This window comes from Vibrio sp. 10N.222.51.C5 (genome assembly GCF_041474575.1).
Lineage (GTDB): Bacteria > Pseudomonadota > Gammaproteobacteria > Enterobacterales > Vibrionaceae > Vibrio > Vibrio crassostreae_C.
Window position 1 is genome coordinate 1 of sequence record NZ_JBFRUJ010000031.1, and the last position, 57,671, is coordinate 57,671.

Annotated in this window: 46 protein-coding genes (1 of these 46 running past the window's edge); 17 read left to right on the forward strand and 29 right to left on the reverse strand. The window is 45.8% G+C overall.

Going from position 1 to position 57,671, the window contains the following annotated elements:
* Positions 1–250 precede the first annotated feature (250 nt).
* From secE to rpoC, 8 genes are all read left to right on the forward strand, one after another.
* Complete coding sequence (gene secE, locus AB4558_RS10030; protein WP_010435558.1) at positions 251–628, forward strand: preprotein translocase subunit SecE; 378 nt, start codon at positions 251–253, stop codon at positions 626–628.
* A gap of 13 nt (positions 629–641) precedes the next feature.
* Complete coding sequence (gene nusG / locus AB4558_RS10035; RefSeq protein WP_010435556.1) at positions 642–1,190, forward strand: transcription termination/antitermination protein NusG; 549 nt, start codon at positions 642–644, stop codon at positions 1,188–1,190.
* A 213-nt stretch (positions 1,191–1,403) separates the two neighbouring features.
* Positions 1,404–1,832, forward strand: coding sequence for a 50S ribosomal protein L11 (rplK, locus tag AB4558_RS10040; RefSeq protein ID WP_010435555.1), 429 nt, complete (start codon positions 1,404–1,406; stop codon positions 1,830–1,832).
* 4 nt (positions 1,833–1,836) lie between these two features.
* Positions 1,837–2,541 (forward strand): 50S ribosomal protein L1, encoded by a 705-nt coding sequence (gene rplA / locus AB4558_RS10045; RefSeq protein ID WP_372073502.1) that lies wholly within the window; start codon positions 1,837–1,839, stop codon positions 2,539–2,541.
* A gap of 250 nt (positions 2,542–2,791) precedes the next feature.
* On the forward strand, positions 2,792–3,286 hold the full coding sequence (gene rplJ, locus AB4558_RS10050; protein WP_017060524.1) for a 50S ribosomal protein L10: 495 nt from the start codon (positions 2,792–2,794) through the stop codon (positions 3,284–3,286).
* Between the two features lie 57 nt (positions 3,287–3,343).
* On the forward strand, positions 3,344–3,712 hold the full coding sequence (gene rplL, locus AB4558_RS10055; protein WP_017060525.1) for a 50S ribosomal protein L7/L12: 369 nt from the start codon (positions 3,344–3,346) through the stop codon (positions 3,710–3,712).
* Positions 3,713–3,947: 235 nt separating this feature from the next.
* The gene (rpoB, locus tag AB4558_RS10060; RefSeq protein WP_017060526.1) at positions 3,948–7,976 is read left to right on the forward strand and encodes a DNA-directed RNA polymerase subunit beta; all 4,029 of its coding nucleotides are present in this window, start codon (positions 3,948–3,950) and stop codon (positions 7,974–7,976) included.
* Positions 7,977–8,068: 92 nt separating this feature from the next.
* Complete coding sequence (rpoC, locus tag AB4558_RS10065; RefSeq protein ID WP_017060527.1) at positions 8,069–12,271, forward strand: DNA-directed RNA polymerase subunit beta'; 4,203 nt, start codon at positions 8,069–8,071, stop codon at positions 12,269–12,271.
* Positions 12,272–12,601: 330 nt separating this feature from the next.
* Here the strand turns inward: rpoC and AB4558_RS10070 are convergent, their stop codons facing one another.
* Positions 12,602–13,099: an Rsd/AlgQ family anti-sigma factor gene (locus AB4558_RS10070; protein WP_032546263.1), complete on the reverse strand. Its 498-nt coding sequence runs from the start codon at positions 13,097–13,099 to the stop codon at positions 12,602–12,604.
* A gap of 165 nt (positions 13,100–13,264) precedes the next feature.
* On the opposite strand from AB4558_RS10070, the gene nudC reads away from it, so the two are divergent.
* A complete protein-coding gene (gene nudC, locus AB4558_RS10075) occupies positions 13,265–14,074 on the forward strand; it encodes an NAD(+) diphosphatase (RefSeq protein ID WP_122082771.1) in 810 nt (269 codons plus the stop codon).
* A 299-nt stretch (positions 14,075–14,373) separates the two neighbouring features.
* Positions 14,374–15,441 (forward strand): uroporphyrinogen decarboxylase, encoded by a 1,068-nt coding sequence (gene hemE, locus AB4558_RS10080; RefSeq protein WP_017060530.1) that lies wholly within the window; start codon positions 14,374–14,376, stop codon positions 15,439–15,441.
* A 103-nt stretch (positions 15,442–15,544) separates the two neighbouring features.
* Here hemE and AB4558_RS10085 read toward each other — a convergent pair whose 3' ends face one another.
* Positions 15,545–16,138 (reverse strand): uracil-DNA glycosylase family protein, encoded by a 594-nt coding sequence (locus AB4558_RS10085; RefSeq protein ID WP_372073500.1) that lies wholly within the window; start codon positions 16,136–16,138, stop codon positions 15,545–15,547.
* Positions 16,138–17,064, reverse strand: coding sequence for a D-2-hydroxyacid dehydrogenase (locus tag AB4558_RS10090; protein ID WP_136977255.1), 927 nt, complete (start codon positions 17,062–17,064; stop codon positions 16,138–16,140). The genes AB4558_RS10085 and AB4558_RS10090 overlap by 1 nt, the downstream gene beginning before the upstream one ends.
* A gap of 71 nt (positions 17,065–17,135) precedes the next feature.
* Between AB4558_RS10090 and AB4558_RS10095 the strand changes: the two genes are divergently transcribed.
* Positions 17,136–17,723 (forward strand): YjaG family protein, encoded by a 588-nt coding sequence (locus AB4558_RS10095; RefSeq protein ID WP_017062699.1) that lies wholly within the window; start codon positions 17,136–17,138, stop codon positions 17,721–17,723.
* A 104-nt stretch (positions 17,724–17,827) separates the two neighbouring features.
* Here the strand turns inward: AB4558_RS10095 and AB4558_RS10100 are convergent, their stop codons facing one another.
* On the reverse strand, positions 17,828–18,979 hold the full coding sequence (locus tag AB4558_RS10100) for a CNNM domain-containing protein (RefSeq protein ID WP_371724703.1): 1,152 nt from the start codon (positions 18,977–18,979) through the stop codon (positions 17,828–17,830).
* 270 nt (positions 18,980–19,249) lie between these two features.
* Between AB4558_RS10100 and hupA the strand changes: the two genes are divergently transcribed.
* Positions 19,250–19,522 (forward strand): nucleoid-associated protein HU-alpha, encoded by a 273-nt coding sequence (gene hupA, locus AB4558_RS10105; RefSeq protein ID WP_004729753.1) that lies wholly within the window; start codon positions 19,250–19,252, stop codon positions 19,520–19,522.
* A gap of 47 nt (positions 19,523–19,569) precedes the next feature.
* Positions 19,570–20,268, forward strand: coding sequence for a DUF1481 domain-containing protein (locus AB4558_RS10110; RefSeq protein ID WP_372073497.1), 699 nt, complete (start codon positions 19,570–19,572; stop codon positions 20,266–20,268).
* 183 nt (positions 20,269–20,451) lie between these two features.
* On the opposite strand, the gene purD is transcribed toward AB4558_RS10110, so the two are convergent.
* Both purD and purH read right to left on the reverse strand, forming a co-directional pair.
* Complete coding sequence (purD, locus tag AB4558_RS10115) at positions 20,452–21,741, reverse strand: phosphoribosylamine--glycine ligase (RefSeq protein WP_017062702.1); 1,290 nt, start codon at positions 21,739–21,741, stop codon at positions 20,452–20,454.
* Positions 21,742–21,955: 214 nt separating this feature from the next.
* The gene (gene purH, locus AB4558_RS10120) at positions 21,956–23,566 is read right to left on the reverse strand and encodes a bifunctional phosphoribosylaminoimidazolecarboxamide formyltransferase/IMP cyclohydrolase (protein ID WP_229647409.1); all 1,611 of its coding nucleotides are present in this window, start codon (positions 23,564–23,566) and stop codon (positions 21,956–21,958) included.
* Between the two features lie 325 nt (positions 23,567–23,891).
* On the opposite strand from purH, the gene zntR reads away from it, so the two are divergent.
* Entirely contained in the window at positions 23,892–24,332 is a 441-nt protein-coding gene (gene zntR / locus AB4558_RS10125; protein WP_017062704.1) for a Zn(2+)-responsive transcriptional regulator, read from the forward strand.
* An 88-nt stretch (positions 24,333–24,420) separates the two neighbouring features.
* Here the strand turns inward: zntR and fis are convergent, their stop codons facing one another.
* From fis to AB4558_RS10170, 9 genes are all read right to left on the reverse strand, one after another.
* Positions 24,421–24,717, reverse strand: a complete 297-nt coding sequence (gene fis / locus AB4558_RS10130) for a DNA-binding transcriptional regulator Fis (RefSeq protein ID WP_004729744.1) — start codon at positions 24,715–24,717, stop codon at positions 24,421–24,423.
* Between the two features lie 23 nt (positions 24,718–24,740).
* Positions 24,741–25,709, reverse strand: coding sequence for a tRNA dihydrouridine synthase DusB (gene dusB, locus AB4558_RS10135; protein ID WP_032546269.1), 969 nt, complete (start codon positions 25,707–25,709; stop codon positions 24,741–24,743).
* Positions 25,710–25,849: 140 nt separating this feature from the next.
* Positions 25,850–26,737 (reverse strand): 50S ribosomal protein L11 methyltransferase, encoded by an 888-nt coding sequence (gene prmA / locus AB4558_RS10140; RefSeq protein WP_017055901.1) that lies wholly within the window; start codon positions 26,735–26,737, stop codon positions 25,850–25,852.
* Between the two features lie 170 nt (positions 26,738–26,907).
* Positions 26,908–28,251: an acetyl-CoA carboxylase biotin carboxylase subunit gene (gene accC / locus AB4558_RS10145; protein ID WP_017062706.1), complete on the reverse strand. Its 1,344-nt coding sequence runs from the start codon at positions 28,249–28,251 to the stop codon at positions 26,908–26,910.
* 15 nt (positions 28,252–28,266) lie between these two features.
* Positions 28,267–28,719, reverse strand: coding sequence for an acetyl-CoA carboxylase biotin carboxyl carrier protein (gene accB / locus AB4558_RS10150; RefSeq protein WP_248369331.1), 453 nt, complete (start codon positions 28,717–28,719; stop codon positions 28,267–28,269).
* A gap of 74 nt (positions 28,720–28,793) precedes the next feature.
* Positions 28,794–29,243 carry a type II 3-dehydroquinate dehydratase gene (aroQ, locus tag AB4558_RS10155; protein WP_010435475.1) on the reverse strand — a complete coding sequence of 150 codons (450 nt, stop codon included), beginning with the start codon at positions 29,241–29,243 and terminating at the stop codon, positions 28,794–28,796.
* A gap of 322 nt (positions 29,244–29,565) precedes the next feature.
* Positions 29,566–31,515 carry an acetate--CoA ligase gene (acs, locus tag AB4558_RS10160; protein ID WP_009844693.1) on the reverse strand — a complete coding sequence of 650 codons (1,950 nt, stop codon included), beginning with the start codon at positions 31,513–31,515 and terminating at the stop codon, positions 29,566–29,568.
* Between the two features lie 218 nt (positions 31,516–31,733).
* On the reverse strand, positions 31,734–32,366 hold the full coding sequence (locus AB4558_RS10165) for a 3'-5' exonuclease (RefSeq protein ID WP_017062708.1): 633 nt from the start codon (positions 32,364–32,366) through the stop codon (positions 31,734–31,736).
* 10 nt (positions 32,367–32,376) lie between these two features.
* Entirely contained in the window at positions 32,377–34,209 is a 1,833-nt protein-coding gene (locus AB4558_RS10170; RefSeq protein WP_017068856.1) for a DUF294 nucleotidyltransferase-like domain-containing protein, read from the reverse strand.
* A gap of 232 nt (positions 34,210–34,441) precedes the next feature.
* On the opposite strand from AB4558_RS10170, the gene AB4558_RS10175 reads away from it, so the two are divergent.
* Together AB4558_RS10175 and AB4558_RS10180 are read left to right on the forward strand one after the other, a co-directional pair.
* Positions 34,442–35,638 (forward strand): 3-phenylpropionate MFS transporter, encoded by a 1,197-nt coding sequence (locus tag AB4558_RS10175; RefSeq protein WP_017062710.1) that lies wholly within the window; start codon positions 34,442–34,444, stop codon positions 35,636–35,638.
* 118 nt (positions 35,639–35,756) lie between these two features.
* Entirely contained in the window at positions 35,757–39,188 is a 3,432-nt protein-coding gene (locus AB4558_RS10180) for a PAS-domain containing protein (RefSeq protein ID WP_372073495.1), read from the forward strand.
* A gap of 85 nt (positions 39,189–39,273) precedes the next feature.
* Here the strand turns inward: AB4558_RS10180 and AB4558_RS10185 are convergent, their stop codons facing one another.
* The 4 genes from AB4558_RS10185 to AB4558_RS10200 all read right to left on the reverse strand — a co-directional run bounded on the left by AB4558_RS10185 (position 39,274) and on the right by AB4558_RS10200 (position 43,239).
* Positions 39,274–40,659: a class II fumarate hydratase gene (locus AB4558_RS10185; protein WP_372073493.1), complete on the reverse strand. Its 1,386-nt coding sequence runs from the start codon at positions 40,657–40,659 to the stop codon at positions 39,274–39,276.
* Between the two features lie 12 nt (positions 40,660–40,671).
* Positions 40,672–41,058 carry a hypothetical protein gene (locus AB4558_RS10190; RefSeq protein ID WP_372073491.1) on the reverse strand — a complete coding sequence of 129 codons (387 nt, stop codon included), beginning with the start codon at positions 41,056–41,058 and terminating at the stop codon, positions 40,672–40,674.
* A 200-nt stretch (positions 41,059–41,258) separates the two neighbouring features.
* Complete coding sequence (locus tag AB4558_RS10195; protein ID WP_017062715.1) at positions 41,259–42,962, reverse strand: sodium:solute symporter family protein; 1,704 nt, start codon at positions 42,960–42,962, stop codon at positions 41,259–41,261.
* A gap of 10 nt (positions 42,963–42,972) precedes the next feature.
* On the reverse strand, positions 42,973–43,239 hold the full coding sequence (locus AB4558_RS10200; RefSeq protein ID WP_010435433.1) for a DUF4212 domain-containing protein: 267 nt from the start codon (positions 43,237–43,239) through the stop codon (positions 42,973–42,975).
* A 448-nt stretch (positions 43,240–43,687) separates the two neighbouring features.
* On the opposite strand from AB4558_RS10200, the gene AB4558_RS10205 reads away from it, so the two are divergent.
* Positions 43,688–45,439 (forward strand): potassium/proton antiporter, encoded by a 1,752-nt coding sequence (locus AB4558_RS10205; protein WP_372073489.1) that lies wholly within the window; start codon positions 43,688–43,690, stop codon positions 45,437–45,439.
* Here AB4558_RS10205 and AB4558_RS10210 read toward each other — a convergent pair.
* The 10 genes from AB4558_RS10210 to AB4558_RS10255 all read right to left on the reverse strand — a co-directional run.
* A complete protein-coding gene (locus AB4558_RS10210; RefSeq protein ID WP_017062717.1) occupies positions 45,436–46,065 on the reverse strand; it encodes a response regulator transcription factor in 630 nt (209 codons plus the stop codon). The genes AB4558_RS10205 and AB4558_RS10210 overlap by 4 nt on opposite strands.
* 212 nt (positions 46,066–46,277) lie before the next feature.
* Positions 46,278–48,125, reverse strand: coding sequence for a protein-disulfide reductase DsbD (locus AB4558_RS10215; protein ID WP_372073487.1), 1,848 nt, complete (start codon positions 48,123–48,125; stop codon positions 46,278–46,280).
* 175 nt (positions 48,126–48,300) lie between these two features.
* Entirely contained in the window at positions 48,301–48,789 is a 489-nt protein-coding gene (locus AB4558_RS10220) for an arginine repressor (RefSeq protein ID WP_048614969.1), read from the reverse strand.
* Positions 48,790–49,116: 327 nt separating this feature from the next.
* Positions 49,117–49,581, reverse strand: a complete 465-nt coding sequence (gene pyrI / locus AB4558_RS10225) for an aspartate carbamoyltransferase regulatory subunit (RefSeq protein WP_017062720.1) — start codon at positions 49,579–49,581, stop codon at positions 49,117–49,119.
* 15 nt (positions 49,582–49,596) lie between these two features.
* The gene (pyrB, locus tag AB4558_RS10230) at positions 49,597–50,526 is read right to left on the reverse strand and encodes an aspartate carbamoyltransferase (protein ID WP_017083816.1); all 930 of its coding nucleotides are present in this window, start codon (positions 50,524–50,526) and stop codon (positions 49,597–49,599) included.
* Between the two features lie 484 nt (positions 50,527–51,010).
* A complete protein-coding gene (locus tag AB4558_RS10235) occupies positions 51,011–52,021 on the reverse strand; it encodes an ornithine carbamoyltransferase (RefSeq protein ID WP_372073485.1) in 1,011 nt (336 codons plus the stop codon).
* A 141-nt stretch (positions 52,022–52,162) separates the two neighbouring features.
* On the reverse strand, positions 52,163–53,074 hold the full coding sequence (gene arcC / locus AB4558_RS10240) for a carbamate kinase (protein ID WP_017062723.1): 912 nt from the start codon (positions 53,072–53,074) through the stop codon (positions 52,163–52,165).
* Between the two features lie 73 nt (positions 53,075–53,147).
* Entirely contained in the window at positions 53,148–54,371 is a 1,224-nt protein-coding gene (arcA, locus tag AB4558_RS10245) for an arginine deiminase (RefSeq protein WP_017062724.1), read from the reverse strand.
* Between the two features lie 805 nt (positions 54,372–55,176).
* Positions 55,177–56,625, reverse strand: coding sequence for a YfcC family protein (locus tag AB4558_RS10250; RefSeq protein WP_017062726.1), 1,449 nt, complete (start codon positions 56,623–56,625; stop codon positions 55,177–55,179).
* Positions 56,626–57,135: 510 nt separating this feature from the next.
* Positions 57,136–57,671 carry the 3' end of an anaerobic C4-dicarboxylate transporter gene (locus AB4558_RS10255; RefSeq protein WP_017061168.1) on the reverse strand. Its footprint extends 772 nt past the window's final position, so 536 of the gene's 1,308 nt are visible here — the last part of the coding sequence; its start codon lies beyond the right edge, outside the window; it ends in the stop codon at positions 57,136–57,138.

Here is a 57,671-nt window from a genome sequence, read left to right on the forward strand (position 1 = left end):
GGTGTTGTAGCTAAAATCTTTGCATAAGATTTGACGAACCACTAGTAAAAAGGGCATCATTTGATGCCCTTTTTCTGCGCTAAAAAAAGAGTTGGATGTTTTGACATCGATTTTTGCTCTTAGCAAAGAATTAAACGGTCTTTTTGACTAAAATGACTGTTAGATGTGTTGTTTTGCAACGCAAAGGAATGTGCCCTGCAACAGCGGGGTTATTGTCGTCTATATTTAAGACTTATCACAGGTTGGTTTTATGAAAGCAAACGCTGAAACTCCTGATAGCTCAGGTGCAGCAGATACAATGAAGTGGATTGTCGCTTTTGTTCTGTTGGCTGCTGCTGTTGTGGGTAATTACCTGTATGGTGAATTGTCTGTTGTAATTCGCGCTGCAGGTGTAGTTGTGCTGATTGCTGCCGCACTAGGCGTTGCAGCAACAACAACTAAAGGTAAAGCTGCGATCGATTTTGCAAAAGAATCTCGTATGGAGATTCGTAAAGTTGTTTGGCCTACTCGCCAAGAAACTATGCAAACTACATTGATCGTTTTAGCTGTATGTATTGTTATGTCTCTAGTGCTTTGGGGAATTGACGGCATTATGGTCCGTCTAGTTTCTCTAGCAACTGGGGTGTAGAGGGTTCTGATTCATGAGTGAAGCTCCAAAAAAACGTTGGTATGTAGTTCAAGCCTTTTCTGGCTTTGAAGGTCGTGTTGCACAGTCGCTACGCGAGCATATTAAAATGCACAACATGGAAGAACTATTTGGCGATGTGCTAGTACCTACTGAAGAAGTAGTGGAAATGCGTGCAGGCCAACGCCGTAAAAGTGAACGTAAATTCTTCCCTGGCTACGTATTAGTTCAAATGATCATGAATGATGAATCATGGCACTTAGTACGCAGCATTCCGCGTGTTATGGGCTTCATTGGTGGTACCTCTGATCGTCCTGCACCAATCACTGATAAAGAAGCTGATGCTATCTTGAACCGTCTAGAGAAAGCGAGCGAGTCTCCACGTCCTAAGACAATGTTCGAAGCGGGTGAAGTGGTTCGTGTGAACGATGGTCCATTTGCTGACTTCAACGGTACTGTTGAAGAAGTAGATTACGAGAAAAGCCGCATTAAGGTATCTGTATCGATCTTTGGTCGTGCAACACCGGTTGAGCTTGAATTTGGTCAGGTTGAAAAACTGGACTAAAACTCTAAGTTTTGAACAAGCTGTGGATAAATACTTCATAAGTTGTTCAAAATAAAAGAGTATAAAAAATCACCTTTTTAGGGTTGTTAAAGGCGCGAATTATGATTATAATTTCGCGCCTTTTTGCTTCTGTGGAAGTGAAAAAGAGTTAATTGAATTTATGGGGAGCTCGCCTTGCGGCTAGCGCATGTACCCAAAATATTAGGAAATATCATGGCTAAGAAAGTTGAAGCTTATATCAAACTGCAAGTTGCAGCTGGTATGGCAAACCCAAGTCCACCGGTTGGTCCTGCTCTAGGTCAACACGGCGTGAACATCATGGAATTCTGTAAAGCGTTCAACGCAAAAACAGAATCTGTTGAGAAAGGTCTACCTACTCCAGTAGTTATTACTGTTTACAACGACCGTTCTTTCACGTTCGTAACTAAGACTCCACCTGCTGCTGTTCTTCTTAAGAAAGCTGCTGGCGTTAAGTCTGGTTCAGGTCGTCCAAACACTGAGAAAGTTGGTACTGTAACTGACGCTCAAGTTCAGGAAATCGCAGAAACTAAAGCTGCTGATATGACTGGTGCTGACATCGAAGCAATGAAGCGTTCTATTGCTGGTACTGCTCGTTCAATGGGCCTAGTGGTAGAGGGATAAGATCATGGCTAAACTTACTAAGCGTATGCGCGTAATCCGCGACAAAGTTGACGCGACTAAAGAATACGAAATCAACGAAGCTGTTGCTCTTCTTAAAGAACTAGCAACTGCTAAATTCGTTGAGTCTGTAGATGTTGCTGTTAACCTAGGCATCGATGCTCGTAAATCTGACCAAAACGTTCGTGGCGCAACTGTGCTACCTCACGGTACTGGCCGTGACATCCGCGTTGCTGTTTTCACTCAAGGTGCAAACGCAGAAGCTGCTAAAGCTGCTGGCGCAGATATCGTTGGTATGGAAGATCTTGCTGAGCAAGTGAAAAAAGGCGAAATGAACTTCGACGTAGTTGTTGCTTCTCCAGATGCAATGCGTGTTGTTGGTCAACTAGGTACAATCCTAGGTCCACGCGGCCTTATGCCAAACCCTAAAGTTGGTACTGTAACTCCTAACGTTGCTGAAGCGGTTAAGAACGCTAAAGCTGGTCAGGTTCGTTACCGTAACGACAAGAACGGCATCATCCACACTACTATCGGTAAAGCATCTTTCGAAGCTAGCCAGCTTCAAGAGAACCTAGAAGCACTTCTAGTTGCTCTTAAGAAAGCTAAGCCTTCTTCAGCTAAGGGTACTTACCTGAAGAAAGTAAGCATCTCTACTACGATGGGTGCTGGTGTTGCTGTTGATCAAGCTAGTCTTGATACTCAAGCAAACTAATTTGCTTAGGCGCAGATTTAGTGTATACTTCTGCGCCTAATATTTGTGGTTGGGTGGTTTTAAAGCAATTTGAAATCATCTATCCCAAGACCGTAGGCGCTGTCGATTTTCATTAGATTATTGATAGCTTAATAAAACCTACGTAGGCGATGTTGTGGTTTGAAGTGGATTTATTCATTTTTAAATAACATCGTAAACGCTCAATACATTTTGTATTGGGTGCTGTAATCACAACCAGAGGTTAATCCAAATGGCTTTAAATCTTCAAGACAAAAAAGCAATTGTTGCTGAAGTCAACGAAGCTGCCAGTGGTGCACTTTCTGCAGTTGTAGCTGATTCTCGTGGCGTTGAAGTTGGCGCAATGACTTCTCTACGTAAACAAGCTCGCGAAGCGGGTGTTTACATGAAAGTTGTTCGTAACACACTAGCACGCCGTGCGGTTCAGGGTACAGACTACGAGTGTCTAGTAGACACTTTCACTGGTCCAACTCTGATCGCGTTCTCTAACGAGCACCCAGGTGCTGCAGCGCGTCTTTTCAAAGACTTCGCTAAAGAGAACAAAGATTTCGAGATCAAAGCTGCTGCATTTGAAGGCGCAGTTACTGATGCTGAAGTACTAGCGACACTACCAACTTACGACGAAGCTATCGCACGCCTAATGATGTGCATGAAAGAAGCTTCTGCTGGCAAGCTGGTTCGTACTATCGCTGCACTACGTGACCAAAAAGAAGAAGCAGCGGCTTAAGCCTTGCTTTTCATTGGTTGCAAATTAAACTTATTGTTGACTTAAAAGAGAATTGTTATGTCTATTACTAACGAGCAAATCCTAGACGCAGTTGCAGAAATGTCTGTAATGCAAGTTGTTGAGCTTATCGAAGCTATGGAAGAGAAATTCGGCGTTTCAGCTGCAGCTGCAGTTGTAGCTGGTGGCGCAGCTGGCGGCGACGCTGCTGCTGAGCAAACTGAATTCGACGTAATCCTAACTGCTGCTGGCGCTAACAAAGTACAAGTTATCAAAGCTGTACGTGGCGCAACTGGCCTAGGTCTTAAAGAAGCTAAAGGTCTTGTAGACTCAGCTCCTGCAGCGCTTAAAGAAGGCGTTGACAAAGCTGAAGCTGAAGCTCTTAAAGCACAGCTAGAAGAAGCTGGCGCTTCTGTTGAAATCAAGTAATTATTACTTAATTTCATAGCCGCAAGGCTAATGGCTGGTGGTTTATTAACCACCGGCCTTTTTGCGCTGTAGGGCTATGGCGAAATTTCCGCTGTTTAACCGTCATAATCCGAGCAAAAAAACAGTCATTTTTTCGAAATGATTGTTCACTACCACTAAACAGCTGTTTGTCACCACCCCCTCTGAAGAGTGTTTTGGGTGGTTTGGGTCACTTATCAGCGAGCTGAGGAACCCCATGGTTTACTCTTATACCGAGAAAAAGCGCATCCGTAAGGATTTTGGTACTCGTCCACAAGTTTTGGACATTCCATACCTGTTATCGATCCAGCTTGATTCTTTCGACAAATTCATCGAACAGGATCCAGAAGGTCAATACGGTCTTGAAGCTGCTTTCCGTTCTGTATTTCCAATTCAGAGCTACAACGGCAATTCTGAGCTGCAATACGTTAGCTACCGTCTTGGTGAGCCAGTTTTTGACGTTAAAGAATGTCAAATCCGCGGTGTTACTTACTCAAAGCCACTACGCGTAAAACTACGTCTAGTTATCTTTGATCGAGATGCACCAGCAGGTACTGTAAAAGACATTAAAGAACAAGAAGTCTACATGGGCGAAATTCCGCTTATGACAGACAATGGTACTTTCGTAATTAATGGTACCGAGAGGGTTATCGTATCCCAGCTGCACCGAAGCCCAGGCGTGTTCTTCGACAGTGATAAGGGTAAGACCCACTCATCAGGTAAAGTTCTTTATAACGCACGTGTAATTCCTTACCGTGGCTCATGGTTAGACTTTGAGTTCGATCCTAAGGATAACTTATTCGTACGTATCGACCGTCGTCGTAAGCTACCAGCATCGATTATTCTTCGTGCACTTGGTAAATCGACTGAAGAGATCCTTGATCTGTTCTTCGACAAAGTGAACTTCGAAGTGAAAGACCAAACTCTTCTTATGGAGTTGGTTCCTGATCGTCTACGTGGTGAAACTGCGTCATTCGACATCGAAGCAAACGGTAAAACTTACGTTGAGACTGGTCGTCGTGTTACTGCTCGCCATATCCGTCAACTTGAAAAAGATGGCGTTGAGCACATCGAAGTACCAGTAGAGTACATCGTTGGTAAAGTTGCATCTAAAGATTACATCAACGAAGCAACTGGCGAGATCATCGTTGGCGCGAACCAAGAGATTAGCCTAGAAGCTCTTGCTAACCTGTCTCAAGCAGGCCACAAGGCTCTACAAACTCTGTTCACGAATGACCTAGATCACGGTCCATTCATGTCAGACACTCTACGTGCAGATAGCACAGTAGATCGCATCTCTGCATTGGTAGAAATCTACCGCATGATGCGTCCTGGCGAGCCACCAACGAAAGAAGCTGCAGAGTCTCTATTCGAAAGCCTATTCTTCTCTGAAGAACGTTACGACCTATCAACTGTAGGCCGTATGAAGTTCAACAGCTCTATCGAGCGTGAAGAAGAAGAAGAGCGCGGTACTCTGGATGAATCAGACATCATCGAAGTGATGAAGAAACTGATTGGTATCCGTAACGGTATTGGTGAAGTGGACGATATCGACCACCTTGGCAACCGTCGTATCCGTTCTGTAGGTGAAATGGCAGAAAACCAATTCCGTGTTGGTCTAGTTCGTGTAGAACGTGCCGTTAAAGAGCGCCTAAGCCTTGGTGACCTTGATGCAATCATGCCTCAAGATCTTATCAACGCTAAGCCGATCTCTGCTGCAGTTAAAGAATTCTTTGGCTCTTCACAGCTTTCACAGTTCATGGACCAAAACAACCCATTGTCAGAAGTTACGCACAAACGTCGTATCTCTGCTTTAGGTCCTGGTGGTCTTACTCGTGAGCGCGCAGGCTTCGAAGTACGTGACGTTCACGTAACTCACTACGGTCGTCTATGTCCGATCGAAACGCCTGAAGGTCCAAACATCGGTCTAATTAACTCACTATCTGCGTTTGCACGTTGTAACGATTACGGTTTCCTAGAAACTCCGTACCGTCGTGTAGTAGATGGTGTAGTAACAGAAGAAGTTGATTACCTGTCTGCAATCCAGGAAGGTCAATTCGTAATCGCGCAAGCAAACACCATTCTTACTGAAGAAGGTACGTTTGCAGATGAGCTAATCACAGCTCGTCAAAAAGGTGAATCTGGTCTTCACCCACGCGATCACGTTGACTACATGGACGTTGCGACAAACCAAGTAGTATCTATCGCTGCTTCGCTTATCCCGTTCCTAGAACACGATGATGCGAACCGTGCATTGATGGGTGCCAACATGCAACGTCAAGCTGTACCAACACTTAAGGCTGATAAGCCTCTAGTAGGTACTGGTATCGAACGTAACATCGCAGTTGACTCTGGTGTTACAGCGGTTGCTAAACGTGGTGGTCAAGTTCAGTCTGTAGACGCTTCTCGTATCGTAGTTAAGGTTAACGAAGATGAATTGGTACCTGGCGAAGCTGGTATCGATATCTACAACCTAACTAAGTACACGCGTTCGAACCAAAACACATGTATTAACCAACGTCCAACTGTACTTCCTGGTGAACCAGTTGCACGTGGCGATGTTCTTGCTGATGGTCCTTCAACAGACCTTGGTGAACTAGCTCTTGGCCAAAACATGCGTATCGCATTCATGCCTTGGAACGGTTACAACTTCGAAGACTCGATCTTAGTATCTGAGCGCGTAGTTCAAGAAGACCGTTTCACGACAATCCACATCCAAGAACTATCTTGTGTGGCTCGTGATACTAAGCTGGGTTCTGAAGAGATCACAGCTGATATTCCAAACGTAGGTGAGTCTGCTCTGTCTAAACTAGACGAGTCAGGTATCGTTTACATTGGTGCTGAAGTTAAGGGTGGCGACATCCTAGTTGGTAAAGTAACCCCTAAAGGTGAAACTCAACTGACTCCTGAAGAGAAGCTGCTACGTGCTATCTTCGGTGAGAAAGCATCTGATGTTAAAGATACTTCTCTACGTGTACCAAACTCTGTTTCGGGTACTATCATCGATGTACAAGTCTTCACTCGCGATGGCGTAGAGAAAGACAAGCGTGCACTTGAAATCGAACAGATGCAGCTTAAAGAAGCTAAGAAAGACCTAACTGAAGAGTTCCAAATTCTTGAGGGTGGCCTTCTTAACCGTGTTAAAGCTGTACTTCTGTCTGGTGGTTACTCTGAAGCTAAGCTTGATACTATCGGTCGTAAGCAATGGCTAGAGCAAGTTCTAGAAGACGATGCGCTACAAACACAGCTTGAGCAACTTGCTGAGCAGTGGGATGAGCTAAAAGCAGACTTCGATAAGAAGTTTGAAACTAAGCGTCGTAAAATCACTCAAGGTGATGATCTAGCGCCTGGCGTTCTTAAGATTGTTAAAGTTTACCTAGCGGTTAAACGTCGTATCCAGCCTGGTGATAAGATGGCCGGTCGTCACGGTAACAAAGGTGTAATCTCTAAGATTAACCCTGTTGAAGACATGCCATACGATGAGAAAGGTCAGCCTGTAGACATCGTACTTAACCCGCTGGGTGTACCATCGCGTATGAACATCGGTCAGATCCTAGAAGTTCACTTAGGTTTGGCTGCGAAAGGTATCGGTGACAAGATCAACCAAATGGTTAAGGAACAACAAGAACTGCATAAGTTCCGTGAGTTCCTACAGAAGGTTTACGATCTTGGTGATACTCGTCAGAAAGTTGATATTGCTGAACTGTCTGATGATCAAGTTCGTACACTGATCAAGAACCTACGTGGCGGTCTACCGATTGCTACTCCTGTGTTCGACGGTGCTTCTGAGTCTCTAATCAAAGAACTACTTAAACTGGGTGATCTGCCAGAATCTGGTCAGCTTAAACTGTTTGATGGTCGTACTGGTGATTCGTTTGAGCGTCCTGTAACTGTTGGTTACATGTACATGCTGAAACTGAACCACTTGGTTGATGACAAGATGCATGCTCGTTCAACTGGTTCTTACAGCCTAGTAACTCAGCAACCACTTGGTGGTAAAGCTCAGTTCGGTGGTCAGCGTTTCGGTGAGATGGAAGTATGGGCACTAGAAGCATACGGTGCTGCATATACTCTACAAGAAATGCTAACAGTTAAGTCAGATGACGTTAACGGCCGTACTAAGATGTATAAGAACATCGTAGACGGTAACCATAGCATGGAACCTGGTATGCCTGAGTCGTTCAACGTACTGTTGAAAGAGATTCGCTCGCTAGGTATCAACATCGAGCTAGAAGACGAAGAGTAATCCCTCCTTCTTTTTAAAAGAAGATAGGATTATTTGGTAAAAGGGAGCTTGCTACAGCAGTGAGCTCCTTTAACTCCTTACAGGAGCTGAATGTGAAAGACTTATTAAACTTTCTAAAAGCACAGCATAAGACCGAAGAATTTGATGCAATCAAAATCGGTCTATCTTCACCAGACATGATCCGTTCATGGTCTTTTGGTGAAGTTAAAAAGCCGGAAACAATTAACTATCGTACGTTCAAACCTGAACGTGATGGTCTGTTCTGTGCACGTATTTTTGGTCCAGTTAAAGACTACGAATGTCTTTGTGGCAAATACAAGCGCCTGAAGCACCGTGGTGTTATCTGTGAGAAGTGTGGCGTTGAAGTTACACAAACTAAAGTTCGTCGTGACCGCATGGGCCACATCGAGCTAGCTTCACCAGTTGCTCACATCTGGTTCCTAAAATCACTGCCGTCTCGTATCGGTCTACTAATGGATATCCCTCTACGTGATATCGAACGTGTTCTTTACTTCGAGATGTACGTAGTAACTGAACCAGGTATGACTGATCTAGAAAAATCTCAGATGCTTACTGAAGAAGAGTATCTGGATCGTCTAGAAGAGTGGGGTGACGAATTTACTGCTAAGATGGGTGCTGAAGCGATCAAAGATCTGCTTGCAACAATGGACCTTCATCAAGAAGTGGAAGAAATGCGCGAAGAGTTAGAAACGACTAACTCAGAAACTAAGCGTAAAAAAGTTACTAAGCGCCTGAAGCTAGTTGAAGCGTTCATTGCATCGGGTAACGATCCGCAATGGATGATTCTGACTGTACTTCCGGTTCTGCCGCCAGATCTACGTCCTCTAGTACCACTAGATGGCGGTCGTTTTGCGACTTCAGATCTGAACGACCTTTACCGTCGTGTGATCAACCGTAACAACCGTTTGAAGCGCCTTCTAGAGCTAGCTGCTCCGGACATCATCGTACGTAACGAAAAGCGTATGCTGCAAGAGTCTGTTGATGCACTTCTAGATAACGGTCGTCGTGGTCGTGCTATCACTGGTTCTAACAAGCGTCCTCTGAAATCTCTTGCTGATATGATCAAGGGTAAACAAGGTCGTTTCCGTCAGAACCTTCTAGGTAAACGTGTAGACTACTCTGGCCGTTCTGTAATCACAGTAGGTCCATACCTTCGTCTACATCAGTGTGGTCTTCCTAAGAAGATGGCACTTGAGCTATTTAAGCCGTTCATCTACAGCAAGCTAGAAACTCGTGGCATGGCTACGACAATCAAAGCTGCTAAGAAGATGGTAGAGCGCGAAGAAGCTATCGTTTGGGATATCCTGGACGAAGTAATCCGCGAACACCCAGTACTGCTTAACCGTGCACCTACACTTCACCGTCTAGGTATCCAAGCGTTTGAACCAGTACTAATCGAAGGTAAAGCGATTCAGCTTCACCCACTAGTGTGTGCGGCATACAACGCCGACTTCGATGGTGACCAAATGGCGGTACACGTGCCTCTAACTCTAGAAGCACAGCTTGAAGCACGTACACTGATGATGTCGACGAATAACATTCTGTCGCCAGCGTCAGGTGATCCGATCATCGTACCTTCTCAGGACGTTGTATTGGGTCTTTACTACATGACACGTGACAAGATCAACGTGAAAGGCGAAGGTATGTACCTTGCTGGCCCTGCTGAGGCTGAAAAGGCATACCGTACTAAGACTGCTGAGCTACACGCTCGCGTTAAAGTACGTATCACCGAAACTGTAGTAGACGAAGATGGTAACAGCACTACTGAAACGAAGATGGTTGATACAACTGTCGGCCGTGCAATGCTATGGCAAATCGTTCCAGCTGGCCTACCGTACAGCATCGTTAACCAAAAGTTAGGTAAGAAGCAGATCTCTACTCTTCTTAACGAGTGTTACCGTAAGCTTGGTCTAAAAGATACAGTAGTATTTGCTGACCAAATCATGTACGCAGGTTTTGCATACGCTGCACTTTCTGGTGTTTCTGTAGGTATCGACGATATGGTTGTACCTCAAGCGAAATACGATGAAATTGAATCTGCTGAAGAAGAAGTTCGCGAAATCCAAGAGCAATTCCAATCTGGTCTTGTTACTGCGGGTGAGCGTTACAACAAAGTTATCGATATCTGGGCATCTACGAATGACCGCGTTGCGAAAGCAATGATGGATAACCTATCTTCTGAAACAGTTATCAACCGTGACGGCGAAGAAGAACAGCAAGAATCGTTCAACAGCATCTACATGATGGCCGACTCGGGCGCACGTGGTTCTGCAGCTCAGATTCGTCAGCTAGCAGGTATGCGTGGTCTGATGGCGCGTCCAGATGGTTCAATCATCGAAACGCCGATCACAGCGAACTTTAAAGAAGGTCTAAACGTCCTTCAGTACTTTATCTCAACGCACGGTGCTCGTAAGGGTCTTGCGGATACAGCACTGAAAACAGCAAACTCGGGTTACCTAACTCGTCGTCTAGTAGACGTTGCTCAAGACGTTGTAGTACACGAACATGACTGTGGCACGCATGAAGGTATCGACATGATGCCTCACATCGAAGGTGGTGACGTTAAAGTTGCACTTTCTGAGCTTGCTCTAGGTCGTGTAGTAGCTGAAGACGTTCTTAAGCCTGGTACTGAAGATGTACTGATTCCACGTAATACTCTGATTGATGAGAAGTGGTGTCAAATCATGGAAGACAACTCAGTAGATAGCATGAAAGTGCGCTCTGTTGTTACCTGTGATGCAGACTTCGGTTGTTGTGCACAGTGTTACGGTCGTGACCTAGCACGTGGTCACCTAGTGAACCAAGGTGAAGCAGTTGGTGTTATCGCTGCACAATCTATCGGTGAACCGGGTACACAGCTAACGATGCGTACGTTCCACATCGGTGGTGCGGCATCTACTGCAGCAGCAGAGAACAGCATCCAAGCTAAGACAACTGGTACTGTGAAACTTCACAATGCTAAGTTCGTAGTTAACAAAGATAAGAAACTGGTTATCACTTCTCGTGCATCTGAGATGACGATTATTGATGAATTCGGCCGTACTAAAGAGAAGCACAAACTTCCTTACGGTTCGATGCTAACCAAAGGCGACAACGCAGCAGTTACTGCTGGTGAAGTTGTAGCTAACTGGGAAGCGCATACCATGCCAATCATCACTGAAGTGGCAGGTCGTATCCAATTCGTAGATATGATCGATGGTATTACAGTTTCTCGTCAAACTGACGATCTAACGGGTCTTTCTTCAAGTGAAGTTACAGACGCAGCAGCTCGCCCAGCAGCAGGTAAAGATATGCGTCCAGCTATCAAACTTGTTGATGAGCAAGGTAACGACGTAATGATCCCTGGTACTGATATGCCAGCTCACTACTTCCTACCTGGCAAAGCGATTGTAAACATCGAAGATGGCGCTGAAGTTGGCATCGGTGACACACTATCTCGTATCCCTCAAAAATCGAGCGGAAACAAAGATATCACCGGTGGTCTACCACGCGTAGCTGACCTATTCGAAGCTCGTAAGCCTAAAGAGCCTGCGATCCTTGCTGAGCACACAGGTACTGTGTCTTTCGGTAAAGAAACGAAAGGTAAGCGTCGTCTAGTAATCACTCGTGAAGGCGGTGACGCTTACGAAGAGATGATTCCTAAGCATCGTCAATTGAACGTGTTCGAAGGTGAGAAGATTGAACGTGGTGATGTAATCGCCGACGGTCCTGAAACTCCACACGATATCCTGCGTCTACGTGGTATCCACGCAGTAACTCAGTACATCGCGAACGAAGTTCAAGAAGTTTACCGCTTACAAGGCGTAAAGATTAACGATAAGCACATCGAGACTATCGTTCGTCAAATGCTACGTAAGTGTACAATCACTCATTCTGGTGACTCTCCGTTCCTACCTGGCGAACAAGTTGAGTACCACAATGTTAAGATTGCTAACCGTAAGCTAGAAGCTGAAGGTAAAGAACTAGTGCGTTTCGAACGTGATCTACTAGGTATTACTAAAGCATCTCTTGCAACTGAGTCATTCATCTCAGCTGCATCGTTCCAAGAAACGACTCGCGTACTAACAGAAGCTGCGGTTTCTGGTAAGCGTGATGACCTTCGCGGTCTGAAAGAGAACGTAATTGTTGGTCGTCTGATCCCAGCTGGTACTGGTTTCGCATACCACCAAGAGCGTCAAAAACAACGTGAAGAAGAGCAAGAAGGTCCTTCAGCTGAACAAGCTACTGACAATCTAGCAGCACTTCTAAACGCTGGTTTCTCTTCAGAAGAGTAAGCTCTACGAGTAGTCTCTAAGAGATAAGAAAAAGGCACCTTCGGGTGCCTTTTTTGTATCTGGCGTATTGGTATTTAGCTATGACTTATAAAGTGATAGGTGTGCTTATCTAGCTGGTGAGGTTGGATTTATGTCCTGAAGAGTGCTCTTTGAGGCCAGTAAGATAAAGGGTAGAGATGACTAGGCTGATTAGGGCTGTAACCATATGCTTATGGCTAAAGGTCAGGGCGAGCGAGTAAGCTCTGTCTGAAAGGTTCTGGGTAGTTTGGATAACCTTACAGACAAAACAAAAAGCTTGCACAGAGGCAAGCTTATTAAGGATTCGGCTAACTAAGCGCCTGGTGGAATCGCTAAACTGTCTGCAATAAGCTGGATAAGATTATCTTCTACTTCAAAACGTAGTTCGAGTAGTTCACCTACTTTGGACATATCTCCTTCGAAGTTAGGCAACTCATCGTCTGCATTTACTTTAACGTACTTATCATTGAATTCTAGAAGCGGCTCGGTTGTAAGTACGATCTTCGCGTAAGTTGTATCAATCTCGTCATTGGTTTTAAAGCCTGTTGCTTGCCATTTTTTCATGACCATATCGTAGATCTTAAAATGACCCTCTGAGATATAATCGACAACATGATCACAGAATGAGCTTATTTCTTTAGGGGAAGGGAGTTCAACAACGTTTGATTGCCCGTTGCTAGCTGGCTGCAAGGCACCTAGCTTACAATACTCAACGATTAGAGACTGTCGAGTTTCGAGCCAATGATCGATGACCTCATTAGAGCCACCCCATTGTTCTTGTATTTGTTTGAATTTATTTAGCATGACCATGTCCTCATGATCTGATCACAACCTTGTGATCAAGTAATTGCCTAAGCAGGGTCCGTTTTATTGGTAGCTACTAAAAGTAATAGCTTGAAATATTCTCTGCTACAACTCTAGTATGAAATTAGATTGCCAGTAAAATGAACGAACTGCAAGCAATGAGGCATAGGGATGTTAAAAAAAAGTGATAACAAAATGACAGAGCAAGCTTATTGGTGCGTCGTTTCTGGTAGTGATATTTGGGTTAATAATGATCAGTTTCCGTTTGGCTCTGCTGAAGAGCTTGGGCTGAGTGTGGAGCATGCAATCTGTATTGGTCAGCATCAAGGTCGCAAGGTGTATTGGCTCAACGATTGTGATGTGGAGAATGAGCTGAGCATGGTCAGCCTAAGAGAGTTACTGCACTGGCCTGAAGTGAGTTTCTTGACTGCAAGCAAAGCCATCCAATATGGGCATATGACTCAAAGTATGCGTTTTTGCCCTCAGTGTGGTGGTCGAAATCATCTCAACCATAACCAGGTGGCGATGCAGTGTGGAGATTGCCGCACACTTCATTATCCTCGTATCTTCCCGTGCATCATTGTCGCTGTACGAAACGACAACAAGATATTGCTTGCGCAGCACCCAAGACATAAGACAGGTATGTATACCGTGATAGCGGGCTTCCTAGAGGTCGGAGAGACCTTAGAGCAGTGTGTGGCAAGAGAAGTCAAAGAAGAAACGGGTATCGATGTCGATAATATTCGTTATTTTGGCAGCCAACCATGGGCGTTTCCATCGAGTATGATGATGGGCTTTCTCGCAGATTATGCTGGTGGTACGCTCAAGCCTGACTACAGCGAGCTATCGGATGCTCAATGGTTTGACGTAACAAGCCTACCTGATGTTGCTCCTGTTGGAACCATTGCGAGACAGTTGATTGAGAAAACAGTTGATGACGTGATGAAAGATGGTGTGACGGAGCCGATGCTAGAGCACTAATCTGCCTGTGATAGTATTTGGCCTATGGGTGGTCAAAAGCTAAAAAAAACCCTCCACAAGTGGAGGGGGTAAGTAAGATGTCGTTATGAGATGCTGAGTAGTGACTACTCAGATGTTATAATTGTAATTTTCGCTAGCGAACAAATTTTTAACATGCTCCCGTAATTGGGTGCAAATTAAGCATTGATTTAAAAGTTAATAACTTGATCTAGGTTGCAAAGCACACAGCTTTTACCCTTCAATCAGTGTTAGAATACTTGCCATCAAAACTAGACAAGATTGAATTGGAATTTAACGGAATGACCGAATTAAAAAACGATCGCTATTTACGCGCACTTTTAAAACAGCCTGTTGATTACACACCGGTATGGATGATGCGCCAAGCTGGCCGCTATCTTCCTGAATACAAAGCAACGCGCGCTGAAGCGGGCGATTTCATGTCTTTGTGCAAAAACGCGGAACTGGCATCAGAAGTAACACTTCAACCTTTACGTCGTTTCCCGCTTGATGCGGCAATCTTGTTCTCAGACATCCTAACTATCCCTGATGCAATGGGCTTAGGTTTGTACTTTGAAACAGGTGAAGGTCCTAAGTTTGAGCGTCCTATCACGTGTAAAGCTGACGTAGAGAAGATTGGCCTACCTGATCCAGAAGGCGAGCTTCAATACGTAATGAATGCCGTTCGTCAGATCCGTAAAGACCTGAAAGGCGAAGTGCCACTGATTGGTTTCTCTGGTAGCCCATGGACTCTAGCGACATACATGGTTGAAGGTGGAAGCTCTAAAGCATTCACTAAGATCAAGAAGATGATGTACGCAGAACCACAAACGCTGCACCTGCTTCTAGATAAGCTGGCTGACAGTGTTATCGAATACCTGAACGCGCAAATTAAAGCGGGTGCTCAATCGGTAATGGTATTTGATACATGGGGTGGTGTACTGACTCCTCGTGACTACAACCTATTCTCACTGCAATACATGCACAAAATCGTTGATGGCCTAATCCGTGAAAACGAAGGTCGTCGAGTACCGGTTACTCTGTTCACTAAGAACGGTGGCATGTGGCTTGAGTCTATCGCAGCAACAGGTTGTGATGCGGTTGGTCTAGACTGGACAATCAACATCGCAGATGCAAAAGCTCGCATCGGCGACAAAGTTGCTCTGCAAGGTAACATGGATCCTTCAATGCTTTACGCTCAGCCTGAACGTATTCGCGAAGAAGTGGGCAGCATCCTTGAAGGCTTCGGCGACGGTGGTACAGGTCATGTATTTAACCTAGGCCACGGTATCCACTTAGATGTACCGCCAGAGAATGCTGGTGTATTCGTTGACGCTGTTCACGAATTGTCTAAGCCTTACCACAAGTAATTCTGAGTAAGATTATTGAAAGCGCTGTTGGGAAACCAACAGCGCTTTTTTATTGTCTGAAATTGGCATTTGATGGCGGTTTAATCTTATTGTGTGCAGTTAATCAGGCATTTGGATTATGGTAGGCCAAATGCTCAGAGATGTGTTTCCTGATATAAGGAATGACTTCACTTTCAAACCAAGGGTTCTTCTTGAGCCAGATATTATTGCGTGGCGAAGGGTGGGGTAATGGCAAAAACTCAGGCGCCCACCTTTGCCAATCACGCACGGTTTCGGTCAATGTGCTGGTGGTTTTGTTTGTTAGGTAATGGTTTTGTGCGTACTGGCCAATCAGCAGTGTCATTTGAATATTGGGTAGAGATTGCAGCACTTTGTTGTGCCAAAGCCCCGCGCACTCTTTGCGTGGTGGGAGATCGCCACTTTTCCCTTTCCCCGGATAACAAAACCCCATAGGCACAATCGCGACTTTTTGCTCGTCGTAAAAAGTATCGCTATCTATCCCTAACCATCCTCTTAATCGTTCGCCACTGGCGTCATTCCAAGGGATCGACGACTCATGCACCTTGATACCCGGCGCTTGACCTATGATCAGCAAGCGCGCGTTTGGATGCGCTTGAATCACCGGGTTGGCACCGTGTGATAGGTGAGGCTTACAAGCTCGGCATTGTCGAATCTCTTTAAGTAACGAAGAGGACATCAGTAACCTTTTTCAAAATCGATGACATGATTAAGTGTAAAGCCATCTCGCCACTGTTTGTAATTCTCTGCGAAGATCTCGACTACTTGTCTTGGCTCACTGAGTGCAGCGATGTGTGGAGTGATGGTGACTTGCGGTAGTTTCCAGAAAGGGTGTTCCTGAGAGAGGGGTTCACTTTCAAACACATCTAAAAATGCGTGTTCTACCCATCTGTTTTTTATGGCGAGCAACAAGGCTTTATTGTCGATGCTTTCCCCTCGACCGACATTAAACAGCAACACATTAGAGCAGTAACCTAACGTGGTTTGGTTCAACAGCTGATAGGTTTCAGCGGTTGATGGCAAGGTGTTGACCACAATATCGGCCTGCTTAAGGGCAGCCTCTATCTCATTGATGTGGAAAGTCTCTTTAAAGGTTTCTTGTTTGGATGGGATGCCGGTACGGTTGACACCTATGGTATGAATACCAAAAGCCGCCGCGGTTTTTGCCAAATGACTGCCGATTGAACCTGTTCCTAAAATCACCATAGTTTTGTCAGTTAGGCTAGTATAAAGCTGTGGCTGCCAGTTTCGTTGTTGTTGATGCTGGTGGTAATGAGGGAAGTGTCTACAGTGACTGATTGTGTAACCCAATACGTATTCTGCGATAGCCGGACCAAAGATGCCTTTGACGTTGGTTAGCGTATAGTCCTGACGCAGATCTGGCTGAGTGAGTTTATTGATTCCGGCATAGGTACTCTGTACCCAGTCTAGCTCTTTAAACTCGCCGAGGCGTTCTGCGATTAGAGGTGGTGACGCCAAGACAATCTGTGCTGATTCGGGGTTTTGAGTGATTTCTAGGTCGGGTAAATCCTGGTTTAGAATCAGTTGCGTATAGGTATCGTCATGCTCAGTAAGAATATAGAGCTTATTCGTAAAATTGTTCATCGGCTTACCTTTTCCCCCCAGGGTTTATCAAGTACACTTTCGCTGTCTTTTTCTGCAATTATTGAGTGACTATGCTTCAGAATCCACTGCAGGTTCGTCTTGAAAAGTTAGAACCTTGGCAACAAATTACCTTTATGGCGTGTCTATGTGAGCGTATGTACCCTAACTATGCCATGTTTTGTGAGAATACAGAATTTGCGGAAGCTCGAATCTATCGTGATGTTTTGGATAGCATTTGGGAAATCCTGACGGTTAAAACAGCAAAGGTGAACTTTGAGCGTCAACTTGAGAAGGTTGAAGAGCTATTCCCTAGCGGTGATGATTTTGATTTTTATGGTGTTTACCCAGCAATGGACGCATGCCAAGGCCTAGCAACGCTAATTCATGGTCTGCTTGACCGTGAACATATGTTGGAAGCGGTAATTAAAGTGAGTCAACAATCGGTGAAGACGGTTGCTGAGCTTGAGTTTGCTCAAGGCGCTGAAGAAGTGACGAACGAAAACCAGAAAGAAAACGAAGCGGTATGTGAAGAGTGGGACGTTCAGTGGGCCATTTTCCGACCTTTACGTGAAACGACTGAGCGTGACTTAGAGTTGATCAAAGACCTACGCCACGAACTGCGTGAAGACCCAGTCAGTAACATTGGTGTTGCGCTATAATTCGCAATTGCACCAAGGTACGAATAAAAACAAAGGCTCCCTAGGGAGCCTTTGTTGTATCTGACGGTATCAAATTGAGATTAAGCGTCTTTTTTGTCTTCGTTCTACACTTTGTCTTTTGATGCCTTATCTTTTGATGCGTCGTCGTCATTCGTTGATTTTGCATCTGAAGAGTCGTTGTCTGCTGGAGTTTCTTCCTCGTCCTCGTCATCGCGGTTTTCGATAACACCGTGTGTCTCTTTCCACTTCTCCCAGCGTTGGAACGCCAGTTCTTGCATGTCAGTCGTCTTATCCGCTTCGTCGACAATCTCTTCGCCCACTAGGTGCTCAAAGATGTCTTCTAGGGTGATGATGCCCTGAATAGTGCCGTATTCGTCCACAACTAAAGACAGTTGCAGGCGGTTTGCCATCATCTGGTCAAAGGCTTTAGCCAAGCCCATGTTGTTCAGCAACACGTGGATAGGGCGCATTACTTCACCCAGAGCTTTCTCACCACAACCGGCTTGCTGCAATCTAAACAGCTCTAAGCGGTGAACAAAACCGATGATGTTGTCACTCTGCTCGCTGTAAACCAGCGGGCGTGAGAATGGCGTGTCTTTATGTTGTTCTAGGAAGGTATTGACACTCATTTCCGCATCAACACGGAATACCACTGGACGCGGCGTCATTATTTGAGTCACGGGTACATCTTGAATACCCAGTAGGTTGCTCAGGATTTTTGATTCGCCTTCTGCAAACTCGCCGCTCTCTTTTGCCAAAATCGCCATTGCAGATAGCTCATCACGCATTTTTGGTGCTTGGTGGCCACGAGCAAGACGTTTGGTGATCTGTTCTGAGAACCAGACAAACGGTGTTAGGAAGAACACCATCCAGCGCAGCACGCTTGCCGAAGCAGGGGCAAGTTGACGCCAGTAGGTTGCACCAATGGTTTTTGGAACAATCTCAGATAATACCAAGATACCTAGCGTTAGCACGGCAGAGAAGACACCTAACCATTGGCTACCAAAAACGACAGCCGCTTGTGCACCTGCTGTCGCAGCACCGATAGTATGGGCGATGGTGTTGAGCGTTAAAATTGACGCAAGCGGGCGGTCAATATCTGTTTTCAGTTTGTCTAAAGACTCTGCTGCAGGGTGCCCATTTTGTTTTAGTTGAGCAATGTAGCTCGGACTAATACTCAAAAGTACAGCTTCCAAAACAGAACAAATGAAAGAAACTCCAATAGCAATGGAGACGTAAATAGATAGCAGCAGCATGTTTGCCCTTAAATTAAATTGTACGCTTTAGCAGCGATTCAGCGTGGATTATAGTGAAAAAGTAGTGGCTAGGTCATCATTAATTTTGCTCTCAGCCCCTTTTAAACAAGGGCTTGCTTAATAAAATCAGTAACAAATTGTGAGTTATTACTCATATTATGGCTAAAACTACGGCATTAGAGCTAAAGATCGACGACAAACCTTTGCCAGATGGGGCATTTATGTTTTAGAGTGAATTGAATTCAAAAATACAAAGAAGGGAAACCTAAAATGAACAAGACTCAATTAATCGACTTTATTGCTGAAAAAGCGGACCTTTCTAAAGCACAAGCTAAAGCTGCTCTAGAAGCGACTCTTGGCGGTGTTACAGATGCTCTTAAAGATGGCGATCAAGTTCAGCTAATTGGTTTTGGTACTTTTAAAGTAAACCACCGTGCAGCTCGCACTGGTCGTAACCCAAAAACTGGTGATGAGATCCAAATCGCTGCTGCAAATGTTCCAGCATTTGTTGCAGGTAAAGCGCTGAAAGATTCAGTGAAATAATCTAAACTGTACCGAGGTAGTCGTATTCCACCTCGGTACAGGTTTTTATGAAAAAAGCATTTCTTCTCGTTTCACTATTATCTACATTTCTTATTGGCTGTTCTTCAACAAGCCCTCGCAAAAACCTAGAGCAATTTGAAACTCACACTGGCGGCCAAGTCATGGGCGACGCGACGAGTTTCTACTGGGTTACAAACAAGCTAACACAACCTCATACTTCAGCTGACTACGTCACTGTCGGCGATTACGGCTGGTACCAAACTGATTATGCTTGGTCAGAAGGCGTGCTTCGTGAATTCATTCGTGAAGGCGAGCAGCGTAACTCTTCTAATGAGCTGGTTCCCTATCGAGTCCATGTGCGTTTCAATAAGTCAGGCGAAGCTGTGTATCAACAGTATCGTATTGATAGCAAAATCTTACCTATCCAAGCCAAGCAGCTTGAAAACTATCAGAAAGAAGCGACGTCGGTTCTAGAGACCACAACGAAGCAGCATGATGGAGGGCTTAGGCTGATTCAGGGTTACTGGAATGGCAGATCTTTTAAAACGTGCGCTGGTGGTGAGTTTGATCGCATTGAATTTAACCAGACCTTGCCAGGCTTCGTGATTGACCGATTGGCGTCTGTGGAAAGCTATGCGGCGTTTCTTGGCAGTGACTTACTCGGTAAGATGAGCGTGGAAGAGTTACTGATGCTGGCTGAAGACAGCCATGATTGTGTCGTTAGGCCATCATTGTTGAAAGAATAGCGAGTAATCAAAGGATTGAGAGTATTTGGCCTACTGTAGGCCAAGTGCTGATTTGTTTGTACAGACGCGGATTCCTAGAAAGATTGAGTAATAAAAAAGGCGCCTATTGAGGCGCCTTTTTCTGTTATTCACTTGCTGTCATTTGCTTACTGTTATTGGAAAGTAAGCGAGCAACAAGATTGTTTACTGCTCTTGTTCGCGCGCAATCGCACGGTAACCAATATCATTGCGGTGGAACATACCATTCCAGCTAACTTGCTTCGTCAACGCGTAAGCGCGCTCTTGAGCCTCAGAAACCGTATTGCCCAGTGCTGTTGCACAAAGTACACGACCGCCGTTTGTCACAACGTCGCCAGCTTCATTATTTGTCGTACCCGCGTGGAAAACCTTTTGGCCTTCAACTTCGCTTGTTGGTAGTGAAATAACGTCACCTTTTGCGTAGTCAGCAGGGTAACCGCCAGCCGCAAGAACAACACCGATAGAAGCGCGTGGATCCCACTTCGATTCTGCTTCGTCGAGCTTCTCGTCGATAGCCATTAGGCAAAGTTCAACAAGGTCTGACTCCATACGCATCATGATAGGTTGCGTTTCAGGGTCGCCAAAGCGGCAGTTGTATTCGATAACTTTAGGTGTGCCGTCAGCATCGATCATTAGGCCAGCGTAAAGGAAACCTGTGTAAGGTGCGCCTTCTGCGTCCATACCACGTACCGTTGGGTAGATAACTTCCTCAAGGATACGGTTGTGGATTTCTGGAGTTACAACCGGCGCAGGAGAGTAAGCACCCATGCCGCCCGTGTTCGGCCCAGTGTCTTTGTCGCCAACACGTTTGTGATCTTGGCTGGTGGCCATAGGAAGCACGCTAGAGCCGTCAACCATTACGATGAAGCTTGCTTCTTCGCCTTCGAGGAACTCTTCGATAACAACGCGGCTGCCTGCTTCGCCAAAGGCGTTGCCCGCTAGCATGTCTTTGATTGCGTCTTCTGCTTCTTCAAGGGTCATCGCAACGATAACGCCTTTACCTGCCGCAAGACCGTCAGCTTTCACTACGATAGGAGCGCCTTGCTCGCGAACGTAAGCGATAGCTGGCTCAATCTCAGTGAAGTTTGAGTAGTAACCTGTTGGGATATCATGACGAGCTAGGAAGTCTTTAGTGAATGCTTTAGAGCCTTCAAGCTGTGCTGCAGCTTGAGTAGGGCCGAAGATTGGCAAACCTACTTCGCGGAATGCATCAACCACACCGATAACCAATGGTGCTTCAGGGCCCACGATAGTCAGTTCGATTTTTTTATCTTGAGCAAACGCGACTAAACCAGCGATGTCTTCAACGCCGATGTTTACGTTCTCTAGTTTTGGCTCAAGTGCAGTACCTGCGTTACCTGGAGCGATGAATACTGTTTCAACGTTTGGGTTTTGTGCTGCTTTCCAACCTAGTGCATGCTCACGACCGCCGGCACCAATAATTAATACATTCATTTTATTTTACCTTTGATAGCTTCATCAGATTACCTATTTCGGCGTCAAACATGCTCACTTATAGTCATAAGCTCCGCGTGTTTTCCTTGAACTAGGCAATCTGATTTTGCTCTAAAAATTAAAATTTCTATTAACGTTGATGAGTAAAACGCCAACATTAATGAACGGTTAAACGAATAAAAAAGGCTCTAGGAAAACCTAGAGCCTATTCTGATTAGTGGCGGAAGTGACGCATGCCCGTAAAGATCATCGCCATGCCGTGTTCGTCTGCTGCTGCGATAACTTCGTCATCACGCATAGAGCCGCCCGGTTGGATAACACACTTGATGCCAGCCTCTGCAGCCGCGTCGATACCGTCACGGAATGGGAAGAATGCATCTGATGCCATCACACAGCCTTCAACCTGTAGACCTTCGTCTGCAGCTTTGATGCCTGCGATTTTCGCAGAGTAAACGCGGCTCATTTGGCCAGCGCCAACACCAATTGTCATGTCGCCTTTCGAGTAAACGATAGCGTTAGATTTAACGTATTTCGCTACTTTCCAGCAGAATAGAGCATCTTTCAATTCTTCAGCTGTAGGTTGGCGCTTAGAAACCACTTTAAGGTCATCTTCAGACACCATGCCTTGGTCGCGGTCTTGAACTAGCAAACCACCGTTAACGCGTTTAACGTCAAAGCCAGTTGTCTTCGTTGTCCACTCACCACACTCAAGTAGGCGAAGGTTTTTCTTAGCCGCTACGATTGCTACTGCTTCAGCAGAAACTGATGGTGCAATGATAACTTCAACGAATTGACGCTCAGTGATAGCCGTTGCTGTTGCAGCGTCTAGCTCACGGTTGAAAGCGATGATGCCGCCAAATGCAGAAGTTGGGTCTGTTTTGAATGCACGGTCGTAAGCTTCTAGGATGTCTTCACCTAGTGCAACACCACATGGGTTAGCGTGCTTAACGATCACACATGCTGGCTGGTCGAACTCTTTCACACACTCAAGTGCTGCGTCGGTGTCAGCGATGTTGTTGTAAGAAAGGGCTTTACCTTGAATCTGGCGAGCTGTAGAAACTGATGCTTCTTCAGGGTTTGCTTCAACGTAGAATGCGGCTGCCTGGTGGCTGTTCTCACCGTAGCGCATGTCTTGCTTTTTCTCGAACTGTTGGTTGAACGTGCGAGGGAATTTAGACTCTTCGTCAGCCTTCTTTCCTTCTTCATCAAGTAGAGAGGCACCGTAAGATGGAACCATAGTGCCGAAGTAGTTTGCGATCATGCCGTCGTAAGAAGCGGTGTGCTCGAATGCTGCGATAGCGAGGTCGAAGCGAGTCTCTAGTGTTAGAGATTTATCGTTCGTGTCCATTTCAGCGACAACGCGCTCGTAGTCGTGTGCGTTAACAACGATCGTTACGTCTTTGTGGTTTTTCGCTGCAGAGCGAACCATTGTAGGGCCGCCGATGTCGATGTTCTCAACAGCATCAGCAAGGGTACAACCTTCTTTAGCAACGGTTTCTGCGAATGGGTATAGGTTTACAACAACCATATCGATAGGGTTGATACCGTGAGTTTCCATCACGTCATCATCTTGGCCACGACGGCCTAGAACACCACCATGAACTTTTGGGTGCAGAGTCTTAACACGGCCATCCATCATTTCTGGGAAACCAGTGTAGTCAGATACTTCTGTAACAGAGATGCCTTTTTCAGCAAGCAGGCGAGCAGTGCCACCGGTAGATAGGATATCTACACCACGGTTAGCAAGAGCTTGTGCAAATTCAACGATACCAGTTTTGTCTGATACGCTGATTAGAGCGCGGCGAATTGGACGAGCGTTATTCATGCTTCCATCTTCCTCAAATTCATGGGGTTAAAATAAAGATATTTGCCAAAAAAGAACTTGTTTCTATCTTCTTAGCGTGGATTATCTTAGATACCAGTAAGAGATAAAATATTGGCCAGTTTTGGTAAAGACCTTTTGGGTTAGTCTTATGATTAAGCTATAAAATAACCAACTCCAAATTTGATGGCGCAGATTCTAACTAATTTATTACAAAAAAGCTCGCGCAATCGTTTGGCATCTCAAAATTAATTATGAAAAGTGCCATTTCAGCCTGAAAAGTAACGATAAGGTTAATTGTGGAATGGACGAAACAGTAGGAAAAAACATGTTTCAGATCGGTGAATTAGCGAAGCGATGCGGTGTGACAGCCGATACCTTGCGATTTTATGAGAAGAATAACCTGATCGCGCCAGCCAGTCGCAGTGACTCGGGTTATCGCCTATATGATGAAAATAACCAGAAACAGGTGACGTTTATTCTCAAATCTAAAGCGTTGGGGCTGAGTTTGGACGAGATTAAAGAATTGCTTGAGATTCGCCTCGAGGCCACACAGCACAGTTGCGCTGAAGTGAAGTCGATTACCTCAGCAAAGCTAGAGATGATTGATGAGAAGATTACCGAGTTAACTAAGATTCGCACCGCACTTAAAAAGATTAATGATGCGTGTTGTGGTCACGTAGACGATGATGCAAGCCATTGTTCGATTCTAGCAGCCTTGGACTCAGCAAACGTCGACAAAGGTCGCTGCTGTCGCACTGGAGAGTAATCAGCGACTATCACGGATCGACAAGCCAAAAAAAAGCCAAACTCAACAATGAGCTTGGCTTTCAATTCAATAAATTACGAAAGAACGATTAGTTCATGCCGTATTTTTTAAGTTTCTTGCGAAGAGTACCGCGGTTAATACCCATCATGGTTGCTGCGCGAGTTTGGTTACCGCGAGTGTACTGCATGATAGTGTCTAGTAGTGGCTGTTCAACTTCAGCTAATACTAATTCGTATAACTCGCTGACTTCTTGACCGTTTAATTGAGCAAGGTAATTTTTCAATGATGCTTTAACTGAGTCACGTAGTGGCTTCTGCGTGATTTGGTCTTGTGATGTAACTGTAGTTACTGTCAATGCTTCTGAAGTCAGATTTTGTTCGAACATATTCGGTCTAGCTCTTCTCGTAATTATGGTGCAACGTTATCAAAAAAACCTTCTAGCGCTTCAAGCTGCAGATCACCTGCTTCGAATGCGTTGAAGGTACGGCGAAACTCACTCGCTTGTTCATGTTCTTTTAGATACCAACCCACATGCTTACGAGCGATGCGAGGGCCTAAAAACTCTCCATAAAATTCATGTAGAGCGTGCACATGACCAAGCATGATGTCTTTCACTTCCGAAATCGGGAGTGGGTCCATCGTGGTGCCGTTTTCCAAATAGTGTAGGATTTCGTTAAAAATCCAAGGACGTCCTTGGGCAGGTCGACCTATCATTAAAGCATCAGCGCCGGTGTACTCCAGCACAAACTTCGCTTTTTCCGGACTATCGATATCACCGTTAGCGATAACCGGAATAGATACTGCTTGTTTCGCTGCTTTAATGTGTTTGTATTCTGCCTCACCTTTGTACATACAAGCGCGAGTTCTTCCATGGAGCGCAAGAGCTTGTATGCCGCAGTCTTCGGCTATTTTCGCGATTTGGACACAGTTTCTATTGTCTGTATCCCAGCCTGTGCGCGTTTTCAACGTTACTGGAACGTCGACAGCATTTACCACCGCTTTCAGAATGTCTTCAATGAGTTCTGGATGCTGCAGTAAGGCTGAGCCCGCAAGCTTCTTATTCACTTTTTTGGCTGGACAACCCATGTTGATATCGATGATTTGCGCACCGTTATCGACATTAAATTGAGCAGCCTCGGCCATAAGCTGTGGATCTGCACCAGCGATTTGTACTGAACGAATGCCCGATTCGCCTTCATGTACCATACGCTGCTGAGACTTTGACGTTTTCCAAACTTTCGGATTGGAGGACATCATTTCACTGACTGCCATCCCCGCACCGTAGCGAAGACACAACTCACGGAATGGTCTATCCGTTACGCCAGCCATAGGAGCGACGATTAGATTGTTCTTAAGTTGATAATTTCCGATTTTCAAAAATGTCATCACAGTTCTGTACCAGCAAGGGCGCGCATTTTACGCATTTTTTCGCTGCGTGAAAAGACTAATATTTGAGCATTTACAATTTGTTTTTGTAATTTGTTTAAATTTCAGTCAATTAGCGCCCAAAGTCTTGTCTAGCCTTGCTTGCGACCTGAGATTCGACACCATTCTTGTTGTTCGATGATCGGATCAATGTGAAGCTCATCACGATAATAAGTGGCAACATCTTCTGCTTGTGTATCTAAAACACCCGACATCGCAAGTACACCATTTGGCTTAACTAGGCCCTTGATGATGCCAGAAAGGTCGCGTAATGGACCCGCAAGAATGTTGGCAACAACAACGTCTGCTAGCAAACCTTCCGGTTGATCTTGTGGCAAGAACACCTCTAGTTGCTCAGCAACGCCATTGCGTTGTGCGTTGTCTTTTGATGCAAGCAGAGCTTGAGGATCAATGTCGATCCCGATAACTTTTGCTGCGCCTAGTTTGATCGCAGCGATCGCTAGGATGCCTGAGCCACAACCGAAGTCGATCACGGTTTTGCCTGCAAGGTCTAAGCCTTCAAGCCACTCAAGACACAATGCCGTTGTCGGGTGAGTACCTGTACCAAATGCAAGGCCAGGGTCTAGCATTACGTTAACAGCGTCAGGTTCAGGGATATCGCGCCAGCTAGGGCAGATCCATAAACGCTCACCAAACTTCATTGGGTGGAAGTTGTCCATCCATTCACGCTCCCAATCCTTGTCTTCAATTTGCTCTACTTTATGAGCAAAGTCTGCAGGGAACATGTTGCTTGCTTTAATCTGCGCTAGAACGACACCAGTATCAGTCTCAGCGTCGTAAAGCGCGAGAATGTCAGTATCACCCCAAAGGCGAGTTTCGCCTGGCAGAGGCTCAAATACAGGGGTATCTTGTGCATCCAGGAAAGTTACAGAAAGAGCACCAGTCTCTTCCATTAACATGTCGCCGATTTGTTCGGCATTTTCATTGGTAGCATTAAGCTTGATTTGAATCCAAGGCATGGCTGCATCTTCTATATGAGAAAAATTGGATGGCGAGTCTAGCAGAAAATATGAGCAAATTCACCAAAACCCCACGGAATATAATGGGGATTAAAGATTGATTTTTTCGGCGGTTCAAAAACAAAAATGCTCACCGAAGTGAGCATTTTGACTGTTCTTAAACGAACGGATTATGACAAACCAAGTTTCTTCTCAAGGTAGTGGATGTTTGCACCACCGTGTTGGAAGTTTTCGTCGTTCATAATAGACAGTTGAAGCTCAGTATTAACGTTAATACCTTCAACAATCATTTCACCCAATGCGTTCTTCATACGAGCGATAGCAACATCACGGTTCTCACCGTAAGTGATCAGCTTACCAATCATTGAATCGTAGTGTGGTGGCACTGTGTAACCCGTGTAGATGTGAGATTCCCAACGTACGCCCATGCCGCCTGGTGCGTGGAAACGTTCAATCTTACCTGGTGAAGGTAGGAAACGAACTGGATCTTCAGCATTGATACGACATTCGATTGAGTGGCCACGCAGCTTAATGTCATCCTGAGTGAATGATAGAGGCTGACCAGCTGCAATACGTAGCTGTTCTTTCACTAGGTCGATACCCGTTACCATTTCAGTAATCGTGTGTTCAACCTGGATACGAGTGTTCATTTCGATGAAGTAGAATTCACCGTTCTCGTATAGGAATTCAAATGTACCTGCACCGCGGTAACCGATCTCAATACATGCACGAGTACAACGTTCGCCAATGTACTTACGCATCTCTTCAGTGATACCTGGAGCTGGCGCTTCTTCCACAACTTTCTGGTGACGACGTTGCATTGAACAGTCACGCTCACCTAGGTGGATAGCATTACCTTGGCCATCTGCAAGCACTTGTACTTCAATGTGACGTGGGTTTTCTAGGAATTTCTCCATGTAAACCATGTCGTTGTTGAAACATGCTTTTGCTTCAGCACGAGTCATCGCGATAGCTTCTGTTAGCTCTGCTTCAGAACGAACAACACGCATACCACGACCGCCGCCGCCGCCAGATGCCTTGATGATAACTGGGAAGCCAATGCGCTTAGCGTGCGCTTTGTTTTTTGCTTCGTCGTCGTCAAGAGGGCCGTCAGAACCTGGTACACAAGGTACGCCAGCTTTTTTCATTGACGTGATAGCTGACACTTTGTCACCCATCATGCGAATAGTTTCAGCTTTAGGACCAACAAAGATAAAGCCACTGCGCTCTACCTGTTCTGCGAAGTCTGCATTTTCAGATAGGAAGCCGTAGCCAGGGTGAACAGCTACTGCACCTGTAACTTCAGCTGCGCTGATGATACGAGGGATGTTTAGGTAGCTATCGATACCACGAGCTGGACCGATACAAATGGTTTCGTCTGCAAGCAGTACGTGCTTAAGGTCACGGTCAGCAGTTGAGTGAACCGCTACCGTTTTAATGCCAAGCTCTTTACATGCACGCAGAATACGTAGTGCAATCTCACCACGGTTCGCGATTACTAATTTATCTAACATAATGAGTGCTCTCTATTATTCGATAATTACTAGAGCTTGGTCGAATTCTACTGGTTGACCGTCTTCAACTAGGATAGCTGTTACAACACCAGATTTATCAGCTTCGATTTGGTTCATCATTTTCATTGCTTCAACGATACATAGCGTTTCGCCAGCCGTTACAGATTGACCAACTTTAACGAATGGTTTTGCGTCTGGGCTTGGAGCGCCGTAGAAAGTACCAACCATTGGAGAAAGAACTTGGTGACCAGCTGGAACTGCAGGAGCCGCTGCTTCTGCTGCTACAGGTACCGCCGCAGGAGCTGCTGCCGCTACAGGTGCTGGAGCAGCTGCATATTGAACAGGTGCTACAGGTGCAGTGCTGTTACGACTGATTCGTACTGACTCTTCACCTTCAGAGATTTCTAGCTCAGAAATACCAGACTCTTCAACCAATTCGATTAGCTTTTTGATTTTGCGAATATCCATTGTTTCTTTCTCTTTATCTGTTAATTGAACTTACTCTATGACTGAGTAGGTTAGTAATAGTTCGTTGTTTATATTTACTTTGAGTTGAGCTTGCTGAGCGCAGCGGTCAAAGCAAATTGATAACCTTGGGCACCTAAGCCACAAATCACACCTTCTGCTTTATCAGATAGGTAAGAGTGGTGACGGAATGGTTCACGCGCGTGAACATTCGATAGATGAACCTCAATAAATGGGATTGCAACGCCAAGTAGTGCATCACGCAGAGCCACACTGGTATGTGTAAAGGCTGCTGGGTTGATAATAATAAAATCAACATTTTGATAAGCACTATGGATCGCTTCAATCAGTTCATACTCACGATTTGACTGTAAGTGAGATAGCTCAACATCGTGTGCTTTCGCTTGCTCGGTCAGTGAGCTAATAATCTGGTCAAGTGTTTGAGAACCGTAGTGTGCAGGCTCTCTAAGGCCTAACAGGTTAAGGTTTGGGCCATTTAAAACTAGAATGCGAAACTTTGTAGACATCGTGGGGCTATCTTCCTTTATCGTGTTTACGAACGTGAATGTTGCCATTTTATTGAAAATTTGCGGTTAATTTCCAGTGAGAAAAACCCAAATTTAAAAATTAGAACCAGATTATAGCTAATTCAGCGCAAATCGCAGCAATTTACTGGTCTAATCTCCTATTGATACAGCTTGGAATTGTTACCAACTTAACAAAAAAGCGTCTTAGCCTTAATTTGGGGCGGGATATTTGAGATCAAGATCAGCCATAAAAAAACCGCCACATAGGTGACGGTTTAGAAAGTGCTGTTTTAAACAGTGATTAGCTGCTGTGACTGGTTGCTTATGCCAGTTCTGCTTTCTCGGCAATCAGCTTATCAACCACACTTGGGTCGGCCAGTGTCGAGGTATCACCTAGGTTACCTGTATCGCCAGTCGCGATTTTACGCAGGATACGACGCATGATTTTACCCGAACGAGTTTTTGGTAGAGAGTCGGTCCAGTGCAGTACATCTGGCGTTGCAATTGGGCCAATCTCTTTACGTACCCAGTCTTTTACTTCTTTATGAAGCTCTGCGGTTGGGAACTCACCATCATTCAGCGTGATGTAAGCGTAAATCGCTTGGCCTTTAATATCATGAGGGATGCCCACAATCGCGGCTTCTGCAATCTTATCGAACGCGACTAGAGCCGATTCAATCTCAGCAGTACCCATACGGTGACCTGATACGTTAAGTACATCATCGACACGCCCCGTAATCCAGTAGTAACCGTCTTCATCACGACGAGCGCCGTCACTGGTGAAGTACATGCCTTTAAAGGTCGAGAAGTAAGTCTGTTCGAAGCGGTCATGATCGCCATGAACGGTACGCATTTGGCCTGGCCAAGAGTCAAGAATCACTAGGTTGCCGTCTGTTGCACCCTCAATGATGTTACCCATGTTATCAACCAGTGCCGGTTGCACACCGAAGAATGGACGAGTTGCAGAGCCCGGTTTCAGATCTGTTGCGCCTGGTAGCGGTGCAATCAAGATACCGCCCGTTTCTGTTTGCCACCATGTATCAACAATTGGAGATTGCTCATTACCGATTGTTTTGTAGTACCACTCCCACGCCTCTGGGTTGATAGGTTCACCCACTGAGCCCATGATTCTTAGGCTGTCACGAGAAGTACCTTCAACGGCTTCATTGCCTTTCGCCATCAATGCACGAATAGCCGTTGGCGCCGTATAAAGAATATTAACTTGGTGCTTATCGACCACTTCGCTCATGCGGCTGGTGTTCGGGTAATTTGGCACGCCTTCAAACAGAATCGTTTTTGCGCCATTAGCAAGCGGTCCGTAAACAAGATATGTGTGACCGGTAATCCAACCCACATCGGCTGTACACCAGAAAGTCTCGCCTTCTTGGTAATCGAATACGTATTTGAAGGTCATCGCAGCATAAACAAGGTAGCCACCTGTGGTGTGCATAACGCCTTTAGGTTTACCTGTTGAGCCTGACGTATAAAGGATGAATAGTGGATCTTCTGCGTTCATCTCTTCTGGTGGGCAATCTGCAGATACATTAGCAATAGCATCGTGCCACCACACATCGCGATGTTCGTGCCATGCCACATCACCGCCAGTGCGTTTGAATACAACAACCTTCTCGATGTTTTTCACTTCAGGGTTCGTCAGTGCTTCATCGACATTCTTTTTCAGTGGAACAGCACGGCCGCCACGCACGCCTTCATCGGCAGTGATAACGACTTTAGAATTTGAATCGATAATACGACCAGACAGTGCTTCTGGTGAGAAACCACCAAATACGACTGTGTGAACCGCACCGATACGGGTACACGCCAGCATGGCTACTGCCGCTTCTGGCACCATTGGCATGTATAAACAAACCACATCACCTTTGCGCACGCCTTGCTCTTTTAGAGCATTCGAAAACAGGCACACTTCTTTATGCAGTTCATTAAAAGTTAGAGTTTTATCATCTGCCGGGTCATCGCCTTCCCAGATGATAGCGACTTCATCACCGCGCTCAGCAAGGTGGCGGTCGATACAGTTAGCCGAAACGTTAAGCGTGCCATCTTCAAACCAGCGAATATCAATGTGGCCAGGGTCGAAAGAGGTGTTTTTTACTTGTGTGAAAGGTTTGATCCAATCAACGATTTTTCCGTGTTCACCCCAAAAGCCTTCAGGGTCAGAAACAGATTGCTGGTACATGGCTAGGTAAGTGTCATTATCCGCGTGTGTGGTTGATTTAATATTTTCTTTTACCGGATAAACGTGGGCTTCACTCATTGCATCTCTCCTTGTGCCTACATTCCTAATGAACTGGCAACTTCCTTTGTGTTCAGTTTCTAGGTCTATTACAGAACCGTCTTTGTGTTATCACTCTCGGCTAGGACGGCGATTTCCACAATTAGACTTTAGGATGAGACGCTGCTTTTCACTTACAAAATAGCGAGTTAAGTTCAATTTTGAGATGTTGCTCTCTATGTGAAGCGCCAGTGGTTGAATTAAGAATAAGAAGAGTTGAAACGGGGAAGGTCACCATGTTTCAGGCGCACAAAGATCAGCGCAGCGGAGATAGCGTCTTGTAATGCATCATGTTTATTGACCGGGATAGGTAAATCGAGTTGGCGACAGATGGCGTCCATACTGAGATCAAAATAGGCATTGGGCAGCTGTCTTTCGAGTTTGTCTTGATAGAGTTGGCTCACTTCGACTAATCGGTTAGGCAGTGGAAATCCAAGCTGTTTTAAACAGGCGCGGTCGAGAATTTTTTTATCATAGCGGATGTGATAGCCGACTAAAGGACGATTTCCAATGAAGTTCAGTAGCTCGATTAAAGCCTGTTTTTCTTCGATGCCGTGCTTTAGATCTTGATGACGGATACGGTGGATTTTTATTGAATTGCAATCGAGCGATTGGGGGGCGCGCAACCGGACTTCAAAAGGTTGGCTGGTAATGATTCGGTTACCGATGATCTTGGTCGCGGCAATGGTAACTAATTCTGCCTGATTGGGATCTAGGCTGGTGGTTTCACAATCGAGCGATACATATTCATGATCAATAGGCGCAGTAAACAGAGGCTGATAGAGGGAGCCTTTGAGCTTGTGATGCCAGTAATAGCGAACCAACCTATTCATCGTTCAATGCCTAATCCCGTATCTGATAGTGGTAGCCGAGCCATTGCTTGAATTTCTTCACCACGTGCAGGCTATGACGAAGCAGATCCCTGTCTGCTCGTTCCATCAGTTTGACGTTAATTTTGTTGCTGCTGTGCTGTTGAGAAAGCCTTTGGGCTAAGCGCCACTTGAAGAATTGCTTGAGCGCTTCACTGAGATTATCGGCAGTACTTTGCTCAAGCACTTTCTTGCTGACCAGTTGCTCAATGCGTTCGAAGGTGTTGTTTACGGTGACACCATGCTCAAGACAAAGTGCTCTCACACCATGCACGATAGGGAAAATACCACCTTGTTTGATGTCGAGCCCTGACTTGGATTGCTTCACATTGCCAAATAGGGTGAGGGGGACCGAGAAGTTCAGCGCCGGGCGGCAGAACTCCGTCAGAATCAATTCTTGTCCGAGCATCAAATCACTGAGGTGCTGCTTTACAGGTTTTAATAGCTCTCTATTCCCCGCTACTGCGTGTGCATCTGCCATGATCGCGATATCCATCACGGTGTCTGGCGTGGCTTTTTTTACCCAATGGGTAAGGGTTTGTTTCCACTCTTGCTCTGAATGCACCCATTTCGGATTGTTGACCATCACGTTGCCCGGGCACAGTGGGTAACCCAATTGTTGAAGGGTATGAGTGAGGTCGTTCATGGCACTTTGGCATTGATGCCACTCCAAGCCATCTTGAATTATGAGCGCGTTGTCTTGATCGGTTTTGAGAATTTGTTCCCCACGGCCTTCGGAACCCAACACGATTAGGCAGCAATGATTATGCAGTGCAGGTGGGATCACCAACTCAAAAGCCTTCTCTATGATCTGTTCGTTGACCGCAGAAATCAGCTCCATGATAAAGCGTGTGCGAATCCCATTACTGAGCAAGCTCTCGACCAGTTGACGTTGTTTGTTGGATGCCATTGCCAATTCTTCAACGCTGGTGGCGCGCGCAATACGCAAAGTAAGAACGTGGGAGTGTGTGGAGAATGCACTGAGGATCTGTGTCATATCCACCATGCCGACCGCATTTTTACCATCACAAACCATCAACCTTTTTACTCGATTTCTGGTCATGGTAATCATGGCGTTAAATAAGAAATCGCCTTGGTTCACGTGCATCACCGGAAACGTTGCGATCTCACCGACAGGCGCATCCAGTGTGAAATTATCGAGCATCACAGCATGCAATAAATTGGTTCGAGTGACGATTCCATACGACAAGGAACATGATGTTCCAAAAGCTTTTGGATCATCATGTTCCAAATGGACTAGGGCCGAGTCTAACCCTTGTTCTTTAAGGGTTTGAGTGACTTGGTTGATCGGTTGGTTTGGTTCAAGTATCAGTGGTGGGTGATAGATAGAGTCATCCACTTTGGTTAATATAAACTCGGCAAGATTCTGTTGCTGCTGGGCGGCTTCTATCAAAGCTTTTCGTGTTGATAGGTTGCTATCAAAGTAGGCAGCGAATTGGCCATTGGCGTGGTAAAGCTCAAGAAAAATATCGGTGGGCAGCAGATAACTTAATGTATCTTCGAGTGCGATATATTGGTGTTTGGTGTGGGGTTCAAACTGGCTGCGGACATCAAAAATATCGTCATTGGCATAGTGTGCGTAAATCTCACCATCACTGCTCGCGCGCTCTTCAACAGCTCCTTTGATCAAAATATGCAGGTGTCGGCTCGGCCTTTCAGCTTCCAGTATCACTTCTTGAGAGCGGTAATACACCACGTCTAATGAAGAGCGAAGCTTCAACTGTTCGGCGTCGGACAGGCTATCGAAGGGCGGGTGCTGCATATTAAATTTGTCAGGCATAAGCATCACAAGAAGAAATGGGAGTCTTTAATCAGTCTGACAAAATACCAGCGAAGCTCCAGACGACTTTAGTCTAAATGCGAGTGTGGGGATTAATGAGCGTGAAATCTCTTGTTGAAATGCGATATTCAGACCCACTGAATATGGGAATACTATCCCAGTAATAATTCCCTTTTTCATCGTATGCGAGATAGGCATAATTGGTGCTGCCTTTTTCCGTACACTTTATAGGTCATTTATGTTTAGCCCTTCACCCTATGGCTGGATCTCTCAGTATTTTCTTGGTTTCTTTTTTGCGTATGGCGTGTATTTGCCATTTTGGGCGTTGTGGTTTGAAGACCAAGGCGTGTCTGCTGGTGATATTGGCGTATTGATTGGTATCGGCTTTGCGACTCGTTGTGTGGCCAACTTAGTGATTACGCCGCGTATCCATAAAGTGGAACACTTGATGCCAGCGCTACGCTGTTTGAGTTTCGCTGCGCTGCTGTTTGTCGGTTTCCACTTCTTCACCGGTGGCAGCTTTATACTGATGTTGTTGGCAACGGTACTGTTTAACCTCTGTTGTGGGCCGATCATTCCTCTTTCTGATGCGATGGCTAACCATTACAGTCGTTTGAAAATGCTCGACTACGGCCGAACTCGTCTTTGGGGATCAATTGCCTTTATCGCAGGTTCAACGGTTGTTGGCTATTTGGTGGCACAATTCGGCACTGACATGATTTTGTATACTGCGCTTGCCGGTGTGTTGCTGTCATTGATTCTTGCGATGAGAAACCCCAATGTGATGCCAGTAACACAATCTGAGCAACAAGCGGCGCGACCAAAACTAGGTGAACTGCTGCGTGAGTCGTCAGTGGTAAAGTTTTTAGCCTTGATGGCGCTGCTGCAAGGTAGTCATGCGGCTTACTACAGTTTTAGTGCGATTTATTGGAAAGAAGCGGGTCACTCAGAAGCTATCATCGGTTATTTGTGGAGTTTAGGTGTTGTTGCTGAAGTGGCCGTATTTGCTCTGAGTAAGCGATTATTCTCAGGCTGGTCACTGCGTACTTTGTTTGTCGTCGCGGCTATTGGGGTGATGGCGCGTTGGGGTATTACCGCATCAACGACAGCGATTTTCGCACTGGTTATGGTGCAGCTACTGCATGGCGTGACCTTTGCCATGGCACACATCGCCGCGATTCAATACATCCAATCTGAAGAACAAAACAAGATGGTTGCGCTACAAGCCCTGTATAACGCGATTCCATTAGGTGCCTTTATTGCACTGATGACCACCTTAAGTGGTTGGGGTTATGAGCTTTGGGGCGCAAATATCTTCTGGGGCATGGCTGCAATGGGTGCACTTGCTCTGTTCATTAAGTTGGATGAAAGAAGTTCAGTGGTTGAGATTAATCAATCAGATTCGGAACAGTCAGAATCTCACAGCAAATGCTGATAATTAGAGTCTAAAGCACAGAATTTAAGCGATGCGATTGAGTTAATCACCCATCCTTAGTTAAATGAAACCTCTCCCTTATGGAGAGGTTTTTTTATGGATGAAAAAAGGGTTTTCAATGCAAGGATGGATAGTAATTCCAGTCTCTTTAGCCTACTTGGGCGTGTTATTTCTGATCGCTTGGTATGGAGACAGGCAGGTTCGTTGGCTATCGCGTTGGCGCCCGTGGATCTATAGCCTTTCGATTGCCGTGTATTGTACCTCTTGGACCTTCTATGGAACGGTCGGGCAGGCGAGTAACAACCCTTGGTCTTTTTTACCCATTTACCTCGCCCCGATTCTAGTCTTTACACTAGGCTGGCGGATCTTGGCGCGGCTGATCCTGATTGCGAAGCGGGAACATATCACCTCCATTGCCGACTTTATCGCGGCTCGTTATGGAAAATCTCAGGGCTTAGCGGTGGCGGTGACGGTTATCGCCGTGGTTGGTATCCTTCCTTATATTGCTCTGCAACTGCGTGGTATTACCATGGGGTTGGATATTGTTGCACCCAACCTAGCGGCTGACTTCGGTTATCAGGACTATCATGTGTCTTGGTTTGTGGTCGGTGCTTTGGCTATTTTCACCATGCTGTTTGGTACAAGACACATTGATAACACAGAGCATCACCGTGGCATGATGATGGCGGTGGCGTTTGAATCCATCGTTAAGCTCGCGGCATTCCTGATCGTTGGCCTATTCATCATGTATCTGGCGATGAGCAGCGACAAGATCGACTTGCTTGATGTGGCGGCTTCCACCTACGAATCACCCAATATTCCGACCTTAATTATTCATACCGTTTTGACCATGTTGGCGATTGTCTGTCTGCCACGCCAGTTCCATACCATGGTGGTAGAGAACGAACGTCCTCAAGACCTGCATACCGCTCGTTGGTTGTTTCCGCTTTACCTGATTTTGATGGGACTGTTCGTGCTGCCAATTGCTTGGGCAGGACAAGGACTACTTACTGGTATGCCAGCGGATACCTATGTGATCAGTGTGCCAATGTCAGAAGGCGCTAATCACATTGCCTTGCTGGCTTTCCTTGGTGGTACGTCTGCGGCAAGTGGCATGGTGATAGTGTCGACCATCGCCTTGGCGATCATGGTGTCGAATGATTTAGTGATGCCATTGTTACTGCGCCGTATGCGCCTAACTCAAAGAACCCATCGACACTTTTCTGGCCTGCTATTGGTGATTCGCCGCGGGCTAATTTTACTGCTGTTACTGGGTGCTTGGCTGTTTTATCAGGCGCTCGATACCATCCATTCACTGTCAGCGATTGGCTTTCTTTCCTTTGCTGCGATTGCTCAATTCGCGCCAGCACTTATTGGTGGTTTGTACTGGCGCCCGGGTAACCGCAAGGGCGTGTATGTCGGCTTAATGGTGGGCTCGTTGATTTGGCTGATTACCTTGATGAGCCAAACCAGCATGTTGGCTGGCGACAGTGACAGTAACCTTTTACTGTGGATTATCACGCCGCCAGAACTGCTCAGTAGCTGGAATATCAGCAGTTCAAACTGGGGCATTGTGCTGAGTATTGTACTTAATACCTTGTGCTATGCCGTGGTTTCGATGACGACTCGTCCAAGCCTAAGTGAGCGCTTACAATCAGCAGCATTTGTTGGCACGCCGCTGCCTGAAAACGAGAATATCAGCCTTTACCAGAACCGAGTGACGGTCGCTGAATTAGAGATGCTGGCGTCGCGTTTTGTAGGCCGTAAGCGTGCCAAAAGTGCCTTACACAGCTATTGGCAACAACACGGTCAGCCGCTGCTTCCTAATCAACAAGCGCCTGCAAGTCTGATTCGACACGCAGAGCGCGTGCTCGCCGGAGTATTCGGTGCTTCGTCTGCTAAGTTAGTACTTACTTCCGCTTTACAGGGAAGAAACATGCAGCTTGAAGAAGTCGCGACCATCGTGGATGAAGCTTCGGAACTGTACGACTTCAGCCGTGGTTTACTGCAAGGCGCGATTGAACATATTGGCCAAGGCATCGCAGTAATCGACAAACAAATGAGGCTGGTGGCGTGGAATCAGCGCTATCTAGAATTGTTTGAGTTCCCTGCTGGTTTGATACAAGTGGGCAGGCCGATCTCCGATGTGATTCGCCATAATGCTCAGCAAGGTTTGTGTGGTCCGGGTGACCCTGAAGATCATGTGCGTCGCCGTGTTTATCATTTGGAGCAAGGCACTCGACATACCTCTTCTCGCATTCGTCCTGATGGTCGAGTGATTGAAGTGCAAGGTAACCCGATGCCAAGTGGTGGCTTTGTGATGAGCTTTACCGACATCACGGTATTCCGACAAGCAGAGCAAGCGCTAAAAGATGCCAACGAAAGTTTGGAATCGAGAGTGCATGAGCGAACTCAAGAACTCGAAAAACTGAACCATCGCTTGGTAAAAGCCACGCAGATTTCGGATCAAGAATCACAATCTAAGAGTCGTTTTCTAGCCGCGGTAAGCCACGATTTGATGCAGCCGCTCAATGCCGCACGTCTATTTGCTTCGTCACTGTCTGAGGTGGCAAAAGAGCAAGAGGTGAAGCAATTGTCATCTCACATCGAGAGTGCACTTGGCGCCGCAGAAGATTTGATTGGTGACTTGCTGGATATCTCTCGATTGGAGTCCGGAAAGTTAGAAACCAACATTCACGCGATTGCCGTGCATGACGTATTAACCAATTTGAACGCGGAATTTAGCGCTCTAGCGAGACAACAGAAAATTGAGTTTAAGATGATTCCGTCGTCATTGTTCATTCATTCAGACCCTAAGCTGTTGAGGCGTGTGATTCAGAACTTTTTGACCAATGCGTTCCGCTATAACCCGGAAGGGAAAGTGGTACTGGGTGCGAGAAGAGTGAATGGACAGGTTCGAATTGATGTGTGGGATAATGGAACCGGTATCGATGAAGACAAGCAACAAGAAATCTTTGAAGAGTTTACTCGTGGCAGCCAAGTACGAGCCGATCAAGGATTGGGGTTAGGGCTGGCTATCTCGAAAGGTATTGCTCATGTGCTTGGCCATCAAATTTCGATGCGCTCATGGCCGGGGCAAGGCAGTGTCTTTTCCATCACCTTAGCTAGAGCGGAAAAAGTGGCTCCAGTTGTGCAAGCTTCGACGCCAATGGCGACCAGCGACATCGAACATCTCAAGATATTGTGTGTCGATAATGAACGAGAAATCTTAGTCGGTATGGAAAACCTGATCGGACGTTGGGGCTGTGAGGTTAAGACGGCGGTTGATTTGGTCGAAAGCTTGCAGTGCCTAGATGAGGGTTGGCTACCTGATGTGATTTTCTCTGATTACCGTTTAGATAATGGCAGAACGGGTCTCGAAGTCCTGCAGCAGTGTCGCTTGCGCCTCGGAGACTCTTTTGAAGGGGTCATCATTAGTGCCGATAGAACCGATGACATGTTGGCAGCGATAAAGGCCAACAGCTTTCGCTTTATTGCCAAGCCAGTGAAACCGTTAAAACTCAGAGCAGTATTGAATCGCGTGAGCTAGTTTAATTAACTCTTAGATATTAAAAAGGCCTCAGATGAGGCCTTTTTTGTTTCTGTGGATGACTATTCGTTTTTTAATTCAATAACTAACCAGCAATGCCACCTTGTGTCAGTGTGGTTGGATCAAGCTGTTTACTGAGCTCTTCTCGGCTAAGATCGGTTTCTCTTTCTGCGACATCCAGAATTGGTAAGCCTTCTTTGTAAGCTTTCTTGGCAATATCAGCCGCCTTCAAGTAGCCAATCACAGGGTTAAGTGCGGTCACTAGGATTGGGTTCTTTGACAGTGCCAAATCGAGATTGTCTTGGCGTACCGTGAAGGTCGCGATGGCTTTGTCCGCTAAAGCGACTGAGCTGTTTGCCAATAACTCAATACTTTCCAACACGTTATGAGCAATCACTGGCAGCATCACATTAAGTTGGAAGTTACCTGATTGTCCGGCTACGGTAATGGTGGTGTCGTTGCCAATGACTTGCGCCGCCGCCATAGCTGCAGCTTCTGGAATCACAGGATTTACCTTGCCAGGCATGATCGATGAGCCTGGTTGTAGAGCCTGTAATTCAATTTCCCCTAAGCCAGCCAACGGCCCAGAGTTCATCCAGCGAAGATCGTTTGAGATCTTCATGATCGCAACTGCTGCCGTTTTGAGCTGACCTGACAGCGCAACGATCGCGTCTTGACTGCTGAGGCTAAAAAAGAAGTTTTCACTCGAGCTAAAACTGATCTTTGTCGATTGAGACAGGTTACTCGCAAACTTATCGGCAAAGCGTGGGTCAGCATTGATCCCTGTTCCAACCGCAGTACCACCTTGTGCTAAAGCCTTGATAGCGGGCAGGGTGTTCTCTATTGCTTGCTTAGCGTGTTCTATCTGAAATTTCCAACCACCTAGCTCTTGAGCAAAGGTCATTGGCATCGCATCCATTAGATGAGTGCGGCCGGTCTTCACGACCTCCGCAAGTTCCTGTTGTTTGATGGTGAGTGCTTCAGAAAGGTGAGTTAATGCAGGTAATAGCTTATTTTCAGCCATCAAAGCAACGCTCACTTGAATTGCGGTTGGCACCACATCGTTACTGCTTTGGCCCATGTTGACGTGATCATTGGGGTTCACGTCGCCTTGCAAGCTTCTTGAGGCAAGCGTAGCAATCACTTCATTGGCATTCATGTTGGAACTGGTACCTGAACCGGTTTGGTAGACATCGATAGGGAATTGATCGAGGTGTTTACCCTCAATGATCTCTTGGCTGGCTTCGGCTATCGCGTTGGCAATATCACCTTCCAGTAGACCTAACTGAGCATTGGTATCTGCCGCTGCCTGTTTAATTAACGCCAGTGCTTGAATAAAACTGGTCGGCATCTTGTGAGAGCTAAACGCGAAGTTATCCGCTGCACGCTGAGTTTGTGCTTGGTATAGCGCATCGGCAGGGACTTTCACTTCGCCCATGCTGTCTTTTTCAATCCGAAATTGTAGGGTCATGTTCTATCCTTGTTAGCCAAATGGGGCTTGGACTTGTTGTAGTGTTTGGCTGAGATTCAAAAAACGCGCTTGGCCTTGAGGTTGCTGGCAGTAGTGGCGCTTCAAATAAAATAGTGGTGAGTGAATAGAGTCTAGGCAGATATGACGAAAGGCGAAACTGCGCTGAGGAGACTCAATCGCTTCAATCAAATGAAAGAAAACTTGGCGTAGATACAGCTCGCACAACAAGATGTTTTCTTGAGCGGCATGCTTTTCATAGTAAGCCGAAAGCGTCAGTGCACACTCGATATACTCTCGAATTACAAACGGCTCATGGCCTTGAACTTGTTCTAATGAAGCAAAGCGATCCTGTGCTTTGTAAAATCTCGAATAGAGAACCTGCTGCTCTTTCATCATCATCTGCATCTCTTTATTGGATGTTAATGATAATTATTATCAAATAAAATTTTAAAAACAACCCTTTGTTTATCTTTTTATAAAGTGAGCAGAAAAAGAAAAAGCCGATACACGAAGTATCGGCTTTCTGGAGTCAGTACCTAATCCCTACAATGTAAGTACTGATTCATTTTTTGCTAAACATCTTTGTTTAATGGTCGTGCTTAGTGGTCGTGAGCTTCACCTGCACCTTTCGGGTAACGGATGTTCTCAACCATATCTTGTACATCTTGTGGTACTTCAGCAGTTACTTTGTTTACAGCAATCGATACTACGAAGTTTAGACACATACCTAGCGTACCGATGCCTTCTGGGCTGATACCAAACCACCAGTTTTCAGGTGTGCTTGCTGCTGGGTTAATGAACTTGAAGTAGATGATGTAGCTTGCTGTGAAGGCAATACCTGACAACATACCTGCAATTGCGCCTTCCTTGTTCATCTTCTTGTAGAAGATACCTAGGATAATCGCTGGGAAGAAGGATGCTGCGGCTAAGCCGAAGGCAAACGCTACTACCTGTGCTACAAAGCCTGGTGGGTTAATACCTAAGTAACCGGCACCGACAATCGCGACCATGGCTGCCAGACGAGCGGCTAACAGCTCCTGCTTGTCGGTCATGTTTGGTCTGAAGCCTTTCTTCAACAAGTCATGTGAAATCGACGTTGAGATGACCAATAGTAGACCCGCGGCTGTTGATAGTGCGGCTGCTAGGCCACCGGCTGCAAGCAGTGCTACAACCCAGTTTGGTAGTTTCGCTAGCTCTGGAGAAGCCAGTACGATGATGTCACGGTTAATCTTCATCTCGTTGCGCTCATCGCCCGAGTAGAACATTTTGCCATCGCCGTTCTTATCTTCCCAACCTACTAGGCCAGTGCTTTCCCAGTTTTTGTACCAGCTTGGTGCGTCCGCTGCAGCGACACCTTGCATGTCAGGGCCGTTGATTGTTTCGATCATGTTTACACGAGCGAATGCTGCAACGCCTGGTGCTGTTGTGTATAGCAATGAGATGAACAGTAGTGCCCAACCCGCTGAGATACGAGCATCACGTACTTTTGGTACCGTGAAGAAACGAATGATTACGTGTGGAAGACCCGCAGTACCGACCATTAGAGCCGCACAGATGAAGAATACATCTACCATGCTCTTGTTACCTTCGGTATAGGCGGTAAATCCGAGTTCTTCGGTCAGTCCATCCAGTTTATCAAGAAGGTAAACATCTGTGCCTGATAGCGTAGAGCCCATACCAACTTGTGGAAGTGGGTTACCTGTCATCATGATTGAGGTAAAGATTGCTGGAACAAGGAAGGCGAAAATGAGGACACAGAATTGAGCTACCTGCGTATAAGTGATGCCTTTCATGCCACCTAGTACTGCGTAGAAGAACACAATACCCATACCAATGATGATGCCTAGGTTAATATCAACTTCTAGGAAACGAGAGAATACAACGCCCACACCACGCATCTGGCCTGCAACGTACGTAAACGATACGAAGATTGCACAGAATACCGCTACCATACGTGCCGTTTTCGAGTAGTAACGCTCACCGATGAAATCAGGAACCGTAAACTGACCGAACTTACGTAGGTAAGGTGCTAAACATAGCGCAAGTAGTACATAACCACCAGTCCAACCCATTAGGTAAACCGCACCGTCGTAACCAACGAATGAGATGATACCTGCCATTGAGATGAATGATGCTGCCGACATCCAGTCAGCGGCGGTCGCCATGCCGTTTGCTACTGGGTGTACACCACCGCCAGCAACGTAGAACTCACTAGTAGACCCTGCACGAGCCCAGATTGCGATGCCGATATATACCGCGAAAGTAATACCGACGAGAATAAACGTCCAAGTTTGAATATCCATGTTCTAGCCTCTAGTCTTCCTGTACGTTGTATTTTTTGTCGAGCGCATTCATGCGGACAACGTAAATAAATATCAGCGCCACGAAGGTGTATATCGAACCTTGCTGAGCGAACCAAAATCCTAGCTTGAACCCGCCAAACTGAACGGTATTGAGGGCATCCACAAATAAGATGCCAGCGCCGTAAGACACCGCAAACCAGACCGCGAGCAGTGTTCCCATAATTCCCAAGTTTTCCTTCCAGTAGGCTTGAGCATGTTCCGTAGATTCGAACGCCATTGCCTTCTCCTTTATTCCGTTTTCGTAGAAACTGTTTTTGTGAAACCGTTTTGTAAAATAGTGTGTTAACGTAATGTTACGATTTAGAATGTAGCAAGGATAAGTCAAGGGATCTGTGCAACTTTAGTCGGGATGGTATTAGCGCTAATGTACTGAAATATGGGAGCTAGGAGACATAACCATAGAAAAATGTGATGTTACAATGTTGTTAAATTAGCCAAAGGTCTAACAAAAAGGGATGAATTAGACTGCGAGTCATAAAATTTAACAACTAAATGACCGAGAAACGGTATTTAGCCCTGCTTATGACACGAAGCGAAACATAAGTTTGTTATAGTAACAACGGCACTTTCACCGACCGTGCCTTGCTAAACGGCAGAAGATCAACAAGCTAGTGGCAAAAGATCAACAGGCTTAAAGCTCGGATTTTATTCTTTGGGGGAACGAATTGGACGCAATAACCATTAACCACTTATTCTTGACTGGTGCCGTACTCATCGCCATCAGCGTGCTTTTCTCACAAGTGTCCTCTCGATTGGGCGTTCCTATTCTTTTGATCTTTTTGTTCGTTGGTATGTTAGCGGGTGAAGATGGACCCGGTAATATTCATTTCGATGATTACTCACTGACCTACTTGGTGAGTAACCTTGCGCTTGCCGTGATTCTGTTGGATGGCGGTATGCGAACCAAGGTGGCGAGCTTCAAGGTCGCTTTCTGGCCTTCGCTCTCGCTGGCGACGATAGGTGTCGCATGTACAGCAACCTTAACCGGATTAATGGCGGCTTGGCTGTTTGACTTGTCATTAATGCAGGGCATCTTGGTCGGGGCGATTGTTGGTTCAACCGATGCGGCAGCGGTATTCTCTTTGCTGAAAGGACAGAGCCTCAATGAACGCGTTGGCTCAACCCTAGAAATCGAATCCGGTACCAATGACCCAATGGCGGTCTTCCTGACAGTGACTTTAATTGCGCTACTGGGCACCCCAGATGCCGAGATGGGAATGAACTTCCTACTCAAAAGCTTCGCGATGCAGTTTGGTATCGGCACCCTTGTTGGTATTGGTGGCGGTTGGGTTCTATGGAGTCTAATTAACCGAGTGCAGCTGGCCGATGGCCTTTACTCGATTTTGGTACTCAGCGGTGGTGTGGCACTGTTTGCGTTCTCTAACATGCTTGGTGGTAGTGGCATCTTATCGATCTACCTAGTCGGTCTATTTATTGGTAATCGTCCAACTCGCTCTCGACACTCTATCCTTAATGTTCTTGATGGCATGACGTGGCTAAGCCAGATCGTGATGTTCTTGGTGCTGGGGCTATTGGTTACGCCATCGACATTGATGGACATTGCACTTCCTGCGTTAGCATTGGCTTTCGGCATGATCTTGTTTGCTCGCCCGTTGTCTGTTTGGTTGGGTTTACTGCCGTTCAGAAGCTTTACTACCAAAGAACGTTGGTTTGTTTCTTGGGTCGGTTTACGCGGCGCGGTACCGATCATTCTGGCGGTGTTCCCGATGATGGCTGGCCTGCCTAATGCTCAGCTTTACTTCAACATCGCGTTCTTCGTGGTTATGGTGTCGCTGATTGTTCAAGGCGGCAGCTTGATGAAAGTCGCGAGATTGGCTCAAGTGACGCTACCTCCAACGCCGACACCGATTTCTCGTACTGGCATTGAAATTTACCCTGCTAGTGAGTGGGAGATGTTTGTCTACAAGCTGAAAGAAGAGAAGTGGTGTGTCGGCGAACCACTAAAGCGTTTGTCTATGCCGGAAGGAACGCGAATTACTGCACTGTTTAGAAAGGATGCCTTGCTTCACCCATCAGGCAGCACCGTGTTAGAGGCGAACGATATCTTATGTGTGCTTGGTCAAGACAAAGATTTGGACAGCTTAAGTTCGTTGTTCAGTGAGGCGCCTCTAGCAGAAGAGGCGGCACGATTCTTTGGTGACTTCTTCTTGGATGTTGAGCTATCAGTTGCGGCAGTGAGTGATTGTTATGGTATTGAACTTGGCTCGGAAGAAGAGCGAGAAATGACGCTAAAACAATTGGTTGCTCAAGAGCTTGGCGCACACTCTGTATTGGGTGATAGCTTTGAGTGGCATGACATCACTTGGGTGGTTGCAGAGATAGATGATCATAAAGTCGTCAGGTTGGGTTTATGTTTACCTAAGACGACTTTAGAAGAGGATATCAGTGAAGCTTAATTGTGGACTTCTTGTAGCAAGATAACCGCTTGAGTACGATTTTTCACATCCAGTTTACGGAAGATGGCCGTCATATGTGCTTTGATGGTCGCTTCCGAAACATTCAATTCATACGCGATTTGCTTGTTAAGCAAGCCGTCAGAAAGCATCCCTAATACCTTGTATTGCTGAGGCGTCAGTGTGGAAATCTTTTCTGCAAGGTCGCTACACGCTGCATTATTGGTGATAAGCCCTTCAGGGAAGAACGGGTCGCCATTCAGCACTTGATTCAGTGCACTCACCAACTCACGCATATCACTCGACTTAGGAATAAAGCCAAACGCACCGTGGCTCTTCACCTGAGTGACCACGCTGGCATCTTCACTGGCAGAAACCACCACAATCGGTAGATCTGGGTATTCAGCGCGCAGTTGAATTAAGCCTGACATGCCATTGGCGCCCGGCATTTTCAGATCGAGCAGTAATAGATCCGGCTCGCCTTCTTTCTTTAGCAGAGTCAGTAAGGCATCGAGAGAATCGGCCTCAAGCAGGTTCGCACCACTGATCGCCATATGAACTGACTGAAACAGGGCGTTGCGAAAGAGAGGGTGGTCATCAGCAATGATGATGGTATAGGTCGAGTCCATGACGTTCATACTTTTAACAATTTAGTTAATATTTATTATCATCCTGATTGAGTATGTGGACAATATCTATGCATTAAAAGTCTGAACCATATCGACTTTTATCCCCGGAATAAGAAAGCGTTACTCTGAATAGCAAAAAAGCCGCACTGCCATCTCGTTACGGAGGGGCGGTGCGGCTTTCGATTCGGCTTATATTTTAGTGAATATTGCCGTTATAGCTGGTGGTTTTGCATGTGTTTTAAGAATACATCGGCAGGCATAAAACCGGTTACACGAGCATTTGGAACATGGTTACCCTCACCATCCCAGAACTCAATCGTAGGTAAGCCAAGTACCTGTAATTGTTTAATCAGTTCAATGTCTTGAGGCATGTTTCTCGTTACATCGGCTTGTAGCAGTACGAAGTCAGAAAGCTTGTTTTCCACATCAGCTTGATGGAAGGTGTACTTCTCGAATTCTTTACATGCCACACACCAATCGGCGTAGAAGTCGAGCATCACAGGCTTACCGAGTTTCTTCGCTTCGATGAGCTGGATTTCTAGTTCTTCAACCGTGTTGATGCGTGCAAATTGGATGTGTTGTTCTACCGTCACGCTCTTTTCTGCAAACCAGTAATTGAGCGCAGGTTGAGCTGATGCGAACAGGCCAAGCATCGCAATGATGCCCACAGCGCTTTGCTTCCAGCCACCAAATGGCAGTGCATTCTTACTGTGGTAAAGCCAACCAAAGGCGATGAAGCCAAGGCCAGACCAAAGCACGGTTGCCCACAACTCAGGAATGATTCGCTCTAGCAGGAAGATAGGCGCGGCAAGCAAGATAAAGCCGAATACGATCTTCACCTTGTTCATCCAGCTGCCCGCTTTAGGCAATAGCTTATTACCAAACACTGCCACTAAAATCAGTGGGATACCCATACCCATAGCCAACGCGTACAGAGCAATTGCACCGGTAAATAGGTCACCACTCTGAGCCACATACAGCAGTGCGCCTGACAATGGCGCCGTGGTACAAGGTGAACACACCAAGCCAGAGATAGCGCCCATTGCGAATACGCCCAAGGTATTGCCACCTTGCTGCTTGTTGCTTTGGTTGTTGAGCCAAGTTTGGATGCTGCTTGGCAGTTGCAGGTTATAAACGCCAAACATCGACATTGCTAACGCCACGAACAGAACACTCAGCGCGATCAGCACGTAAGGGTGCTGCATAGCGGCTTGGAATTGCATGCCTGCTGAAGCAACCACTAAACCTAATAAGGTGTAGGTTAACGCCATGCCTTGCACGTAAATAAAGGACAGCATCAGCGCGCGACCTTGGCTGAGTTTGCCACCACCTAAAACGATACCCGTTAGAATCGGATACATAGGCAGCACACACGGCGTAAAGGCTAAACCAACACCGAGTGCTAAGAATAATAGAGGGGTCCACCAACTGTCACCGAGCTTATCGGCTAAGCCTGCTTCTTTTGAAACAGGGGCATTTGGCTGTTGAGTCGTGTTACTTACAACGTCTGCTTTCGGAGATGTTGGTTGCGTAGAAACATCGGTTTCGTTGCCAGCAGAAGATGAAGCTTGTGAGTCACTACCTTGCGAATTAGCAGAACCTGTTGCTGTGAAAGGTTCAATGTCGATGATACGAGTCTCTGGTGGGTAGCAGAACCCTGCGTCCGCACAGCCTTGATACTTAACGATCAGCTGTGAGCCATCTTGGTAACTCTGCAGAGGAACTTGCACGAATAACGGCTGAGTATAAATGCTCACCTCACCGAAGAATTCATCTTGGTGCGGCTTACCATCTTCTAATTTAACATTACCGATAGCGAGATTTTGCCCGGTGAACGAGAGGCTATGTTGATAGAGGTAGTAGCCCTCTTTTACTTGCCAGTCGAGAAGGACTTTGTCGTCTTGCTGGTAGTAATTGAAAGGGAAAGCTTGGTCTACAGGGACAAAACCATTGTTATTGCCTCCGAAGCTTGGCTCGGCGTTGTCGTTCCCAAATAGCGCCCACGCAGGCTGGGTGAATAGGGAAACACAAACAAAAAGTAATGTGGCAAGTCGTCGCATACTATTTAGTCATCAAAATGGAGTTGAAGGTATCTTAACTCAATCAGACCGTAATAGTTTGCTATTAGTTTCATCGGCAAACAAATATCCCCTAAGGCGGGATAGCGATTTTATTGGGTAATCGAGCGGGGAGCTGCAATTCAACTTGAGTGACTTGCCTTTGTAAAAGAGACATTTAAGCTACACCCAAGCGTGCTTTTACTACTTGTTCGCAAGCATCAATATTCATCGTATCTTTTGGAATAATAAGCACGGTATCATTACCGCCAACGGTGCCGATAATCTCAGTATGTGGGTCGATATCGACTAATCTTGCGACTAATTGAGCACAACCTGGATGAGTTTTTACGATGACAATCGCTTGGTTATGAGTGATGAATTCGATTTGCGATGAGATGGATGCATCGACACGAACCGGTGCACTTTCAACCGTGATGCAGTAAACCTTTTTACCGCAAGCATTCTGAATTTTGACAACACCAAGCTGTGACAAAATACGAGATACGGTCGATTGGCTGATACCGGTATAGCCAATATCGACGAGTTTCTCTCGCAGTTGATTTTGGGTCGAGAAGCTTTGTTGTTGTAGTAAGCGTTTGCACGCTGCAGTCAGTGTTTTATCTTCAGCTGAATACAAGCAACCGTGCTCAGTGATTGGGTTCATGAACAACTCCTTAAGGTCAACATGTGGTTATCGCTTGTCCATAGCGCCGAGCGTACTCCCAAAGCCGTAGAGTACGATTGTTAAATAGGGCTTACCGATGAATCCCGAAATAAAGAGGGAAGGTATGCGTGATGTATGATCGTCTACCCATTGAGTCTACCACTAAGGGATAGTTATCTTTTTGAAGGGGATCACCAAATAAAATTCTAGTTAATTGCTTTTATTTTGGAGTTTTATTCTTTTGTTAAATGGATATTTATTCCAAGTTTGGCATAAATATCCATCGGTATTAGGGTGCTTTGGAGACCGTGATAATGGCGCTAAGGGTTAGCGAATTTCACTCATGATCTCGCGAGAGAATACTTTTTCACAGTAGTGACATTTTAGCTGCACGTTTTCCTGTTTTAGCTGCACTTTAAAGCTGCTTTCGACAGGTTCACCGTGCGAAATACAGTTGCTATTCGGGCAAGAGTAGACACTGTGGATTTGCTCCGGCAGCACAAGGGTTAGCTTATTAACCACTTTATACTCTTCAATCTGATTGACCGTTGCCTGCGGAGCATAAAGAGCCAATTGGTTGGCTTGTTCCTTGGTCAGGAAGATGTTCTCAATCTTGATTAGATCTTTATGGCCAAGTGCCGATGATGGCAGGTTTAAGCCCATAGTGATGCGCTGTTCTGTCTTGTGTAGCTTAAACAGTTTAAGGATTTTGATACCAAGGTGAGCAGGGATGTGGTCAATCACGCTGCCGTTACGGATCGCTTCTACTTGTAGCTGAGTTTGTTTAACCATGACTGTTTCTCCTGCTTATAAAGTGTCGTTAAGAACTAGGGCCAATAGGGCTTCGCGAGCGTATACACCGTTTTCAGCTTGTTCGAAGTAGTAAGCGTGTGGCGTTTTATCGACGTCAGTGGTGATTTCGTCGACGCGTGGCAGTGGGTGAAGTACCTTCATGTTTTGACGAGCGTCTTTCAATGTATCGGCGGTTAGGATGTAAGCCGACTTCATGTGCGCGTATTCCGATGCATCGAAGCGCTCTTTCTGTACGCGAGTCATGTACAGCACATCCAGTTCAGGCACCACTTCTTCAATGCTGCTGTGGGTGCTGTATTGGATACCCATCTCTTCCAATTCTTCACAGATATAATCTGGCATCTCTAACACTTCTGGCGCGATAAAGAAGAAACGCACGTTATTGAATTTTGATAGTGCTTGCGTCAATGAGTGCACGGTGCGGCCATATTTTAGGTCACCAACGAATGCCACATTGAGGTTATCGAGCGTGCCTTGCGTTTCGTAAATCGAGAATAGATCCAACAAGGTCTGCGTTGGGTGTTGGTTCGCACCGTCGCCACCATTCACAATTGGCACACCGTTAGAGAATTCAGAGGCTAAACGTGCTGCGCCTTCTTGTGGGTGACGCATCACAAAGGCGTCAACGTAAGAAGAAATGACCTGCACCGAATCGGCAAGTGTTTCGCCTTTCTTAGCCAGTGATGTGTTTCCGCCATTATCAAAACCGATGACGGTGCCGCCAAGACGCTGAACCGCGGTTTCAAATGAAAGGCGAGTTCGAGTTGAAGGTTCAAAGAAGCAGCTCGCGACAACCTTATTTTTCAGCAGCTCTGGATTTGGCTCTGCTTTGAGTCTTGCAGCAGTATCGACGATAAGCTCCAGTTCATCACGAGAGAGCTCTGGAATGGAGATGATGTGCTTGTTAAATAACGAATGCGCCATAACGGGTCTTCCTTTTTCTATGCATACAGTCAAATTGCGGACAAAAAAAAGCCCCCTAAAAATAGGAGGCTTCGAAACGATCAATAGAGCAAAATAAAAATGACACCAACGCCATTCTAAGGCGTATTGGTTGACAATCATGTGCGACAAAATTGCGGTTCATTTTTTGCTCTCTTAAGACAAATTGCGGAGGATTATACTCAGATAAAAAGGCCATGCAATACTTTCTGTAAAGTATTCATTTAATGGATTTTTATGCGAAATAACGTCCGTTTTAAGCTTCCATTTAAGCCTTTGTTGGAACTGAGAATCTCAGGCTTTTTTAGGTAATAATCTATTTAACTACATGAAAAAAAATGCGAGCTTTATCCAAGGTCAAAATCCCAAGAACGCCACCCGCATTTCCCTGTCATTGCACTTAACTTATTAACGTCTTGCGAACAAGTGAGTGCTTAACTGCTTAACTGCTTAATTTCTTAACTTCTTAGCTGCCTAATGTCGCAACCATGACTGCTTTGATGGTGTGCATGCGGTTCTCTGCTTCATCGAAGACGATAGAGTATTCAGACTCAACTACCTCATCAGTCACTTCCACACCGTCTTTTAGCTGTGGATATTCAGCCGCAAGTTGTTTGCCTACCGTGGTATCTTCGCCATGGAAAGCTGGCAGACAGTGCATGAATTTCACATGTGGGTTACCCGTTGCTTTCAGCATTTCCATGTTCACTTGGTAAGGCATCATTAGGTTGATACGCTCAGCCCATGCTTCTTTCGCTTCGCCCATAGATACCCAAACGTCGGTGTACAGGAAGTCACAACCTTGCACGCCTTCTTGAACATCTTCAGTCAGTGTAATTTTGCCACCTGTGTGCTCTGCGATTTCACGACACTGAGCCAATAGTTCTTCTTGTGGCCAGAACTGTTTTGGAGCAACAAGGCGAATGTCCATGCCCATTTTCGCTGCGCCAACCATCAGAGAGTTACCCATGTTGTTGCGAGCATCACCTAGGTAAGCAAAGTTGATTTCATGCAGTTGTTTACCACGGCCGTATTCCGTCATGGTTAGGAAGTCAGCAAGAATTTGTGTAGGGTGGAATTCGTCAGTCAGACCATTCCATACTGGAACTCCAGCGTAAGCGCCGAGCTCTTCAACGATTTCTTGACCGAAGCCGCGGTATTCAATGCCATCGTACATACGGCCAAGAACGCGAGCGGTATCTTTCATTGATTCTTTGTGGCCAATTTGAGAGCCAGATGGGCCTAAGTAAGACACGCGAGCGCCTTGGTCGAATGCCGCTACTTCGAATGCACAGCGAGTACGAGTTGAGGTTTTCTCAAAGATAAGCGCAATGTTTTTGCCAGTCAGTGTTGGCTGTTCGTAACCGTTGTACTTCGCTTTTTTTAGCTCCATAGAAAGATCTAACAAGTGTTGAATTTCGCGTGGAGTGAAATCTAGTAGTTTTAGGAAGTTACGATTGCGTAGGTTAAAAGCCATGATGTATTCCTTCTTAGATTTAGGCGCTTTCCTGTTACAGGGAAAGAAAATTCAAGAAAGCGCGATTCAATTTTTGTGTATTAATTTCAGTTCAAACGGTGATTCAGTTTTCTCGCAAGGTTTGAAAAGCTCGCGAGTAGATTAATCTTTGGTGATGTTGGTGCCCGCCAAGCCTTGCAGGATTTGCAAACCATCTTCGAGTGCACCAATACCGACGACTTTGCCGCCTTGCTGAATGAATTCGCACGATGCTTCAATTTTTGGTCCCATAGAGCCTGCATCAAATTCGAATTTCGCCAGTTCACTTGGTGTGGTGCTGCGCAGTGCGTGTTGAGTCGGTTTGCCCCAATCAAGGTAAACAGCGTCCGCGTCGGTCAAAATAAGCAGTGCATCCGCATCCAGTTGTTTCGCTAAGAAAGCCGCTGACATGTCTTTGTCGATAACCGCTTCAACACCCACTAATTTGCCGTTCTCTTTTTTCACTGGGATGCCACCGCCGCCAGTACAAATCACTAGGTGGCCTGCATCGATAAGTTGGGTGATCGCTTCGTGCTCAACAATGCCAGTAGGGCGTGGGCTTGGCACAACGCGACGGAAGTGTTGGCCGTCTGGTTTGACGATCCAGTGGAATTTCTCCGCCAATTCACGCGCTTCCGCTTCTTCGTAGATCGGGCCAATCGGCTTCGTTGGATCGGCGAATGCAGGATCGTTTGGATCAACGGTCATTTGGGTCAACATGCACGAGATGTTGCGGTTAGGTAGATAGTTCTTGAACTCTTGCATCAGCATGTAGCCGATCATGCCTTGAGTCTCACTGCCCAATACATCTAGCGGATACGGGTTTACTTTTTTGTATTCCAAACCTTGCAGAGCCAGTAAACCAACTTGTGGGCCATTACCATGTACTAGAACCACGTTGTACACTTTCGCGATTTCAGAGATGGTTTTAACCGCTGTTTCAATATTACGGCGTTGAACATCGGCTTCTAACGGCTCACCGCGACGAAGTAAGGCATTACCGCCGAGTGCAACAACAACAGTTTGCTTAGTCATAATTGTGTTCTCTCATTTTGGCCAAGCTGAGATTATTTAAGATCATTCAACTTGGCCGTTTTCGTCTTAGTGATTAGATACCATCACGCTCAATTGGGCAGCTCATGCAGCGTGCGCCACCGCGACCGCGGCCAAGTTCATCTCCAGGGATAGGAAGAACTGTGATGCCTGCTTTATCGTATTTTTCATTGGTGTAGGTGTTGCCTTCGTAGCCAATCACAACGCCAGGTTTAACCGTTAGAACGTTGTTTGCATCGTTCCACTGCTCACGTTCTGCATGGAAGTTGTCACCACCGGTCGTGATTAGGTTTAGCTTGTCTACGCCAAGTGCTTTTTCGATAGCTGTTACGAAGTAGCCCTCTTCTTTCACTTTCACTGCGCCAGACTCATCACCAGTTAGGTTCCAGCACTGTACGTCTTTACTCACCACTTCAGGATAAACAGAGAACGTATCTTCGTTCATGTGCGTCATAACGGTGTCTAAGTGCATGCAAGAGCGGTGTTTTGGTAGCTGCATTGCGATAACTTGTTTCGCTTGACCGTGTTTGAATAGGCTAGATGCTAAGTGCTCAACACCTTGTGCTGTTGTACGCTCAGACATACCGATAAGAACCGTACCGCGACCGATTACAAGAACGTCACCGCCTTCAATGGTTGAGTTGTCGTAGCTGATGTTTTCTTCATCGCCGAAGTACTTAATGAAGTCTTGGCCAGCAAATGTTGGGTGCCAGCGGTAAATAGCGCGAACGTGGTTGGTTTCACGTTGACGAGCAGGTTTCGCCATCGGGTTGATGGATACGCCACCGTATACCCAGCAAGATGTGTCACGAGTAAATAGGTGGTTTGGTAGCGGTTCGATAATGAAGTCGGTTGGTGCGTGCATGCCTTGCATCATTGAAGATGATTTCATTGGCATCTCAGCGTAAGACAGACCACCCGTTAGGATTTTTGCTAGTTCTAGGTTTGGTAAGTCGCCCAAGTAGCAGCGCACATCGTTAGCAAAGGTTTTGCCTAAGCGGTAATCAGAAACTTGATGATTCAAAAGCCAATCTTTCGCTTCTGGCACTGCTAGCGTGTCTGCTAGTAGGTCAGTAAGAAGAAGAACTTCAACACCTTGATCACGCAGCGTTTGAGTAAATGCGTCATGCTCTTTACCAGCACGTTCAACAGCCAGTACGTCATCAAATAGTAAATCGTGACAGTTAGAGGGTGTTAGGTGAGTCAGTGCGCGTCTTGGACGGTGAACTAGAACGCGACGTAATTGACCTATTTCAGAACCTACATAGAACTTACTCATGATCGTCTCTCTCTTATATATTTGAATTACTTTTATCGCTAAGAGTAATTATTTATTTTCAGTTGAGAAGAATGAATTATTTATTCATATCTCTTGTCTGGAATTAATATTACGCCTGCTAGTCAGGTATTCTTAGAGATCTATCACAAATCGTTTTTTATCCCGCAGCCCTTTAAAATTAAGGGTTTTAACAAACTTTATGCACTTTCAGTTATGAATAATACATTCTAAATAGTTAGCAGTTAGGGAACTTTATGCACGCTTTTTTGACGAAACTTACTAGAATCTAATTTACGAGGGATTATATGCAGAATAGTTTTATTGATAAGAGTGTACTTAGCTTGGAAGTATGCAGTGTTTTTATTTAGATATTTAATTTTGGATGTGGAATTAATTGTTTATTAACAAAGTAAATGCGAATAAAGCTGTTGCGATCACATTTTAAAATCGGCTGTTTAAGTGTGTTTTTTGATAGAAAAGGGCATTAATCCTCGTCTGTTTATTAGGCTATTAATTACTTTAAATATAATTAACGCTAATAAGTGACTAACTATTTGTTTAAACATCATGGTTGAAAATAGAGTGTTATTTCATCAATAAAATTAGATGTTTAAAAGTAGGATTGATTCTTCTATTGCGAGTGCTTTGAGTTTAGTTGAGCTTGGTTACGAACAGAAGAACCTTGAATATCGCGTGTATGGCTTTGAGGAGCTGTTTCAGTGGCAGAGGGTTACATTGAGAGGGAACAATAAAAAAGCCGCTGTGAGAAGCGGCTTTGGATGAGAAAGGAGTGAAGTGCTGTTAGTTAGATCAGCGCACCAATACTCAGTACAACAATGCAGAACACCATCAATATACCGACTAGTGGCATCACCCATTTAACCCAGCGCACGTAAGGGACACGAGCAATCGCCAAACCACCCATCACCACCGCGGAGGTTGGGGTGATTAGGTTCACCAAGCCAGATGCAGATTGGTACGCAGTGATAACCAAGTCACGACCTACGCCAGCAAAGTCGGCCAGTGGTGCCATGATTGGCATGGTCAGTACCGCTAAGCCAGAGGTCGATGGCACTAAGAACGACAGTAGAATCTCTAAGAAGAACATTACGTTAATGAAGATAACCGAAGAAAGCCCCGTTACCATCTGTTCTGCTGAGAAGAGAATGGTATCGGTGATCATACCGCGGTCCATCACCACTACGATACCACGTGCAATACCTATGATGAGCGCAACGCCAAGTAGGTCGCGGGCACCATCAATGAAGCTGGTGGTAAACTCTTCTTCGCTCATGCGAGCCACAATACCAACGATGATGGTTGCTGCTAAGAACATCGCTGAGATCTCAGCCATCCACCATCCAGCAACGGATACACCATAAATCATTACAGCGAACGAGCCACCAAAAATGGTCAGAATCAGTTTGCGAGTCGCGGTGAATTCAAGTTTTTCGCCGCTCGCATTACCTAAGAAGTGCGCTTTGTTCTCTTCGTATTTGTCGTAGACAATTGATGTTGTTGGATCGGCTTGAACCATTCTTGCGTAACGCATTACGTAGGCAACACAAATACCCCAACCAATAATCAACATCGCAATGCGCAACACGATACCGTCTGTAAATGGAATACCAGAGGCGTTGGCAGCGATCACGGTTGCGAATGGGTTAATCGTTGAACCCAGCACCCCAATACCTGCACCAAGCAGTACGGTCGCAGCGGCAACAAGAGGGTCAAAGCGAGCTGCCATCATTACCGGCACTAGCAATGTATAGAAGGGCAGTGATTCTTCCGCCATGCCGTAGACGGTACCACCTGCGGCAAATAGCGCCATCAGTATTGGTATCATCAACTCTTCTCGCCCTTCTAAGCGGGCGGTGACGCGCTCGATACCGGCATCAATGGCACCCGTTTTGGTTACTAGCCCTAAGAAGCCACCAATGATTAAGATGAACAGCGAAACGTCGATAGCCGCCGCTTCATAGCTATTGTGGTCATAGAAGCCGTCAATAGGCGCGAGCAGTACATCAATCACGCCTTGAGGGTTACCTTCTACCGCTTGATAGGTTCCGGTTACGGGTACTTCTCGGCCTAGCTCTTCATTCATTGCACGGTCGTATTGGCCTGCTGGAACAATCCAGGTAAGCAGTGCGACGAACGCAATCAGAATAAATAGAATGGTGTAGGCAGAAGGGAATTTAAAGTTGGCAAAGAAGCCGCCCTTTTTTTTCTCGCTTGGTATCGTTTGAGTTGTCATGGCTATCTCCTTACATCATCTTAAATAGAAGTGATGTGAATTAGCGACTAATGATTTATAGATTGTAAATACACGGACACTTATAAAGCACTCAACGATATAAAGTTGCTGACTTTAAATTAAGGTTGTTTTTATATTTACTAATCCAAATGAAGTTAGATTTAATTTAGCTGCGGTTATTTTATTCCTTACTCCGGTATTTAAGTTTGGTGCTGTTCACAAAAATAATGGCTAATGAAAGGGCTAAAAAATGGCAGAAAATCGTCAAGGTTTTTTGGTTAGTTAGCTTGGATTAATATTCGTTGTGGATTAACTGGAAGTGGAAGGAGATTGATTTGGTAGGTGTTGTTTATGATTAGGCAGAATAATCTTGGAATTTTATTCAAACTTTATTTTTAGGCGGTTTTTAAAGTTTATAATGGTTATTTGATGCGTATCAAATAACACATTGAGCAGAAAACAAAAAAGGAAGCCGAAGCTTCCTTTTAAATGTTCAATCACCAGCGAATGTTAGATAAACAGACCGCCGAATGCGAAGCCGAGTGCTACCGCAGTACTGATTGTTACCACACCTGGAATGAAGAATGGGTGGTTGAATACGTAGTTACCGATACGCGTTGAGCCTGTGTCATCCATCTCAACCGCTGCTAGTAGCGTAGGGTAAGTTGGAAGTACGAACAGCGCACTTACCGCAGCAAAAGAAGCAACGGCTGTTAGTGGTGCTACGCCAATCGCTAGTGCTGCAGGCATCAGTGCAACTGTTGTTGCGCCTTGAGAGTAAAGCAGCATAGAAGCGAAGAACAGAACAAGAGCCAGCATCCATGGGTAGTCAGCCAGTAGAGCGCCTGCTACGTCTTTGATTTCAGCAACGTGTGCGTTTACAAACGTTGAACCTAACCAAGCCACACCAAGTACACATACACATGCCGTCATACCAGAACGGAACGTTGGTGCTGAAGAAATCTTCGCTGCATCAATCTTAGTGAACATCACGATAGCCGCTGCTGCTGCCAGCATTACAGACATGATCGCTTCGTTACGACCTA

Coding starts and splice junctions, on each gene's coding strand:
- secE (WP_010435558.1), top strand. CDS start 251: ATGAAAGCAAACGCTGAAACTCCTGATAGCTCAGGTGCAGCAGATACA.
- rpoB (WP_017060526.1), top strand. CDS start 3,948: ATGGTTTACTCTTATACCGAGAAAAAGCGCATCCGTAAGGATTTTGGT.
- AB4558_RS10175 (WP_017062710.1), top strand. CDS start 34,442: ATGTTTAGCCCTTCACCCTATGGCTGGATCTCTCAGTATTTTCTTGGT.
- accB (WP_248369331.1), bottom strand. CDS start 28,719: ATGGATATTCGCAAAATCAAAAAGCTAATCGAATTGGTTGAAGAGTCT.
- zntR (WP_017062704.1), top strand. CDS start 23,892: ATGTTTCAGATCGGTGAATTAGCGAAGCGATGCGGTGTGACAGCCGAT.
- AB4558_RS10215 (WP_372073487.1), bottom strand. CDS start 48,125: ATGCGACGACTTGCCACATTACTTTTTGTTTGTGTTTCCCTATTCACC.
- AB4558_RS10220 (WP_048614969.1), bottom strand. CDS start 48,789: ATGAACCCAATCACTGAGCACGGTTGCTTGTATTCAGCTGAAGATAAA.
- AB4558_RS10070 (WP_032546263.1), bottom strand. CDS start 13,099: ATGGTCATGCTAAATAAATTCAAACAAATACAAGAACAATGGGGTGGC.
- prmA (WP_017055901.1), bottom strand. CDS start 26,737: ATGCCTTGGATTCAAATCAAGCTTAATGCTACCAATGAAAATGCCGAA.
- nusG (WP_010435556.1), top strand. CDS start 642: ATGAGTGAAGCTCCAAAAAAACGTTGGTATGTAGTTCAAGCCTTTTCT.
- rplA (WP_372073502.1), top strand. CDS start 1,837: ATGGCTAAACTTACTAAGCGTATGCGCGTAATCCGCGACAAAGTTGAC.
- AB4558_RS10200 (WP_010435433.1), bottom strand. CDS start 43,239: ATGGCGTTCGAATCTACGGAACATGCTCAAGCCTACTGGAAGGAAAAC.
- rplJ (WP_017060524.1), top strand. CDS start 2,792: ATGGCTTTAAATCTTCAAGACAAAAAAGCAATTGTTGCTGAAGTCAAC.
- AB4558_RS10100 (WP_371724703.1), bottom strand. CDS start 18,979: ATGCTGCTGCTATCTATTTACGTCTCCATTGCTATTGGAGTTTCTTTC.
- AB4558_RS10195 (WP_017062715.1), bottom strand. CDS start 42,962: ATGGATATTCAAACTTGGACGTTTATTCTCGTCGGTATTACTTTCGCG.
- purD (WP_017062702.1), bottom strand. CDS start 21,741: ATGAATGTATTAATTATTGGTGCCGGCGGTCGTGAGCATGCACTAGGT.
- AB4558_RS10095 (WP_017062699.1), top strand. CDS start 17,136: ATGCTTCAGAATCCACTGCAGGTTCGTCTTGAAAAGTTAGAACCTTGG.
- AB4558_RS10165 (WP_017062708.1), bottom strand. CDS start 32,366: ATGAATAGGTTGGTTCGCTATTACTGGCATCACAAGCTCAAAGGCTCC.
- AB4558_RS10250 (WP_017062726.1), bottom strand. CDS start 56,625: ATGACAACTCAAACGATACCAAGCGAGAAAAAAAAGGGCGGCTTCTTT.
- AB4558_RS10090 (WP_136977255.1), bottom strand. CDS start 17,064: ATGAACAATTTTACGAATAAGCTCTATATTCTTACTGAGCATGACGAT.
- arcA (WP_017062724.1), bottom strand. CDS start 54,371: ATGAGTAAGTTCTATGTAGGTTCTGAAATAGGTCAATTACGTCGCGTT.
- rplL (WP_017060525.1), top strand. CDS start 3,344: ATGTCTATTACTAACGAGCAAATCCTAGACGCAGTTGCAGAAATGTCT.
- AB4558_RS10170 (WP_017068856.1), bottom strand. CDS start 34,209: ATGCTTATGCCTGACAAATTTAATATGCAGCACCCGCCCTTCGATAGC.
- hupA (WP_004729753.1), top strand. CDS start 19,250: ATGAACAAGACTCAATTAATCGACTTTATTGCTGAAAAAGCGGACCTT.
- AB4558_RS10185 (WP_372073493.1), bottom strand. CDS start 40,659: ATGACCCTACAATTTCGGATTGAAAAAGACAGCATGGGCGAAGTGAAA.
- nudC (WP_122082771.1), top strand. CDS start 13,265: ATGTTAAAAAAAAGTGATAACAAAATGACAGAGCAAGCTTATTGGTGC.
- fis (WP_004729744.1), bottom strand. CDS start 24,717: ATGTTCGAACAAAATCTGACTTCAGAAGCATTGACAGTAACTACAGTT.
- purH (WP_229647409.1), bottom strand. CDS start 23,566: ATGAATAACGCTCGTCCAATTCGCCGCGCTCTAATCAGCGTATCAGAC.
- AB4558_RS10110 (WP_372073497.1), top strand. CDS start 19,570: ATGAAAAAAGCATTTCTTCTCGTTTCACTATTATCTACATTTCTTATT.
- AB4558_RS10085 (WP_372073500.1), bottom strand. CDS start 16,138: ATGTCCTCTTCGTTACTTAAAGAGATTCGACAATGCCGAGCTTGTAAG.
- AB4558_RS10190 (WP_372073491.1), bottom strand. CDS start 41,058: ATGATGATGAAAGAGCAGCAGGTTCTCTATTCGAGATTTTACAAAGCA.
- acs (WP_009844693.1), bottom strand. CDS start 31,515: ATGAGTGAAGCCCACGTTTATCCGGTAAAAGAAAATATTAAATCAACC.
- aroQ (WP_010435475.1), bottom strand. CDS start 29,243: ATGTCTACAAAGTTTCGCATTCTAGTTTTAAATGGCCCAAACCTTAAC.
- rplK (WP_010435555.1), top strand. CDS start 1,404: ATGGCTAAGAAAGTTGAAGCTTATATCAAACTGCAAGTTGCAGCTGGT.
- arcC (WP_017062723.1), bottom strand. CDS start 53,074: ATGACTAAGCAAACTGTTGTTGTTGCACTCGGCGGTAATGCCTTACTT.
- AB4558_RS10210 (WP_017062717.1), bottom strand. CDS start 46,065: ATGGACTCGACCTATACCATCATCATTGCTGATGACCACCCTCTCTTT.
- hemE (WP_017060530.1), top strand. CDS start 14,374: ATGACCGAATTAAAAAACGATCGCTATTTACGCGCACTTTTAAAACAG.
- AB4558_RS10235 (WP_372073485.1), bottom strand. CDS start 52,021: ATGGCTTTTAACCTACGCAATCGTAACTTCCTAAAACTACTAGATTTC.
- pyrI (WP_017062720.1), bottom strand. CDS start 49,581: ATGGTTAAACAAACTCAGCTACAAGTAGAAGCGATCCGTAACGGCAGC.
- pyrB (WP_017083816.1), bottom strand. CDS start 50,526: ATGGCGCATTCGTTATTTAACAAGCACATCATCTCCATTCCAGAGCTC.
- AB4558_RS10180 (WP_372073495.1), top strand. CDS start 35,757: ATGCAAGGATGGATAGTAATTCCAGTCTCTTTAGCCTACTTGGGCGTG.
- accC (WP_017062706.1), bottom strand. CDS start 28,251: ATGTTAGATAAATTAGTAATCGCGAACCGTGGTGAGATTGCACTACGT.